General features: G+C 66.9%; 39 protein-coding genes and 2 pseudogenes (2 of these 41 only partly in view). 9 read left to right on the top strand and 32 right to left on the bottom strand.

The annotated features are described in order from the left end of the window. The 10 genes from AC1Q6V_RS11910 to AC1Q6V_RS11865 all read right to left on the bottom strand — a co-directional run. Positions 1-1,360, bottom strand: partial view of a hybrid sensor histidine kinase/response regulator gene (locus AC1Q6V_RS11910; RefSeq protein WP_454750024.1) — the 5' end (the start) only. The gene continues 1,961 nt to the left of window position 1, outside the view; 1,360 of the gene's 3,321 nt are visible here — the first part of the coding sequence; it begins with the start codon at positions 1,358-1,360; the stop codon falls past the left edge of the window. Between the two features lie 87 nt (positions 1,361-1,447). Beyond that, positions 1,448-2,101: a helix-turn-helix transcriptional regulator gene (locus tag AC1Q6V_RS11905; RefSeq protein WP_010811050.1), complete on the bottom strand. Its 654-nt coding sequence runs from the start codon at positions 2,099-2,101 to the stop codon at positions 1,448-1,450. A gap of 237 nt (positions 2,102-2,338) precedes the next feature. Then, on the bottom strand, positions 2,339-2,980 hold the full coding sequence (locus AC1Q6V_RS11900) for a response regulator (RefSeq protein WP_010811049.1): 642 nt from the start codon (positions 2,978-2,980) through the stop codon (positions 2,339-2,341). Between the two features lie 134 nt (positions 2,981-3,114). Continuing rightward, on the bottom strand, positions 3,115-6,444 hold the full coding sequence (locus AC1Q6V_RS11895) for an ATP-binding protein (protein ID WP_492316324.1): 3,330 nt from the start codon (positions 6,442-6,444) through the stop codon (positions 3,115-3,117). A 201-nt stretch (positions 6,445-6,645) separates the two neighbouring features. Continuing rightward, entirely contained in the window at positions 6,646-6,942 is a 297-nt protein-coding gene (locus AC1Q6V_RS11890; protein WP_454750070.1) for a hypothetical protein, read from the bottom strand. A gap of 428 nt (positions 6,943-7,370) precedes the next feature. Further along, on the bottom strand, positions 7,371-9,941 hold the full coding sequence (locus tag AC1Q6V_RS11885) for a fimbria/pilus outer membrane usher protein (RefSeq protein WP_454750071.1): 2,571 nt from the start codon (positions 9,939-9,941) through the stop codon (positions 7,371-7,373). A 116-nt stretch (positions 9,942-10,057) separates the two neighbouring features. Next, a complete protein-coding gene (locus AC1Q6V_RS11880; RefSeq protein ID WP_010811045.1) occupies positions 10,058-10,828 on the bottom strand; it encodes a fimbrial chaperone in 771 nt (256 codons plus the stop codon). A 101-nt stretch (positions 10,829-10,929) separates the two neighbouring features. Next, positions 10,930-11,484 (bottom strand): fimbrial protein, encoded by a 555-nt coding sequence (locus tag AC1Q6V_RS11875; RefSeq protein WP_010811044.1) that lies wholly within the window; start codon positions 11,482-11,484, stop codon positions 10,930-10,932. Positions 11,485-11,900: 416 nt separating this feature from the next. Then, complete coding sequence (locus AC1Q6V_RS11870; RefSeq protein ID WP_454750072.1) at positions 11,901-13,349, bottom strand: sensor histidine kinase; 1,449 nt, start codon at positions 13,347-13,349, stop codon at positions 11,901-11,903. Continuing rightward, positions 13,346-14,068, bottom strand: a complete 723-nt coding sequence (locus AC1Q6V_RS11865; RefSeq protein WP_454750073.1) for a response regulator transcription factor — start codon at positions 14,066-14,068, stop codon at positions 13,346-13,348. The genes AC1Q6V_RS11870 and AC1Q6V_RS11865 overlap by 4 nt, the downstream gene beginning before the upstream one ends. 249 nt (positions 14,069-14,317) lie before the next feature. Between AC1Q6V_RS11865 and AC1Q6V_RS11860 the strand changes: the two genes are divergently transcribed. Then, a complete protein-coding gene (locus AC1Q6V_RS11860; RefSeq protein ID WP_454750074.1) occupies positions 14,318-16,288 on the top strand; it encodes a ligand-gated channel protein in 1,971 nt (656 codons plus the stop codon). A gap of 166 nt (positions 16,289-16,454) precedes the next feature. On the opposite strand, the gene treF is transcribed toward AC1Q6V_RS11860, so the two are convergent. The 4 genes from treF to AC1Q6V_RS11840 all read right to left on the bottom strand — a co-directional run bounded on the left by treF (position 16,455) and on the right by AC1Q6V_RS11840 (position 21,608). Beyond that, the gene (treF, locus tag AC1Q6V_RS11855) at positions 16,455-18,242 is read right to left on the bottom strand and encodes an alpha,alpha-trehalase TreF (protein ID WP_454750774.1); all 1,788 of its coding nucleotides are present in this window, start codon (positions 18,240-18,242) and stop codon (positions 16,455-16,457) included. 121 nt (positions 18,243-18,363) lie between these two features. After that, positions 18,364-19,788 (bottom strand): multidrug transporter subunit MdtD, encoded by a 1,425-nt coding sequence (gene mdtD, locus AC1Q6V_RS11850; protein ID WP_439669303.1) that lies wholly within the window; start codon positions 19,786-19,788, stop codon positions 18,364-18,366. A 117-nt stretch (positions 19,789-19,905) separates the two neighbouring features. After that, positions 19,906-21,009 carry a metal-dependent hydrolase gene (locus AC1Q6V_RS11845; protein WP_454750775.1) on the bottom strand — a complete coding sequence of 368 codons (1,104 nt, stop codon included), beginning with the start codon at positions 21,007-21,009 and terminating at the stop codon, positions 19,906-19,908. Further along, positions 20,985-21,608: a hypothetical protein gene (locus AC1Q6V_RS11840; protein WP_010811037.1), complete on the bottom strand. Its 624-nt coding sequence runs from the start codon at positions 21,606-21,608 to the stop codon at positions 20,985-20,987. Before AC1Q6V_RS11840 ends, AC1Q6V_RS11845 begins: the two co-directional genes overlap by 25 nt. A gap of 276 nt (positions 21,609-21,884) precedes the next feature. Here AC1Q6V_RS11840 and AC1Q6V_RS11835 point away from each other — a divergent pair, with 276 nt between their 5' ends. Genes AC1Q6V_RS11835 through AC1Q6V_RS11825 form a run of 3 tightly spaced genes read left to right on the top strand, consistent with a single transcriptional unit; the run spans position 21,885 to position 26,247 of the window. Continuing rightward, a complete protein-coding gene (locus AC1Q6V_RS11835) occupies positions 21,885-24,731 on the top strand; it encodes an AMP-binding protein (RefSeq protein ID WP_454750776.1) in 2,847 nt (948 codons plus the stop codon). Between the two features lie 59 nt (positions 24,732-24,790). After that, complete coding sequence (locus AC1Q6V_RS11830; RefSeq protein WP_011617644.1) at positions 24,791-25,810, top strand: TerC family protein; 1,020 nt, start codon at positions 24,791-24,793, stop codon at positions 25,808-25,810. Positions 25,811-25,821: 11 nt separating this feature from the next. Next, positions 25,822-26,247 carry a universal stress protein gene (locus AC1Q6V_RS11825; RefSeq protein ID WP_454750777.1) on the top strand — a complete coding sequence of 142 codons (426 nt, stop codon included), beginning with the start codon at positions 25,822-25,824 and terminating at the stop codon, positions 26,245-26,247. A 204-nt stretch (positions 26,248-26,451) separates the two neighbouring features. Here AC1Q6V_RS11825 and AC1Q6V_RS11820 read toward each other — a convergent pair. The 6 genes and pseudogenes from AC1Q6V_RS11820 to AC1Q6V_RS11795 all read right to left on the bottom strand — a co-directional run. Continuing rightward, positions 26,452-26,596 (bottom strand): annotated as a pseudogene (locus AC1Q6V_RS11820) (site-2 protease family protein); the annotation flags it as partial. Between the two features lie 144 nt (positions 26,597-26,740). Then, positions 26,741-27,842 (bottom strand): annotated as a pseudogene (locus tag AC1Q6V_RS11815) (IS5 family transposase). A gap of 316 nt (positions 27,843-28,158) precedes the next feature. After that, entirely contained in the window at positions 28,159-28,554 is a 396-nt protein-coding gene (locus tag AC1Q6V_RS11810) for an immunity 50 family protein (RefSeq protein ID WP_136227881.1), read from the bottom strand. Continuing rightward, positions 28,551-33,308, bottom strand: coding sequence for an RHS repeat-associated core domain-containing protein (locus AC1Q6V_RS11805; RefSeq protein ID WP_454749946.1), 4,758 nt, complete (start codon positions 33,306-33,308; stop codon positions 28,551-28,553). The genes AC1Q6V_RS11810 and AC1Q6V_RS11805 overlap by 4 nt, the downstream gene beginning before the upstream one ends. Positions 33,309-33,349: 41 nt before the next feature. Continuing rightward, positions 33,350-36,304, bottom strand: a complete 2,955-nt coding sequence (locus AC1Q6V_RS11800) for a type VI secretion system Vgr family protein (RefSeq protein WP_454749945.1) — start codon at positions 36,302-36,304, stop codon at positions 33,350-33,352. Positions 36,305-36,801: 497 nt separating this feature from the next. After that, positions 36,802-39,000, bottom strand: a complete 2,199-nt coding sequence (locus tag AC1Q6V_RS11795) for a TonB-dependent receptor family protein (RefSeq protein WP_454749944.1) — start codon at positions 38,998-39,000, stop codon at positions 36,802-36,804. 314 nt (positions 39,001-39,314) lie between these two features. On the opposite strand from AC1Q6V_RS11795, the gene AC1Q6V_RS11790 reads away from it, so the two are divergent. Beyond that, the gene (locus AC1Q6V_RS11790; protein WP_010811027.1) at positions 39,315-39,935 is read left to right on the top strand and encodes a flavodoxin family protein; all 621 of its coding nucleotides are present in this window, start codon (positions 39,315-39,317) and stop codon (positions 39,933-39,935) included. Between the two features lie 72 nt (positions 39,936-40,007). On the opposite strand, the gene AC1Q6V_RS11785 is transcribed toward AC1Q6V_RS11790, so the two are convergent. Further along, positions 40,008-40,205, bottom strand: a complete 198-nt coding sequence (locus AC1Q6V_RS11785) for a hypothetical protein (RefSeq protein ID WP_081050138.1) — start codon at positions 40,203-40,205, stop codon at positions 40,008-40,010. Here AC1Q6V_RS11785 and AC1Q6V_RS11780 point away from each other — a divergent pair. Continuing rightward, entirely contained in the window at positions 40,173-40,865 is a 693-nt protein-coding gene (locus tag AC1Q6V_RS11780) for an MFS transporter (protein WP_454749943.1), read from the top strand. The two genes, AC1Q6V_RS11785 and AC1Q6V_RS11780, sit on opposite strands and share 33 nt — an antisense overlap. A gap of 10 nt (positions 40,866-40,875) precedes the next feature. Here AC1Q6V_RS11780 and AC1Q6V_RS11775 read toward each other — a convergent pair whose 3' ends face one another. Both AC1Q6V_RS11775 and AC1Q6V_RS11770 read right to left on the bottom strand, forming a co-directional pair. Next, entirely contained in the window at positions 40,876-41,697 is an 822-nt protein-coding gene (locus AC1Q6V_RS11775) for an HpcH/HpaI aldolase/citrate lyase family protein (protein ID WP_010811024.1), read from the bottom strand. A gap of 11 nt (positions 41,698-41,708) precedes the next feature. Next, on the bottom strand, positions 41,709-42,881 hold the full coding sequence (locus AC1Q6V_RS11770) for a CaiB/BaiF CoA transferase family protein (RefSeq protein WP_454749942.1): 1,173 nt from the start codon (positions 42,879-42,881) through the stop codon (positions 41,709-41,711). Positions 42,882-43,006: 125 nt separating this feature from the next. Between AC1Q6V_RS11770 and AC1Q6V_RS11765 the strand changes: the two genes are divergently transcribed. Then, complete coding sequence (locus AC1Q6V_RS11765) at positions 43,007-43,984, top strand: LysR substrate-binding domain-containing protein (RefSeq protein WP_011617654.1); 978 nt, start codon at positions 43,007-43,009, stop codon at positions 43,982-43,984. 107 nt (positions 43,985-44,091) lie between these two features. Further along, positions 44,092-45,075: a Bug family tripartite tricarboxylate transporter substrate binding protein gene (locus tag AC1Q6V_RS11760; RefSeq protein WP_011617655.1), complete on the top strand. Its 984-nt coding sequence runs from the start codon at positions 44,092-44,094 to the stop codon at positions 45,073-45,075. Positions 45,076-45,084: 9 nt separating this feature from the next. Here the strand turns inward: AC1Q6V_RS11760 and AC1Q6V_RS11755 are convergent, their stop codons facing one another. From AC1Q6V_RS11755 to AC1Q6V_RS11735, 5 genes are all read right to left on the bottom strand, one after another. Further along, positions 45,085-46,482: an ABC transporter permease gene (locus tag AC1Q6V_RS11755; RefSeq protein ID WP_454749941.1), complete on the bottom strand. Its 1,398-nt coding sequence runs from the start codon at positions 46,480-46,482 to the stop codon at positions 45,085-45,087. Further along, positions 46,479-47,897, bottom strand: a complete 1,419-nt coding sequence (locus AC1Q6V_RS11750) for an ABC transporter permease (protein WP_011617657.1) — start codon at positions 47,895-47,897, stop codon at positions 46,479-46,481. Before AC1Q6V_RS11750 ends, AC1Q6V_RS11755 begins: the two co-directional genes overlap by 4 nt. Next, positions 47,894-48,610, bottom strand: coding sequence for an ABC transporter ATP-binding protein (locus tag AC1Q6V_RS11745; protein WP_058696590.1), 717 nt, complete (start codon positions 48,608-48,610; stop codon positions 47,894-47,896). The genes AC1Q6V_RS11750 and AC1Q6V_RS11745 overlap by 4 nt, the downstream gene beginning before the upstream one ends. A gap of 21 nt (positions 48,611-48,631) precedes the next feature. Next, a complete protein-coding gene (locus tag AC1Q6V_RS11740; RefSeq protein WP_454749940.1) occupies positions 48,632-50,743 on the bottom strand; it encodes a TonB-dependent receptor in 2,112 nt (703 codons plus the stop codon). A gap of 138 nt (positions 50,744-50,881) precedes the next feature. Further along, on the bottom strand, positions 50,882-51,289 hold the full coding sequence (locus AC1Q6V_RS11735; protein WP_010811016.1) for a DUF2946 family protein: 408 nt from the start codon (positions 51,287-51,289) through the stop codon (positions 50,882-50,884). Positions 51,290-51,497: 208 nt separating this feature from the next. Here AC1Q6V_RS11735 and AC1Q6V_RS11730 point away from each other — a divergent pair, with 208 nt between their 5' ends. Then, positions 51,498-52,655, top strand: a complete 1,158-nt coding sequence (locus AC1Q6V_RS11730; RefSeq protein ID WP_011617660.1) for a methyl-accepting chemotaxis protein — start codon at positions 51,498-51,500, stop codon at positions 52,653-52,655. A 94-nt stretch (positions 52,656-52,749) separates the two neighbouring features. Here AC1Q6V_RS11730 and AC1Q6V_RS11725 read toward each other — a convergent pair whose 3' ends face one another. The 4 genes from AC1Q6V_RS11725 to AC1Q6V_RS11710 form a co-directional block, all read right to left on the bottom strand. Then, positions 52,750-54,087 (bottom strand): aspartate aminotransferase family protein, encoded by a 1,338-nt coding sequence (locus AC1Q6V_RS11725; RefSeq protein ID WP_454749939.1) that lies wholly within the window; start codon positions 54,085-54,087, stop codon positions 52,750-52,752. Between the two features lie 25 nt (positions 54,088-54,112). Continuing rightward, complete coding sequence (locus AC1Q6V_RS11720; RefSeq protein WP_454749938.1) at positions 54,113-55,618, bottom strand: N-acyl-D-amino-acid deacylase family protein; 1,506 nt, start codon at positions 55,616-55,618, stop codon at positions 54,113-54,115. Positions 55,619-55,645: 27 nt separating this feature from the next. Next, on the bottom strand, positions 55,646-56,599 hold the full coding sequence (locus AC1Q6V_RS11715; protein ID WP_010811012.1) for a Bug family tripartite tricarboxylate transporter substrate binding protein: 954 nt from the start codon (positions 56,597-56,599) through the stop codon (positions 55,646-55,648). Between the two features lie 207 nt (positions 56,600-56,806). After that, positions 56,807-57,671 carry the 3' portion of an amidase family protein gene (locus AC1Q6V_RS11710; protein WP_454749937.1) on the bottom strand. It continues 491 nt past the right edge of the window, so the window shows 865 of its 1,356 coding nt (coding positions 492-1,356); the start codon falls outside the window, past its right edge; its stop codon occupies positions 56,807-56,809.

Genomic DNA, 57,671 nt, shown 5'->3' with positions numbered 1-57,671 from the left:
CCCGCGGCATGCCTTCGGTTGTGGTGCCCTCGCTCGTCAGCCGCGCGTCACAGGCATCCTGCAACTGCGCCAGGCCGGCGGGCGTGGCCTGGTCGGTGATCGAGTGGGCCGCGGCATTTGCCAGCAGCACCTGCCGGGTGCTGCGCTCGACGATCATCAGGCCCACGCCGGCCACTTCGATCACGAAGCGCCCGAGCGCATCGCTTTCCTGCAGGCGCAAGGACTGACGCTGCGCAGGGCGCATGATGCGGCGGTCGATCAGCCAGATCCACGCCAGGATCAGCATCGACAGCGAGCCGGTCAGCCCCAGCATCCATAAGGCGTTCTGCCGGAACTGGTGCCATACCTGGCCCAGTGCGATCACGCCGACCGTGCGCCAGCCCCACGCGTCAAACTGGTATTCCAGCACGACGACATAGTCCAGCAGCCCTTGCCGTACCAGCGCCGAACTCACCCTACCCGGGCGCGTACCGGGCGCGGCCAGCGATGCCGTGACCGACTGGCCGAGGGTGCCGGCCGGCATGCCATCCGCACTCAGTGCCATGCCGGCATCGGTCACCAGCACGAAATCGCCGTCAATGGTCTGTCCGTCCGGCAGCATCGGCGACAGCGGGAACTCCATGGCCAGCACCGCGGCCGGTTCGCCACCGACTTGCACCAGCGTGGCGAAAGTGACGGTGCGCATGCCGCTGACCCAGTCCAGCGCCGGCGGCAGCACCACCGCCTGGCCCGGATGGGCGCGCAGGCGTGCGACCAGCGCGTCATTGCGCAGGCGCGCGAGCGTGTCACGCAGGAAGGTCTGGCGCACGTCATCGCGCTGCATGAGCGCGCGTGCCGGGTCCAGCCGGCGCGGGATGACATAGAGCTGGTCGGCCTGCAGGTCGACCAGGTAGGCGTTCTGCACGTCGCGGTACTGCAGGTTGTTCACGCGGAAGGTGAATGTCATCACGTCGGCCAGGCTCTTCAGCCTGGCGCCCGGCGCCCTGGCGCTGGCGGGCGGGACCAGCAGCGGGATGTACTGCCGGTCGCCCCGGCGCCGCAGGCGGTCGGTCCATTGCTCATCGCTGACGGCGGCGAGTTCATCGGCCAGGCCGATATCGGAAAGCCGCGTCAGCGATCCCAGCGCGCGCACGGTCAGCGCCTCGGCCCCGTGCAGCTTTGCCTGCAATTGCTCGGACTGCGACTGCAGCACCATCTCCTGACGCTCGACCGCCTCGTGCAGGCGGTAGCGCAGCAGCACCCCCCACGACAACACGGTCAGCCCAAGCACGCAGGCGGAGAACAGGTAGACCAGATAACGGATCTGGCGAATGCTCAACGGCAACGCGGAGCTGCTGTCGATCGACATCAGCCGTTTCATTGAATACCTCGTTTTGACATCGAGACTGTCCGGAGCGTCCGGACAGTGCATGGGTCGTAGTGCACTTGGCAAGCGACGTACCGGGCCTCACAACATGCCGCGCCGGATGGCAATGGCGGCAAGCTCCACGTCGTTCTCGGCGCCGATCTTGCGCATGAGGCTCTGCTTTTGCGTACTGATCGTCTTGACGGTCCGGCCGGTGCGCATGGCGATCCCGGTCACGGACATGCCCGACAGGTAGAGGCGCAGCACTTCGCTTTCACGCCTGGTCAGCAGCTCCGCCCAATCGCCGTCCGGCGGACCGCTGCAGGGCCTGCCCCAGATCAGCGTGCAAGCGGTTTCCGATACGGAAGCCAGCCCCAGGTATGCCATCCAGACCGCTTTCATGATCTCGTCGACGCCGTCCTTGGCTGTCACGACATTGCGGCAGCCGTCCTTGAGCAACTGCAGCACGGCGGCACGGTCGACGACGTTGGCAATCGCGACCACGCGCTGCCCGCCCAGCTCGGCGAGCCGCGTGCCAATGCGCGCATAGCCGGAAGGCTCGCGGTCTTTGGTGTCCCACAGCGGGTAACGCAGTGTCACGACATCACACGAGCCTTGCTGCAGCGCTTGCACCAGGCTCGGTTCGTCGCCCGCCACGCCAGCCAGCTCGATGCAGGCGCTGGCCGCGAGCCGCCGGCCCAGCAGGCGCCGCATGACAGGTTGCGAGTCCGCGATGATCACCCGGATTTTTTCCATGGCCGCCTTAGGCTCCAGCGTTGTCGTTCCTGCATTCAGGATGAACCATGCGCCTGGCTTTCGAAATCAGCCAAGCCTGAAAAAAGCGGGGATATTTCCGAGGAGAGGAATAGCGCACGCGCCGCCGCACGGGAGGAGCCGGCCGGCATCGGCGCAGCCAGGGATGCTATTCAGCGGAGGGAGGGGAAATGCAACGCGGCCCGGGGACCGGCCGCAAGGAAGGGGATGATGCCAGGATCAGGGGCCGCCCAGCAGGCCGTTTGTCCTGGCGTATTCGTAGAGTTCGTAGTCGTTGGTCAGGCCCAGTTTCTTCATGGCGATGCTCTTCTGCGCGCTGATGGTCTTGCTGCTGCGGTTGGCCTGGCGCGCAATCTCGATGACCGGGACACCGGCCGCACACTGCCGTATCACTTCCAGTTCGCGGCGCGTCAGGACCGGCCGCTGTGACGGCTCGTCGAGGCCGCCCGAAGCCAGGATCGCACGCACCGATGCGGGCTGGTAGCTCAGCCCACTGAACGCGGCACGCACCGCCGGCACCAACTCCTGGACCGGATCGGTCTTGTTCAGGATCACGGAAATGCCGACCTTCTGGATATTGCGAATCAGCGCCGGATTATCCAGCATGGTCATCACCACGATCCGGGTGGTGGGATAACGGCGGCGCAGCATCTGCAGCATTGGCAGGCCGTCGCCAAACTGACCGCCCGGCATGGAGTAGTCGGTCACGATAACGTCGCAATCCGTGCTTTCAAGCAACTCCACCAACTGGGTCGAATTGGCGGCACTCCCCACGATCTGCACGCCCACTTCGTTCGCCAGGACCCGGCTCATCCCGTCAAGGACGACGGGGTGGTCATCTGCAATGATTACCTTGATCATTTACGATCCCCCTGTTTTTTATCGGTTCTGCGGCCGCGTAGCGGTGCGCCGCCGAACTGCCGGCATTCAATGCCGGTCATCTTCGCTGCTCTGAATATTAGGAGTCTTCCGAGAAGACTGAATTAAGGAATTCCTTAAATAGTATCCGGCCAATTGCGTCGTGCCGCATCCTGGCTGCCCTTATCGCTTTCAGGGTCGTCAAAGTATGCTGCAAGATACAACGCCAGGTTGTCGACATGGGCTTGCACGACCGCCAGCGCCTGGGCCGCACCCAGCTCCAGTTCCCGGCACAGTTCGACAATCTCCTCGCCATCTTCGGCATGCGCCATGGCGCCCCTCATACGATGGGCATGGTGGCGGATCGCCTTCATTTCCCCGCTGGCTGCGGCCGCGGACAGTTGCCTGAAATCCTCGCGCATGGTGCGCTCCAGCAACGCCAAGCTGGCAACGTTATCCTCCACATGGGCGGCGCCCGCCGCGCCCGCGGCCCTTTGTGCCAGGCCGGATGCCTGTGCCGGCAGCACGGCGCGCAGACACTCGGCCAGGTCGCCCAGCAGGATGGGCTTGGACAGGTAGCGATTCATGCCGGCTTCGAGGCAGCGCTCGGCCTCACCCTGCGCGATGCTCGCGGTGAGCCCGACGATGGGCAGCGTCGCCCCCTGCGCACGCAGCGTGCGGCTCAGTTCGTAGCCGTCCATGCCGGGCATATGGATATCCGTCAGCATCAGGTCAAACCTGTGCTGGCGCAACACCGCAAGCCCTTCTTCGCCACTGGCAGCAAGCGTCGGCCGGCAGCCAAGGCGCTCAAGCTGCTGCTGCATCAGCAGCCGGTTGTAGGGATGGTCGTCGACCACCAGTATCTCCAGCCCCAACTGCGGCGTGGGGTCGACAGGCGCAGCCAGCGGTGGCGCACTGACCGGCGTCATGCCGGCCGCCTTGCAAAAAGCCCGCAGGATGCCCGCCTGATGATAGGCACTGACCAGCCAGCTGCCAGCGATCTGCTGTGGTTCCGCCGGGCCGTCGGCGCGCGCAAAGACCACGCCGGCATAGCCATCGGGAATGGCCTCGACGTGGCGGGTGGCGACCAACAGCACCATCCCTGGTTCCGGCGCCGGCCCGCGGCAAGCGATCGCCATGCAGCCCATGGCGCGCAGATTGTCGATGGCATTGTTGCGGATTTCATCATTTTCCGACAGCACGGCCACCGGCGGCAGCACCGGCTCCACCTGTTCGCGCGGCCCGGCTTCCGGCAACCTCAGCAATACCCGGAAGACGCTGCCCTTGCCCGGTTCGCTCTGCACGGAAATGCTGCCGTCCATCAGGGCGGCCAGGCGTCTGCAGATCGACAAGCCCAGGCCCGACCCGCCAAACCGCCTTGCAGTGGAAGCATCTGCCTGCACGAAAGGCTCAAACAGTCGCGCCTGGACCTCGGGCGCAATGCCTGGCCCGGTATCCGCCACCTCAAGCTGGATGCCGATCCTGCCGTCCGCATCGGGCACTTCACTCTGCGGCGCGCGCTGCAGGCGCACAATAACATGGCCCTGTGCCGTGAATTTCAGCGCGTTGTCGAGCAGATTGCCGATAATCTGGCGCACCCGCACCGGATCCCCGATCAGGCAAGGCAGGCCGGGCTGTGGATAGCACGGCAGCGCGATGCCTTTTTGCAGCGCGATCGGCGCCTGCGCGCGAACCGTCGATTCCAGCAGGTCGACCGGATCGAACGGCACGGCGTCCAGTTCGATCTGGCCGGCTTCCGCGCGGGAGTAGTCCAGCAGGTCATCCAGTATCTGCAGCAGGACCTGCGACGAGGACTGGATGGTCGACAGCATCTCGCGCTGGCTGTGCGCCATCTGTGTCAGGGACAGCAGCTCCAGCGTGCCCAGCATCCCGTACAGCGGCGTGCGGATTTCGTGACTCATGGCGGCCAGGAACTGCGATTTGGCGGCGCTTGCCTCATCCGCCAGCCGGCGCGCGCGCGAGAGAGCGCGGTGCGCTTCGCGTTCGCCGGTGACATCGTGGATCGCACACAGCAGCACGTCTTCACCCTCGAAGCGGGTGTGCCGGCCGACTACCAGCACGTCGCGTGCACCCCCATGGCCGGATGGCACCTGCAGCTCCAGCCGCGCGGGCTGGTCGCCCCGCCGCGCCAGCATCTGGTCCAGCCACGGGCGGCCCGCAGTGCGCGTGTCGAGCGGCAGCCATTGCGCAGCCAGCGCGTTCTCGAGCCGTACATGGGCATCGGCTGTGCGCACCACCCGCAGGCCTACCGGAGCGGCCTGCATCACGGTACGGTTGAAGCGTTCGCTGTCCTCGATCCGTTCGGCGTCTTCCTGCATCGGCACCAACATCCGGCGCTGCAGTATGCCGGCACCGGTCAGCACCGCAAGCACACCAAGCCCGTAGAGCAGAAGCGCGGCCGCCAGCGCCGAGCCATGATCGGCCAGCGCCTGCGACAGCGGATAGGCGTAGGCCGCGCGCCAGCCATGGTCGCGCTCCATGCGGCCAATCATCAGGCTACCCTGCTCGAACCAGTAGGCTACGCTTTGCCCGCCGCCGCCCAACTCACGCGCCACCCGCTCACCCAGCGCTTGCGGGCGCAGCCAGCCGGCGTCGCTGCCCCGGTACAGCAGGCGCCCGTGCCCATCGAAGAACATTGCCCGGCTGCCTGACGCGGTATGCGTGGCATCCGGGATACTGACGTCGTCCATCAGCGCGCGTACGGGAATGGCAGTCGCGCCATACGCCACGAGATTGCCGCTGGCGTCAAGGACTGGCAGGAAGCAGCTCAGTATAGGGCCCCGCTCGATGGTGCCCTGGTACGGCCCGGTCCACAGCGGTGAGGCGACCGGCGTCTCGGCTTGCGCTTCGCGCGACCGGTTCGCCAGCGCTTTGGCCCAGTTGCTGACAACCTCAGCGAGCAGCGGCCCGTTCAACCCCGGCGCACCCGGAAGCGCTGGTGTCACGTATGCCTGGCTCCCGTCGGCAGCCAGGAAAGCCGAGCGCATCCTCTGCGGCGCCTTACCCCAGTACGCGCGCTCGAAGATGGCGAATCGAACGATGTGCGAAACCGTGGCGGGACGCTGCGCCGCTGGCGCGGACGTGCCCATCAGCATGGTGGCAGGATTGGTCAGTCCAGGCACTTCGACGGCACGGGCACTGCCTGGAGGCACGCCCGTCAGCATGGCTTCGAGCTGGCCAGCCAGCCGGTCGCTGCGCACCAGCCGATACTCCGGCCCGGAGATTTCTGCCATGCGCCGTATGAAATACTCGTGCATGGCCTTCACTTCCAGCACCGCGCCAAAATGCAAGCGGTTGGCCGACGCCTGTTCCCACAGGATGCGCTGGAACAGGCTATGGAGAAACAGGGCAAGGAAGCCGCTCATCACGAGGATCAGCAGGCCAACGACAACGGTGAGCAGGCGGCTGTGCACCTGCCGGTTCGCGCGCGACAGCCAGTTGACCATTGGCGGGCTCCGTCTCGGCAGCCTGCCTGACGCCGCGTAGCGCCCGGCGCGGGAATCGGCAAGCGCCCAAAGTGGGTGAAATACTGTCTCTGGGATTATGCATCACATTGCAGCACGACAGATGTCCTCACCAATCCCATCGCCGGCCAAAACAAGAAACCCAGCGCGGCAGCATACAGCGCCGCACAGGGCTCAGTGGCATTACGCGGAGGGACTCGTCCCTACTGGTAGGTCATGGTGAACGTCATTCCCGAGTTGGCGGCGCCGGCCGCCACCGTGCTTCCGGTCTGGTAGTAGCGTGCCTTCAGTGGAATGACGTAGCTGCCACCAGTGCTGGCTATAGTCGCTCAAGACCTTGGTGGTCCCCAGCGGGAAAACATTGCCGGAATCATCGAGCAACTGCACGCCGATGCCGGATGCCGTCGAGGAGGCATCGAGCGATACCACCGAGTTGGCGGCATCGAGAGCCGGGGTCACGGCATCGATGCGATAGCTCACCGAAGTCATGCCGGCCGGGCAGTTGTTCAGCGCGATATTGAATCCCGGCGATGACGTATAAGTGCCGGCCCGGCAAATTCCTTGTTCTGATGCGTGCCCACCGGGGTATCGCGCGGCACGCCGTATGTACCAGTGGGCGCGGTGAAGTCCAGTGTACCGGCACTCGGTGTGCAGGAGAAGGTCGCGCCGAACGACTGTCCATGCAGTGCCAAGCAAAACAGCAGCGCAGCTGCCTTCAGTATGCCGTGCCATGGCCTGGCCGTCGCCTGGCCTCTGCTCACTGATCGTGTGAGGACAGACAATATCTTGTGCAAGGCGCCACCGCGCTGGCTTTGATATGGGCTTGTAGAATTCAACATCCTGACGTCCTGCGCATGCCGTGGCTGGCATGCATTAAGAAAATGGGGGCGGCACCATTCGCTCGAGCTTTAGCGGCAAACCGCTTCCGCGGTCTGATACGAGGCATTCGCGTCTTTTTCAAGCTTCGGCAGGACATAGTCCAGCTTGCATGCTTCCGCAACGGCCCTACCCCACTTCACGCTCAGTTGGCCTGCATCCGTCTTCAGGCCGCGCGCAATGATGCGCCCGCCCTGAGCGACAGTGCCGACGCTCTGGCCTTGTGCATCGAAGACCTCCGCCCCGAACGGCAGCGGCTTGCCATCCGGTCCGTTGGCCCGCAGAAGCGCCGCACGGCCAGGGTTGTCGGTCTCGAACTTCATCTTCACAATCGCGCCTGCGGTCGGCGCCACGTTCTGCTGCGTCGTCTTCAGCTCAACGCTCATGGGCAGCCCCTTCGGGTCGATCTCGATCTGGTTGGTGGCGAATGGCGTCAGGGTCGGCACCACGGCGTGGCCCCAGGGGTCCACGCGCAGGCCGCTGCCGTTGGCCAGGCGCGCACCCGCGGCATCCTTGGCCTCGATGATGGCCATGGTGTCGCCCACCGTGGGCGTGAAGGCCACGCCCCCCGCATAGGCCACGATGCCGCCGCTGATGCCCAGGCCTGCTTGCGAGAAGTCGCGGCCCTTGCTGGCACTGGCCGTCATGGTCGCCATCGGCGACACATAGCCGACGTTGGCGCCGACAGTGGCTGCATCCCTGGTGTCGCCGCCACCGGTGTAGCCGGCGTTCACGCCGTAGGTGAAGGCGCTGTCCTGGCCCAGGGTGCCGGTCACTGTTTCCTGCAGCGACGTGCCCCCGGTGGAATCGTGGCTCAGGCTGGTCATCGAGTACGGCGCGTGCTGGCCCTTGCCCAGCGGGATACCCACGTTGAGCATCACCCGGGTGTCCCACTTGCCTGAGCCGACGTTGAACTGGCGCGACGCCGAGACGCCATAGTTGATGCGCTTGTAGCTGTTGTTATAACCCGCCTGGAACTGGGTATCGGAACCGCCGCGGTTCCAGTAGTTCTGCGTGGAGCCGGACAGGTAGAACGAGCCATAGCCTTGCGGCAGCATCTGGTTGATGGTCACCTGCAGGCGCCCGCGCTGGATGCCGCCGAGGAACGTGCCAGGGCCCAGGCCGCGCTGGTCCAGGTCGCGCAGCGCCATGGCATCGGTCATGCTCAGGTAGCCGCTGCTGGAATAGCGGTAGGCGGCCAGCGTCAGGTTGGTGTTGGTCGGTGCCACCAGCTTGCTGTACGACAGCCGCATGCTCTGGCCGCTCCGGTTGGGTGCATTCTGCAGGTTGGTCCAGGCCTGGGTCACGTCGGCGCCAAAGGCGCCGAAGTCCGTGTTCAGCGCCCCGCCGCCCATCACCGCCGTGTAGTCCTGTGCCGCGATGACGCCGCCGTAGCCGGTCACCATATTGCTGATGCCGTGCTGAACGGTTGCCTGCATCAGCATCGGCCTGCTCTGGATCGACGTATTGCGGTACTGGCCGACGGTCACGCTGTAGCGCGTGACGCCCGGGCGCAGCGCATTGACGGCTGCGGCGTAGGGCACGCGCGAGGTATGGACGCTGCCATCGGCTTCCGTGACCACCACCTCGAGATCGCCGCCGTAGCCGGTCGGATACAGGTCATTGATCTCGAATGCGCCGGGGGCAACCGTGGTTTCGTAGATGATGTTGCCGCCCTGGCGGACCTGCACGCGGGCGTTGCTGTTGGCAATGCCATGGACCACCGGCGCATAGCCGCGCTGGGATTCCGGGTACATCCGGTCGTCGCTGGCAATCTGCACGCCACGGAAGCCGAAACTGTCGAACAGGGTGCCGTCGGTGAAGGCATCGCCGATGATCAGCTGGCTCCTGATCAGCGCAATCGAGCGCTGCAGGTTGGTCTGCACGCTCTGGTAGCGCGTACCCTCGACGTCGCCGTGCGTCAGGTTGCCCAGATGGCGAAAGCGCCAGCCACCGAAGTTGAGTCCGGCGTTCACCCCGACGTAGCTCTGCGTGGTCGATATCCCGCTGGAGTCGGAGTGATAGACGTTGGCGTTGTACTGCAGGCGCGCCGCGGTCACGCCTTCGTCCCAGTACTTGGGATCGACATAGCCGCGCGCCGAGCGCGACATGGCGATCTGCGGCACCGAGACGTCCAGGCGCTGCTCGCCGTTGTCGAAGCTGGCCGTGGCATCGGGGATCAGGTCGGGCAGCGACACGCACCCCGTGTCCAGCCGCGCCGCCGCCTCCGGTGACAACCTGGCCAGGTCCACGCCCATGCGCTCGATCGCGGCACGGTCAAAGCACGGCTGCACGTTGCGGCTGTCTTCGCCCACCTGGCGCATCGTCACTTCGGCACGGCCCAACCAGACCTGGTTGACGTACAGCTCTGCGCGATAGTTGCCCGGCAAGGCCACGTTGCCCTTGTTGAAGCGGCTCGCGTCGATGCGGGCACCGCCGGGCTGCTGCAGGAAGGTGTCGTTGAATTCCACTTCCGCCACCAGCGTCGGCGCGCTGTTACCACCGGGCGCGGCCCATGCCCCCACGCCGGCGAACAAGGACAATACCACCGCACTGGCCGGACGCAGCCGGGACGGGAAGGAAGAGGTCTTCTGGGTTTTCATGGGTTTATGCCGGATATCTGGCCTTGCGCGGGCAAGACTTGCCCCTGCCGCTGGTTGCGGCATCGTCAATCGGAGAAATCAGCTCGGAAGAACGCCGGACGCGGCCCGGCGTGTGGTCAGCGCGAAGCGGCCTTGGTGGCGCTGCTGCCCAGTGCGGCTTCGCCGCTTACGGCGCCGCCGTAGTCATTGATGGCCTTGTAGCGAACCCTGGCTTCGGTGCCTTGCGCAACATCGCCGGTCAGCGGGAACGTTTTGGCTTCGCCCGGGCCGACCATGCCGCCTTCTTCAAACTTCGCGGTCTTGCCGCCGCCAACCAGTTCGAGGTTGGCGAAAGAAACGTGATACTTGCTGGGGTTGCTTGCCTCAAGCGCCGGCTTGCCGCCTGCCTGGGTAACGCGCCAGCTGATGCTGCCAGGGGCGTCGTCGGCGTTGCCCTCCAGGCCCGCGGGGCGGAAGAAAAGCTTGATGCGCGAGCGGAAAGCCAGCTGCAGCTTGTTGACATCGGCTTCTTCGGCGGTGGGCTTTGGCGGGATCTCCAGCACATTGAGCCAGAACACGGATTCGCGGTCCTGCGGCAGTGGCTCGCCGGTGTAGATGATGCGCAGCGTCTGGCCCTTTTTCGGGTCGATGCGCGACACCGGCGGCGTCACGGTGAACGGTACGTCGATGGACGACGGCGCAGCCTTCGCGTCGCCCTTGTCGATCCACGCCTGCGTCAACGCCGGCGACTGACCTTCGTTGGTCAGCTTGATCGTGGTCTCGGTGTCTTTTGCCTTGTAGATGACCCGCGTGCCCGCTATGACCACGGAAGCTTGCGCGTGCAGCGCGCTCATGAGCCCCAGCGCAATCACGCCGGCGGAAATCAGGGACTTGATGGACGTTTTCATGATGGTTGCAGCGGACTTGACCGGGTGAAGCGGCACACACTCAATATTCGGAAGGCGCGGAGCGCGCCGGTAACACGCTCCGCGCCCTGTGGTACCAGGGCTTACTGGTAAGCGATCGAGTACATCACGGTCGAGTTGGCGGCACCGGCCGTTGCCGCGCCAGTTGCGTAGTACTGTGCGTAGTACTCCAGCTTGGCCGCGCCGCTGTTGATGGCAACTACGCCGGAATTCTGCGCGGCGTCGGCAAAGCCGGCCTTGATCGGGCTGTTATCGGTGCCGCCGTTCAGCAGGCGGATCTGCACGTTGGTGGCGCCGCCGGCGTCCACGATCAGGTTACCGGTGGTGGTGTCGGTGGTCGGGCCAGCCTCGAAGTAGGTATGCACGTTGCCTGTGTTCGGCGTGCAGTTGGTCAGGGCGATATAGAACGGCGTCTGGCCAGCGGTGTCACCAGCCTGGACCAGGGTGGAGGCCGAAACGGTCGGCAGTGTCACGGTAAAGTTCTTGCTGCCCGTGCCGTTGCCGTTGATCGTGCAGGTCTGGGCGGTGATCTGGCCGTTGAAGGTGATCTGGCCGTCGGCATTTGCGGCATGTGCAAACTGCGCGCCCATGGCGGTACCGGCGACGATCAGAGCAGCGAGGAGCTTGGTATGGGTCATGATGGGTGATTCAAATAAGTTGATAGGTAGATGGCTTTCGGATCCAACGGATCCCGCCCCGCCCCGTGCCGCCATTGAACCGCCAGATCTGTGTTGCAGTTGCCGGTTGCCCCGGGGACAGCTGAACTATATGTATGGCACCTAATGCCACCAATCAGGCAAGCCTTAGATCCTGCTCGGAATTTTTTCCTTTGCCGCGAACAGCTCGCCGTGGTTCTTATGCGTCATGAGGTGTAAATCTGACTTGCCGGCGCAAGGCAGATGTGCCTGCGAAGAGCCTGGACGGTGAGGAGACAGGCGCCGGATTGATCTGCATCATGGCAGCCGCATTGAAGCGCCGCATCTACGCCAAAGGGTACGCGCCGCTTGCAGCGGCTGCATGGTGCAAAGGCCATCTCCGCAGCATCCGTCCGCCCTTAACTGGCCAAAGTCCCGGCCGTGCCAACAGCGCCGTCACACGTCCTGCGCGGCAGGCAGACCTGCAGCGCCAGCCCGCGCGGCGCCACGTTGTGCGCCGACACCGTGCCGCCATGCGCGGCAATGCCCGCCTGCGCGATGCTGAGACCCAGTCCCGCCCCGGTCGGATGCCCCGGACCGCTGCGTACGCGGTAGAAGGGTTCGAACAGGCTCGCCAGCGCGTCTTGCGGAACGCCGGGCCCGCCATCGACGATGTCGATCCGGATCGCCGTCTCATCAGCCTGCAGCGTCACGGTCACGGGCGCGGCGGGGTCGGTGTACCGGATCGCATTGCGCAGGATGTTCTCGATGGCGCTGCCCAGCGTCGCGGCATCTGCCTCGACGATCAGTTCATCCGGGGGAGTCCAGCAGATCGCCACGCCCCGGGCCACGGCTTCGAAGCGGGCATCGGTGACGATGACGTCGAGCAGTTCCGCCAGGTCGATCGGGCGGAGCACCGGCGCCATCGCATGCAACCGCGCCAGCTGCAGCGTGCGTTCGACCAGCGCGTCGAGCCGTTCCGTCTCGCGCTCGATGCGCTCGAACTGCAGGTCGAGCATGGCATCGCGCCGCCGCGCCAGTTCCAGCGACAGGCGCAGCCGCCCCAGCGGCGACCGCAGTTCATGCGCGATATTGCGCAGCAGCTGCTCGCGCCAGTCCATCAGGCGCTGCAGGCGGTCGGCCATGGCATCGAAATCGCGCGCGAGCTGGCCCAGCTCGTCGGCGCGGCGGGCCAGCACGGGCGGCGTGCGCGTGGCCAGCTCGCCGTCGGCAAGCGCTTGCGTGGCTTCGCGCAGGCGCCGCACGGGGCCGGTGACATGCCGCGTCAGCGCCCAGCACAGCGGCGCCGAGACGGCCAGCGCGAACAGGCCGAGGGAGAGCACCACAGGCGACAGGTGCAGCACCTCCCAACGCGACGAATCGAACGGCAGGAACAGCATCAGGAGCTCGCCGCCTTGCGGCAGCGCGATGGGTTGCGGGTCCCACCATGACACGCGCGCGCCGGGCCCGGGCACATGCGCGACAGCATGGCCGATCAACCCCGCGCGCCACATCGGCACCAGCCGGTCGGCCAGGCGGTTGCGCAGCCGCGCCGGCAACGGGCGGCCCAGCAGTTCCTGCAGCGTGTCGTCGACAATGTAGATGTCCAGCGCCGAGGCGTGCGAATCCATCGCCCGCAGCCAGCGCTCGAGTCCGGGGCGCCCCTGAGTCTGGGCGACTTCCAGCGCATCCTCGGTCAGCACCGCGGGGCTCAGGCCATCGAGCGCGTCGAAGCGGTACCAGGCCACCGCGGCCGTCAGCGCCATGCCGATGCCGACGATCGCGGCCATGCCCAGCCAGAAGGTCAGGAAGTTGCGCCAGAACAGCGGCAGCGGAAACAGCGCGCGCACGCGGCGGCGCCAGTTCACGGCGCCTGCACCAGCAAATAGCCCTGCCCGCGCAGGTTGCGGATCAGCAGCGGCGAAGTGATGCCGTCCAGCGCCAGCTTGCGGCGCAGCGCGCTGATATGCGTGTCGAGGCTGCGGTCGTAGCGTTCCGGCGCGCGGCCCAGCGCGAACCGGCCGATCTCGGCGCGCGCGACCACCCGGCCCGGCGCCCGCATCAGGATTTCCAGCACGCGCTGCTCGGCCCCGGTCAGCGGCGCCTCGGCGTTGCCGTGGATGGCCAGGCCTGATGCCAGGTTCAGGCGCAGCGCGCCAGCCTCCAGCCACGGCGCCTGTGCGGGCGCGGCAGGCGCGGCGTGGTGGAAACGGCGCAGCACCGCATGCATGCGCGCCTTGAGCTCGCGCGGGCTGAACGGCTTGCTCAGGTAGTCGTCGGCGCCCAGTTCCAGCCCCAGCACGCGGTCGGCTTCATCGCCGTGCGCGGTGAACATGATCACCGGGCGCTGCGAGCGCGCGCGGTGCAGCCTGAGCAGGTCCAGGCCGTTGCCGTCGGGGAGCATCAGGTCCAGCAGGGCGACGTCGTAGTCGTTGCGGGCCAGCAGGGTCTCGCCCTGCTGGCGGGTGTGCGCCAGCGTGACGGTGCAGTGATCGGGCTCAAGGTACTCGCGCAGCATCTGCGCCAGTTCCAGGTCGTCGTCGATCAGCAGCACGCGCGCGAGCGGCGTGTGGAAGCACATCAGCATGCAGCTTGCCGGGGCCTTGCGGACGTGGACGTGGCCGCCGGTCCCCGGTTCCGTCAAGAAACGTCAAGAAAACAAAAGCTATCCAAAGTGACTGGTAGGCACCTTCATCTCGAATTTTAATATGAGAATGATTGTTATTTACAGAAGACAGGGAAAATGATGAAGTTCAGGCAGGTCGCCGGGATCGGGGCGACAACAAGAGCGGCGGCAGGGTTGCCAGCACCGGCGGGCGTACAACGGGGTCAATGGATGCGGATGCTGGCGGCGGCATGCGCCGCCTCCGGCATGACGGGAGCCTGGGCACAGGCGCAGGCGCTGAAGACGGAAGCCACCCTCGCCACCGTGGTGGTGACGGCGGCCGGCAGTGAGCAGGACATCCGCGACGCGCCCGCGTCGATCAGCGTGGTCACGCGCAAAGACCTGGAGAACAAGGCCTATCGCGACATCAACGATGCGCTGGTGGAAGTGCCAGGCGTGATCGTCAGCGGCGGCGGCGACCGGACCGACATCAGCCTGCGCGGCATGGGCGCCAAGTACACCCAGATCCTGATCGACGGCAAGCGCCAGAACTCGCGTGAGACCCGCACCAACTCCGACTCGTCCGGCGTGGAAAGCAGCTGGACGCCGCCGCTGTCCGCGATCGAGCGCATCGAGGTGGTGCGCGGGCCGATGTCGTCGCTGTACGGCTCCGACGCCATGGGCGGTGTGATCAACATCATCACGCGCAAGGTGCCCAGGACGTGGACGGGCGAGTTGCGCGGCGACGCCACGCTGCAGGAGAACAGCGACTCCGGCAATCTCTACCAGGGCAACTTCTACCTGGCCGGGCCGCTCAAGAGCGAGCTGCTGGGCCTGCAGCTGTACGGCCAGAGCACGCACCGCATCGAAGACGATATCGACTACGGCTTCCGCGGCCGCCGCGCCGAGAGCCTGACCGCCAAGCTGGCGCTGACGCCCACGCGCAACCACGACATCGTGTTCGAGGCCACCGGCATGCGCCAGCTGCGCAGCGAGACCGTGGGCAAGACCGTGCCGCCGCTGCCGCCCGGCACCGCCTGCCCGCGCTCCGGCTGCCCCACCTCCTCCGAGACCGACTACCGCAGCGAGAAATACGCGCTGTCGCATACCGGCCGCTGGGGCTTCGGCGTCTCCGACAGCTATATCCAGCAGGAGGAGTTCGACAACCGCAGCCGCCGGATGAAGATCAAGAACCTGGACCTGCGCACCAGCTGGGCCATGCCACTGGGCAACCATATGCTGTCGGTCGGCGGCGAATACCTGAACCAGCGCCTGAACGACCAGACCGGCAACCAGATCGCCGGCGGCCCGAACCAGGTCGAGCGCTACCAGTGGGCGCTGTTTGCCGAGGACGAGTGGCGCCTGGCGCAGAGCTTTGCCCTGACCGGCGGCGTGCGCATGGATCACGACCAGAACTTCGGCCAGCACTACAGCCCGCGCTTGTACGGCGTGTGGCATGCGGCCGAGCGCTGGACGGTCAAGGGCGGGGTGTCGACCGGCTTCCGTGCGCCGGACCTGCGCCAGACCGTGGCCGGCTGGGGCCAGACCAGCCGCGGCGGCAATATGTACGGCAACCCCGACCTGAAGCCCGAGACGATGTTGTCGCAGGAACTGGGCCTGCTCTATGACAAGGGCAACGGCCTGCAGGCGGGCGTGACGCTGTTCAACAACGACTTCAAGGACAAGATCACGCGCGTCGCCTGCCCGGCCACGCAGTGCACCGACGGACCTAACCGGTTCGGCGCCAACCCGACCACCTACATGAACGTGGACCGCGCCTACTCGCGCGGGGTGGAAGCCAGCCTGCGCTGGCCGATCGCGCAAGCGTGGTCGCTGACCGGCAGCTATACCTATACCAAGTCGGAACAGAAGAGCGGCCAGTACCAGGGCCAGCCGCTGAACCAGTTGCCGATGCACCTGCTGGTGGCCACGCTGAACTGGCGGCCGAGCGAGAAGATCAACGCCTGGGCGCGCGTCAACTACCGCGGCAAGGAAAGCCAGCCGATCACGGGGCCGTCATCCAGCACCGTGGTGGCGCCGTCGTACACCTTTGTCGACCTGGGGGCGACCTACACGGTTACCAGGAACGTGTCGGTGTTTGCCGGGATCTACAACCTCTTCGACAAGCAGGTGAACTACACCGACTATGGGCATGTCGAGGATGGGCGCCGGTACTGGATGAGTGTGTCCGTGAAATTTTGAAGGTGGCTGTTCTTGTTGTTGCCATGCGATTCGGCTGTGGCTCTTGGCAGGCGTGGGCTGTTTCGCCGGCGCAGCCGGCGAAACAGCCCAGTCAAGAGCGACACCCCGACCGCATTGAGCAAATCCCCAAATCCCCCCAACGCGATGCAAGCGCAGTGTGCCCACCTCAGCTCGCCAAATCATCCGCCCGGCATCTTGCCGGCACCTCTCCGTATAGAGCCATCAACGCGCCGGCAATCGCGTTGGTCCAGCCAAAGCCATCCTGCAACGGATACTCGCCCCCGCCCCCTCCCCGGGCCGGCCCTTCGATATGCCGGATGCGGTATTTCTCCACCAGCTTGCATTCATGGGTGTAGAGACTGGCCACGGTCGCCAGCCAGCGCTGCGCAATCTCACGCGCCAGGTCGTCATGGCCATAGCGTGCCAGCCCGCGCACGGCCAGCCATTGCAGTGGCGCCCAGCCATTGGGATGGTCCCATTGCTGGCCCGAAGCACATTCCGTGGTGGCCAGCCCGCCGTCAACCAGCAGCCGGTCCTTCACCGCCTGCGCCACGGCTTGCGCCTGCGACGGCAGCGCAAGACCGAGATAGAGCGGCATCACCATTGCCGCGGTCAGGCACAGCCGCGGCGCTCCGCGGCACCAGTCGTAGTCGACAAAGGCGCCCGCGGTGTCGTTCCACATGTATTGCAGGATGGCTGCCTCGCGCCGCTGCGCCGCCACGCGGTAAGCCTCCGCCGCGGCATCGCCCGCCTGCTCGCACAGCACGGCGAGGCGCGTTTCCAGGTGCCAGAGCAATGCGTTGAGGTCGACCGGCAGCATCGCCGTGGTCCGGATGGTGGCAAGGTCCACGGGCTGGCCGGTGGGCGTGGATGGCGAATCGAGCCAGCGCGAGCTGAAGTCCCAGCCCGATTCCGCCGCGGCGCGCAGGTCGCGGAACACCAGGTGATGCGGCCGGCCGCTGCGCATTGCGGTCTCCATGTCTTCCAGGAAGGCTTCTTCGCGCGGCCACGGGCGGTCGTCCCAGTAGCGGTTCAGCACCGCGCCGTCGGGCAGGCACACCACCCGTCGGTGCGCGTGGCCCGGCCGCACGCAGTCGGCACCGTCCATCCAGAAGGCGTATTCCCGGCGCAGCTGCGGCAGGAAGTCGATGGCGCTGGCCAACTGCTCGCGCTCGAGCAGGTCCACCATCAGCGCAAACACCGGCGGCTGCGAGCGGCTCAGGTAGTAGTTGCGCGTGCCGTTCGGCACCAGGCCATAGGTGTCGATCAGGTAGGCGAAGTTCCGCGCCATCTCCACCATCAGGTCGCCGCGCCCGCTGCCGGCCAGCCCCTCCATGGTGAAGTAGGAGTCCCAGTAATACAGCTCGCCGAAGCGCCCGCCCGGCACCACGTAGCGGTGCGGCAGCGGCAACAGCGACGACAACGGCGGATGGGCCACGGGCTCGCGCGTCAGCACCGGCCACAGGCCGTCGATATGCTCGCGCAGGGTGCTGGCCGGGTCTGACACGTAGTGGCTCTCCGGCACGGTGGCGCGGGTGAAATGCGCCTGCACGAAATCAGCCAGACAGAAACCCGGCGTGTCGCGCGTTTCGCGGTAGCGTGCCACGATCAGGTCCGGATCGCAGTTGGGAATGCAGTCAGGGAAGGTCTTGCTGTCGGCAAACAGGCCGCTGTGCTGGACGTCGACGAACAGCTCGCAGTAGCGCGCCGCGGGCGACAGCATGTCGGCGCAAGCGCAGCCGGGCAGCGTGTGCGGCGGCGGGCAGTCCCGGTCCGTGACCAGCGCCGGCTGCGCCGCCGCATGGACCTTGCCGGGCGCCGCCAATGGCCCCGGCACCGCGCCGGCGCCGTCAGGGGTGGCCGGGGCCGTGCGCGGCACCGTGCTGCCGCCGGCAGTGGCGCCGGACGACGGCGGAATGGCGGGTTCGGTCTCGGGCTTGCCTGTCGGCTGCATGGGCGCCTCCCTGCACCGGGCGCTGCCGGCTCATGTGGATAGGAGCCGCGAAGTGCGGGTAAGTTCGCGGCCGCCCCCGCAAAGCGCCCCATGTGTCACGCAGGCGCCCGGGCGCAGGCGTTCACACCTCCTTCTCGCCATGCTGCACCGGTATCGCCGGCGCGGCTTCGCGCACCCCCAGCTGCATGAAGATCCAGGCCGACGCGCACGTGATCAGCCCCATGCAGACAAAGGTGGCATGAAACGCCGGCAGCACCGCCGTGGAATCGCCGCCGAAGCGGTGCTGGAAGGTCGCCAGCAAGGCGCCCGCCGCGGTCACCGCCAGGCTCATCGACAGCATCTGCACCATCGACAACATGCTGTTGCCGCTGCTGGCGCCGGCCCCGCTCAGGTCCTTCAGCGTGACCGTGTTCATGGCCGTGAACTGGATCGAATTGACCATGCCGAACAGCGCCAGCAGCGGGACCAGCAGCCACAGCGGCAACTGCGGCGTGATCAGCGCAAAGGCTGCCATCACCAGCCCCACCACGAAGGTATTGGCCACCAGCACGCGGCGGTAGCCGTGGCGCTGGATCAGGCGCGTGGCCAGGCGCTTGGAGGCCATGCCGGCGGCGGTGACGGGCAACATCATCAAGCCCGCATCGAACGGCGAATAGCCCAGGCTGATCTGCAGCGTCAGCGGGATCAGGAACGGCATCGAGCCATTGCCGATCCGGGCGAACAGGTTGCCCAGCAGCCCCACGCTGAAGCTGTGGATGCGGAACAGCCGCAGCGGGAACAGCGGCTGCTTGCGCCGGTTGGCGTGCAGCCCGTAGGCGGTCAGCGCGGCCATGCTGGCGATCAGCAGCATCAGCACGGTGGCATGCTGGAAGCCCAGCCCGGCCAGCCCGTCGAGCGAGAACGACAGCGACAGCATGGCGATGGCCAGCAGCAGGTAGCCGGCGATGTCAAAGGGCCCGATGCCGGTCAGCCGCGCGTTGGGCATATAGCGCACCGTGGCCAGTGCGCCCAGCAGCCCGACCGGCACGTTGATCAGGAAGATCCAGTGCCACGACAGCACCTGCGTCAGCCAGCCGCCCAGCGTCGGCCCGATCAGCGGGCCGATCATGCCGGGGATGGCAACGAAGCTGAGCGCCTGCAGGTACTGCTCGCGCGGGAAGGTGCGCAGCACCGAGAGCCGCCCCACCGGCAGCAGCATGGCCCCGCCCACGCCCTGCACCACGCGCGCGCCGATCAGGAAGTTCAGCGTAGGCGCGTAGGCGCACAACAGCGAACCCACCACGAACAGCCCGATGGCGGTCTGGAAGATGGTGCGGGTGCCGAAGCGGTCAGCCAGCCAGCCCGATGCCGGGATGATCACCGCCATGGTCAGCGAGTAGGCAATCACCACCGACTGCATCCGCAGCGGACTCTCGCCCAGGCTGTGCGCCATCGACGGCAGCGCGGTGTTGACGATGGTCGAGTCCAGCGTCTGCATGAAGAAGCCGACCGCCACCACCCACAGCATGATGCGGCGGGTGCGGTCGTCGGGCTGGGGTGTGGTCATGTGGCGGGCTCCGGGCCGGCCGGGCCCCGGAATCCCGGTATGCGCCGGCCAAAGCCGACACCTTAAAGGTCTATCGCGGAACAGGCAAATCGATGCGTGGCCAAGCGCCTCGCTGCCCTAGTCCAGGCGCTGGCGCTGGTCCTGGCTGAAATAGGCAAGCCGGTACAGCCGCCACGGTGCCTGCGCACTGTCGCGGCAATAGCCATAGCGGAAGGTGTCTTCCAGCGCGGGCAGGTCGTAGCGCAGGTCGGTGAACCAGACGCAGGCGACCGCTGCGCCCGGCGGCGCGGATGGCGATGCCCGCATCGCCGTGATGGCGGACAAGGCCGGATAGACCGCGAACTGCCTGAAATCGGCAAAGTCCGGCCGCACCCAGAGCTGCCATGCCAGCGCCTGCTCAGCCGGCGCCTCCAGCAGCTGCGGCCGCTCGGTCCAGACCATGCGCCCGGGCGGTTCGTAGGCCCTGGCCATGGCCGGCAGGCGCCCCAGCACCTGCCATTGCGGCACCCAGGCCCGATGCCCGGCCAGGTTGACGTGGGCGACGCGGTAGTCCGTCTCCGCGCGGGCAATCAGTTTCCAGTTGAACGGAGAGAACGGCTGGGGCAGCGCATCCACGCGCTGCGCCTGGATACCGGCAGTGCGCAAGGATTCGTTGCCCAGTTCCAGCGCCCGTTGCCTGAGCACAGCCTGGACGCCGACATAGGCACACAGCAGCGCCATGCCCGCCAGTGCCGCCCGACCGCGCCACTGCAGCGCCAGCAACAGTGCCAGGACCAGTCCGGACACGACAATGCCGCTCAACAGCGGATCGATCAGGAAGCTGGTGCCAAGGCTGAAGCGCCGTTCGGAGCCGGGATAGAAGATGCGGGTGCCATAGACCGTGACCAGGTCCAGCGCGATGTGGCTGGCCACGCCGAGGCAACTGACGGCGAACGCTTCCCTCCAGGCCTCGCGCCGGTGCGCCGCCAGGCAGAACAGGCCGGCAAGCAGCGCGCCCCAGGCGGGGAGCAGCAGCAGCGAATGGGTCGGCCCCTGGTGCCACTGCGCCAGGAAACGCAGCGGATGGACCAAAAAACCCAGGAAATCGATATCCGGAAAGGCACCGGCCGCAGCGCCAAGCAGCAGGCGTTCGCGCGTGCTGAGTCGCCGGCCGGGAACCTCGGCGACAGGGATGGCGAGCGCGGCCTGCGCCCCCATCAAGGCATGGGTGATCGTGTCCATCCGGACCGGGCTCCCTTGTCGCCAGGGCGGCGCCAGGCCAGGCGCTCGGCGCAGCGCAGTTGCCGTTCGAGCCACGCTTGCGTGTGGCCGGAATCCGGAGAACGGTCGCGTAGCCAACAGCCAAAGGTGGAAAGGAAGATTCCGGTCAGCACGACCTCGCCCAATTCGCGGCGCCAGCCGGATTCGGGCAGGCGCGCCGATTCCCGCAGCCATTGCACGGTGCGGCTGATATGCAGCAGGCCCTGCACCTGCAGATGCACGTGCTCCGGCTGCAGCTTGTAGCGCAGCATCTGGGCGGTGAGCTGCCGGTGCGGGGCCAGCGCCTCGAGCCAGGCGAGGATGGCCTGCTCCAGGCGCTCGCGGTGGGACAGGGCGGCCCAGCCTTCACGCGAGGAAGCGCGCACGAGCGCAAGGTCGGCCCGCTCGAACCAGGCCTCGGCCAGGTCGTCCTTCTGCCGGTAATGCCGATGGATCTGGTCCAGGCCGATGCCCATGTCGTCGGCAACGTCATGCAGGTGCAGGGCATCCCAGCCGCTGCGCTCGCCCAGCATCAGGGCAACCTCCAGGATCCTGCCGGCCAGGGCTGCGTCAGCGTTCATGGCTTTGCCATCCTCGGGAATGCGCGTCCGCGCTCTACCTTCCAGCATAGAGAGGCAACCCGTACGCGGGCGCGGATTTCATTGTCATGTGCACGATGCTGCCGGATCGGCGTGCAGTCGGGGCTTGCCCGCCTGTGCCCGGTTCGGCACCTGCCTCGACAATTTCCGCACGCAGCCTATCTTTAGGGTGTCAGTCCAGGCGTCATCGACAAGGCCGCCGTGCCAGCCAGCACTCGGCGGCGGCCGCGGTGTCGCGTGGACAGAGGCCGTACGCGCATGAAAGCGGATTCTCCCCCGAGGCAGAACTACGAAGATGCCCTGCTCGGCATCGTGCGGGAGATGTCTTCGGCCATGCGCCCGCCGGCAGAGTCCGAAGTGACGGTCGCGCTGGACAGCACGCTCGAAGGCGACCTGGGCTTCGACAGCCTCACGCGCGCCGAGCTGCTGACCCGCCTTGAACACCGCTTCGGCGTCAGCCTGCCGGAGCAGGTGCTGGCCCAGGCCGACACCCCGCGCGCGCTGCTGCGCGCCTTGCTCGCCGCCCAGGACCTGCCGCCCGGAGCGAGCGGCACGCACCTGCGCCAGGCCCGCCCTGCCCCGGCGGCACAGGCGCCCGACAGTGCCGCCACCTTGCCGGACGTGCTGCGCTGGCACTTGCGCAGCCACCCGGAGCGCACCCACATCATCCTGCAGGACGGCGACGGCGCAGACACGCAGATCAGCTTTGCCCAGCTGCACCGCGGCGCCGCGGCCATCGCCGCCGGGCTGGTGTCCCGCGGCGTGAGCGCAGGCACGGCCGTGGCCATCATGCTGCCCACCAGCCCCGAATACTTCTACAGCTTCTGCGGCGTGCTGCTGGCGGGCGGGATTCCGGTGCCGCTCTACCCGCCGGCGCGGCTGGCGCAGATCGGCGACCACCTGCAGCGCCACGCCGGCATCCTGGGCAACGCGCAGGCGCCGGTCCTGATCACGGTGGCACAGGCGCGGCCGCTGGCGGCCCTGCTCAAGGCCAGCACGGGAACGCTGCATAGCGTGCTCACGCCGCAGGAGCTGGCGGACGGCGGCGGCGCCCCGGTCCATCCGATGCTGCGCGCGCACGACATCGCCCTGCTGCAATACACCTCAGGCAGCACCGGCTCGCCCAAGGGGGTCGTGCTCAGCCATGCCAACCTGCTGGCCAACCTGCGCGCCATGGGCAAGACCCTGGCCGTCGGCTCGCAGGACGTCTTTGTCAGCTGGCTGCCGCTCTATCACGACATGGGCCTGATCGGCGCCTGGCTGGGCAGCCTGTACTACGCCTACCCGCTGGTGGTGATGTCGCCGCTTGCCTTCCTGGCGCGGCCCGAGCGCTGGCTCTGGGCGATCCACAAGTACCGCGGCACGCTCTCGGGCGGGCCCAACTTCGCCTTCGAACTGTGCCTGCGCAAGCTCGCCAATGCCGACCTGGCCGGGCTGGACCTGTCCAGCTGGCGCTTCGTCTTCAATGGCGCGGAGCCGGTGAGCCTGCAGACCATGCGCGTCTTCATGGAGCGCTTTGCCCGCTACGGCCTGCGCCCGCAGGCTGCCGCGCCGGTGTACGGGCTGGCGGAGGCCTCGCTGGGCCTGACCTTTCCGCCGCTTGGCCGAGGGCTGGCGGCCGACCGCATCGACCGCGACAAATTCACGCGTACTGCCGTGGCCGTGCCCGCGGGCGAACACGGGCCCACTGGCGAGCGCGAGACACTGGAATTCCCGTCCTGCGGCCGGCCGCTGTCCGGCCACGAAGTCCGCATCGTCGACGCCACAGGACGCGAACTGGGCGAGCGGCATGAAGGCCTGCTGCAGTTCCGCGGCCCTTCAGCCACCAGCGGCTATTTCCGCAATCCCGTGCAGACCCGCCAGCTGTTCGACCGCGGCTGGCTGAACACCGGCGACTATGCCTATATCGCCGCCGATGAGGTCTATATCACCGGGCGCGCCAAGGAAACCATCGTTCGCGGCGGCCGCAATATCTATCCCTATGAACTGGAGCAGGCGGTCGGCGCCATCCCCGGCATACGCAAGGGCTGCGTGGCTGTGTTCGGCAGTCCCGATCCGGATAGCGGCACGGAACGCATCGTGGTGATGGCGGAAACCGCAGAGAAGGATGTGCAGGCGCGCCGCGCGCTGCACCGGCAGGCGCTGAAGACCGCCCTCGACGTGCTGGGCATGCCGCCCGACCATATCGCGCTGGTGCCGCCGCACAGCATCCTGAAGACATCGAGCGGCAAGATCCGGCGCGCCGCCTGCCGCGAGCGCTTCGAGCACGGACGCCCCGGCCGCGGCGTGGAAGCGCCCTGGCTGCAGATCGCGCGCTTTGGCTGGCGCGCGCTGCGGCCGGAACTGCGGCGCGGCCGGCAGACCGCCGCGAGCCTGTCCTACGCGCTCTACACCTGGCTCCTGTTCGCAACGCTGGCGCCGGCGACCTGGCTGGCATCGGTTGCGCTGCACCGGCCGGCACTGGGCTGGACGCTCAGCCACCACGCCGCCCGGCTGTTTCTCAGGCTGGGCGCGGTGCCCTGGTTCGTGCAAGGGCTTGAGCACCTGCCGCGCAACCGGCCCTGCATCCTGGTCTCGAACCACGCCAGCTACCTGGACGGCATCGTGCTGGTGGCCGCGCTGCCCACGCCGGTATGCATGGTCGCCAAGCGCGAGCTGCAGCGCCAGCGCATTCCCGGCACCTACCTGGCCAGCATCGGCGCGGACTTCATCGACCGCTTCGATAACGTGCGCGAGCACGAGGATGTGGAGCGCGTGGTGGCCGCGGTGCGCGCCGGGCATTCGGCGCTGTTCTTCCCCGAAGGCACCTTCGGCCGTGCGCCGGGGCTGCAGGCCTTCCGCTCGGGCGCTTTCCTGGCGGCCGCGCGGGCCGGCGCGCCTGTGGTGCCGGTCGCCATCCGCGGCACCCGCTCGGTGCTGCGCGACGGCCAGTGGCTGCCGCGCCGCGGGCCAATCGGCGTGGTCATCGGCAGCCCGCTCTGGCCGGACGGCGCAGACTGGCCCGCCGCCATGCGCCTGCGCAACACCGCCCGCGCCGAGATCCTCCATTACTGCGGCGAACCGGATGCGCGGCGCACGACGCACCGGGATGCGAGGCGGGCCTAGTGCCCCGCGCCGCGAGGAACTTGCCATGACATCTGCCGACGGAGCAGGACCCTAGCGGCATGGATACCTTTGCCACCGCCCCGATGTGGGCCGGCTTCCTGGTCCTGGTGCTGGGGACGCTGGTGGTGGACGTGTTCGTCCTTGGCGGCCGGCACGCGCACCGCGTTTCAACGCGCGAGGCGCTGGGCTGGACCCTGGCCTGGTCGACGCTGGCGGTGCTCTTCGGCATCGCCCTGTGGTGGCTGCTGGCCGGAAGCGCCGGACGCGAGACCGCAGACCGCAAGGTGCTGGAGTTCTATACCGGCTACCTGATCGAGCTGTCGCTGTCGGTCGACAATATGTTCGTGTTCGCGATGATCTTCGGCTATTTCGCGGTGCCGCCGGAATTGCAGCGCAGGGTGCTGCTGTTCGGCGTGGTCGGCGCGATCGTGATGCGCGCCGTCATGATCCTGCTCGGCGTGTGGCTGATCAGCGAATTCTCGTGGATCCTCTACGTGTTCGGCGTGTTCCTGCTGTTCACCGGCATCAAGATGCTGTTCGTCTCCAGGCGTGCCCCCGATCTCTCGCGCAATCCCATCGTTCGCTTCCTGTGTGCGCATATGCGGATCACCGCGGACTATCACGGCGAGCACTTCTTCGTGCGCGTCGACGGCCTGCGCCATGCGACACCGATGTTCCTGGTGGTGCTGCTGGTCGAGGCGACCGACCTGGTGTTTGCCGTCGACAGCATTCCGGCCATCTTCGCCGTCACCACCGACCCGTTCATCGTCTTCACCTCGAACATCTTCGCCATCATGGGGCTGCGGGCGCTGTATTTCCTGCTGGCCAACCTGGCGCAGCATTTCCATTATCTGAAGTACGGCCTGGCCATCGTGCTGGCCTTTATCGGCGCCAAGATGCTGGCCGAGCCGTGGTTCCATGTGCCGGTGCACTGGTCTCTCGGCGCCGTCGCCATGACGTTGTTCGTGTCCGTCCTGGTCAGCCGGGCCAGGGCCAGGCGCACGCTTGCGCACGCCGGGGACGAACTGGGCGGCCACTGCGCCCCGCGCGAGCGCAGGGCAGGGAACCGGCGCACATAAGGAGCGATTCCATGAACAAGATCCTGCTTGCGACCGACGGGTCGGCCTATAGCGACGCGGCCGCCCGCTACCTGGTACAGAATCCCCTGTTCAGCCGCGATTTCGTGGTGCACGTGGTGCACTGCGAACCGGATGTGGCTGGCGACATCAAGACCTTCATCGACCGGTCCACCCTGGATGCCTGGCATCGCGAACAGAACGACAAGGCGATGCAGTCCGTGGCGAGCATCCTGAGCGAGGCCGGTATCGCTTGCGAGTGCCACGGCTTCGTCGGCTTCGCACCGGCCCGCATCGTCGAGTACGCGGGCAGCATCGGCGCCAGCCTGATCGTGATGGGCTCGCACGGCCGCGGCGGCTTCCTGGATGCCATCATCGGCTCGGTCGCCAGGCGAGTGCTTGCCCATGCGCACTGCCCGGTGTTGCTGGTCAGGAGCTAGTGCCCTCTGATCGCTGAGAAAACTGGCCTGCTGGCGGTTTGCTTCCCCTCGCAAACCAATGCCTCTAGCTGGCGCGGTTGACTGGGAATTGCTGGAGTCTGGCTACAGATCGCAGGGCACCCGGCGCCTCGCCGGATTGTGCGGCCGGGGCGATTTTACCTCGGTGGCTTGCGCGCCGCCGCAGTGACCGTAACAGTAACGGGCTGGTGCTGTCATTGCCACAGCCCGCCCCCCGCCATCGAAGGGTGAAAGCGGAACCAGGTTAAACAGGTTCAGGAAGAAGCCCGCAATAGGCCAACGCCAGCAGTGACCCGCTGTCGGCGCTACGCTCAAGGTAATAGCAGACTAGCAGGCTGCTGAAGTACTGCCGCACAAACGGAATGCTTTCCGCCTGTGCAGGTAAGCACTGCTTGATTTCACAATCCGGAAGCTATGCGCCCCTGAATCGTTTTTTTCGGCTGTTGGGCGCCCGTTTCCGGCATTCTTGGCCCGCTTACTGCAACTGCGGACGGATTTTTCCCAGCGAACGCATGCGCACGAGGTGTAGGCGGCCATGCTCAGCACGAACATCTGGTCGCCTCGCTTCAGTCCGCGCACCATCACCTGGCGCATGCGCCCGACCGTCTTGACCCAGCCGAAGCCTTGCTCGATCAGCTTGCGCTTTTGCTGCGAGATGGCATATCCCTCGCTGCGGGCAATGGCATCAGGAACCGCCGAGCGCCGACCCGAGGTGTTTTGCGCCACATGCGGCGTCACCTTCATCTCCAGGCAGGCTTGAATGAACTCCTGCGCGTCGTAGCCTTTATCCGCGCCCACGGTGACTTCCACATTCAGATCTTCAGTCACCTGCCTGGCATCGTTGATGCATGACCTTCGCGGGCCTCGCGCTCGGCGTGTCCGTCCGCATTGGTCACCATGGCGCTCACCACCAGGCCGTGGCGGTTGTCGCTCAGGGTATAGCCCATGTAGCGCAGTTCACACGCAGTCTTGCCCTTGCGGTACAGCCTGGCATCGGGATCGGTCTTGGACTCGTGCGTGTCGTTGCTGCGCTTGCGACCCTTGAAGTTACCGCCGTCGTTATCGTCCTTGTCACCGCCGTCCTTGCGCACAAAGCTCTTGTGGCCTGCCCACGCCTGAATCAGCGTGCCGTCGACGCTGAAGTGCTCCCCCGACAGCCAGTTCTTCTTCTGCGCGATAGCCAGCACCTCGTTGAAGAACTCGATCACAGCATCATGCTTAGTCAGCCGTTCGCGGTTCTTGGTGAAGACCGTTGGCACGCAAACTGGGGCGTCCATCTATAGCCCGATGAACCAGCGAAACAGCAGGTTGTACTGCGTCTGCTCCATCAATTGACGTTCGGAGCGGATGCTGTAGAGCACCTGCAGCAGCATGGCGCGCAGCAACTTCTCCGGCGCGATGCTAGGCCGGCCACCCTTGATGTCGGCCTCGTACATCTGCGCGAACAACCGGTCCATCTTCACCAGCGCCTGGTTGGCCATGGTTCGGATCGAGCGCAGCGGGTGCGACTTCGGCACGAAATCATCCAGACGCCGCATGGTGAACAAACTTTCGGTGAAGGTGTCTCCGCCGCGCATGAATGTGGGGTTGGATGGGGTCCTCAAATCAACGCTTCAGCCAGTTGTCACGCTGACGTCCGCTGGAGGTATTTCAGCGACCTGTTAATCCTTGCTTCAACAATTTCATCCTATCCACACCTTGTGGCAAATCATTTTGTCGCCCCACTAATGTATCGGATATGCCGTCCATCGATCATGGATAACATTGTGGTTCTGATAGCCCGTTGGTCGGGGGCAGGCTGATTGCCGTGACTCAATTCCACAGGGCCTACCGGGTTCGACACGTTACTGATTCGAGGGCGCGGCGTCAGCTTGCGGCCCCTTCGTATGTCTTTCACGGACTGCCAACATGCCCGTAAGTAATGCTCTCGATGCGAATCCAATCACATGAGAATGCCAACGTAGTTTGATTTTTGCATACAAACCGCACAGATACTGATTCTTCCATATCCTCCCATTCGAACTTGTCGATGATGTTCTCATGCCCCCAGTGGCTGAAGGACAAGCAGCTCAAGCCGACAAATGATAGCTTAATATGAACCACGTCATAGTTCTTGGGCCATCGGTCAGGGCAAGATTTTGGCTTCTCTTCAGTTATAAGCTTGACCGATAGCCGCGGCTCATCGCGCTTGACATGGACGTCAGAAAGTTCAGATCCACTAAGTGACGGAAACTCACCATATATGGAAATCATGGCTTTGGGATTCATTAACCTCGCAGTTGTCTTCATTTCTTATTCCGGCAATTGAAATGGTAATGATCGTCCATACCATCGACTTTGCCCGTCCGAGTATTGTCTTCGGGGCGTACATTATGGTGCGACGGCTGGTCGCCAACACCTCCTTCATTGTAGTAGTGCCCTGCCGAGTGGTCTTGAATAATCACATTCTTCCCATTCAACTGATAGGTCAACTCTCTGGTCATGATCGGGTGCTTGTCGTTGCCGAGGATCCAAGCACCGCTTGAGTCAGTTAATGGAACCATTTTCTGACTTGTTGGTTGCTGAGACATTGGAATGCCAAGCTGTCGCCGAACTTCTCTCAGACTAGCGCGCCGCGTCTGACTGCATGCCAGCCCGAGCGGATCAACCCAGCTTATCGGGTTCGGCGCGTACTGATTCAGGTTCAGCCCGCCAGCCAGCCCGATAGGGTCTTTGGAGACGAAGCGCCCGGTTCCCGGATCATAATACCGGTGCCGGTTGTAGTGCAGCCCATTCTCGTGATCGTAATACTGCCCCTGGAAGCGCAGCGGATTCTGGATGCCGGCCTTCCTCGCGGCGTTCGAGATTGCCTCCTGCGCGGCGCCCCATGCCTTGTACTGCGCGCTCCACGCCAGCTCGCCCGCCTCGTCGGTCAGTTCCTGCGGCGTGCCCAGGTGGTCGCATTGATACCAGGCCAGCGCCTCGAACGGCTGCGGCGCAATCTCGCGGGTCCACAGCGGATCGTCGTCCAGGTCGTAGTCGCCCTCCCAGGCGGGTTCAGGCAGCAGGTCGATGGCCTCGCGCCGCACCGCCTGCGCCAGCGGCACCAAACTGCCCGGCTCGTACAGGTAGTGCGTGGTGCGCTCCGCACCCGGTATTATCCGGAAGTGGTCGCCGACACCGGCCTCGGGTTCCTGGCGGCTCTCCCACGCAAGTTGGTCACCGTCCCAGCCATACAGCGTGAAGGCGCAGCCGTATTCCTGGTTCAGCCGTGCCCGCTCGTTGCGCCGGTAGATTTCGCCGTCATTCTGATTCTCGAAGTAGTTGGCCGATGACGACTTGGACAGCCGCCGCCCAAGTGCGTCGTACCGGTAACGCACCTCCACCTTCGGATTGTGCCAGCCCACCAGCCGGTTGAAGGCATCCCAGGCGAAGCGCTCATGGACACCGTTGACCACGCGCAAACTCAGGTTGCCGCGCTCGTCCCACTCGTAGTGGGTACCGGCGTACTGCTTGAGCAGGTTGTCCACCAGCTTCGGGCGGCCTTGCAGGCGGCTGTGGAACTCGGGCCGGCCACGGGCCGGGTCGGCTTTGAATACGCGCGTGTCGGGGTCGTGCAGCAGATTGCCCGCCGGGTCGAAGTCAAAGGTTTCCACCCCGAGCGCGCTGTTGGCCTCCAGCAGGCGCCCCACCGGATCGTAGCGGTATTGCAGCGTGCCGCGCCGCAGGTCGCGGATGCTGGACAGTTGCCCCGCCGCATCGTATTGGTACTCGCGGCGCAGCATGCGCTGGCCCGCATGGGCGCCCTCGACGTGTGAAAGCGTCTGCTCCAGGAGGCGTCCCGCGGGGTCGTACACCTGCGACTGCGCCAGCCGGTTGCCCTGCGTGCGGGCAATCTCCCGGTGCAGGTTGTCGCGCTCGAACTGCACCAACTCCCGGTCGTCCAGCATCACGCCGTGCACATGGCCCGAGCCGTAGGTAAGCACGCCCACGCGGTGCCCGTCCGGGCGAACGGTGGCGATGCGCTGGTTCAGCGCGTCGTATTCGTGCCGCCACACGGCCACCAGCGGCTCCTTCAGGCAGCGGTAGTGCTGGTGCTCGCGTACCACATTGCCCGCTGCATCGTGGAACCATTGCAGGCGGCTGTCGGCGTTTTCGGCCAGGATCAGGCGCCCGTTGCCGTTATAGGCGAAGGTTTCCGTCAGTACATGCGGCACCCGGTTGTCGGCGTCAATCAGCCCCGCACGGCGGCGCGTGAGGCGACCCATGGCGTCAAAGACGAAATCCGTCATCAGTTGGCCCGAGTCCACCGTCCAATCCAGCAAGCCGCTTGCCGGGTCGTAGTTGTACTCGGTCGTCTTGCCGTCGAAACCGCTCTCGCGCAGCAGGCGCCCCACCGGGTCGTACTGGAATTCGGTGCTGGCGCTGTTCTCGTTGGTGAGCGTGGCCAGCCGTCCCAGCCGGTCCCACCGGTAGCCGAGCGTCTGGCCGGCGGCGTCGGTGCGCTCGGCAATCAGACCGACCTCGTTATAGCGCCAGGCGGTGCGGCGGTGCAGCGCATCGGTGTGCACCAGCAGCCGCCCCTCGGCGTCGCGCTCGAAGCGCTCCACCCGCTGGTCGGGATGGGTAACGCTGGCGAGCTGCCCGGCCTCGTAGTGGTACTGGGTGGCATTGCCCGCCGCATCGGTGAACCTGACCAGTTCCCCGCGCTCGCCGTACTTCCAGGCGCTGGTCTTGCCCGAGCAGTCGGTGTAGCTGGCCAGCTGTCCGGTGGCGGTGAAGGCGAGCTGCTTCTTGCCGCCCTTGGCATCGGTGATCTCCACCGGCAAGCCCGACTTGTTGTAGGCGTATGCTGTCTTGTGCCCGAGCGGATCGATTTCCTCGGTCAGGTTGCCCTTGATATCGTAATCGCGCAGCCACAGCCCGCCCTCGGCGTCGCGGATCTTGATGAGCTGGTCCTTATCATCCCAGGCGTAGTGCACCACGCTGTCGTCGGGGCGGATGTGTTCGACCAGATTGCCGCGCTCGTCGTAGGCATAGCGATCGACCGCGCCATCGGTGTGCACATGCTTGACCACGTTCTTGGCGTGGTCGCGGAAGAACCACTCCGACAAGCCATCCGGGTGCTGGATGCGATAGGTGTAGCCGAGAATGTCGTAGTAATGCCAGGTCTCGTTGCCATGGGCATCGGTAACGTAGGTCAGCCGGATGTTCTCGTCCCACTCCAGGCGGGTATCGAAACTGCCATCGTCGGCCCATTCGCGCACGGCCCTGGCGTCCGGGCCGTCACCTTGCCACTGCAGGTTCATGCCGCGCCCGGTGCGGTCGGTATAGCGCGTGACGAGATGGTGCTGATAGGTGTACTCCCAATGCGCGGCGTTCTCGTCCTGCGCCATGGTGAGGTCGCCCGCATCGTCGTAGGTGTAGCGGGAAAGCTGGCGCACCAGCTTGCTGTCTGCGATCTGCCACAACTCGGCAATGCGGCCCTTGGCATCCGGGCGCACACCAACGTGGGCGAAGACGGTCTCGCCCTGATAAGCGATCACGTCCGACAGCACGGTGTCGCCGTCAATGCGGTGGTCGTAGTGCAGCGCGACACCTGCACCGCTTCTAAGCGTAATGCCGGTCAGGCGGAAGCGCTGACCATGGCGCCGGTAGGTTTCCTGGCTCTCGAAGCCGCGCGCCAGCGTCAGGCCGTTCTCCGACACCCGCACCAGCGTCACGTTATCGATGGGGTCGTGGTGGAACTTGCCCACCGCCGGCAGCGGGTAGTCGTGGCTGCGCCCGTCGGCGGCATGGTAGCGCAGCGCTTCCTGGCCCTCCTTGCGTATCACATCAAAGCGCGTGGTGTACGGCGTGATCCAGCGCGCGCCCTGTTCACCGCCGTCATAGGCGCCCAGGCTGGAGCGGTAGGTGCGCGCCCAGTCGATGGGGAACAGCCCCGGCAAGACAAAATCGGTGTGCGACAGCGTTTCGTCGCCCATTGCAAAACTGATGCTGTTGGTGCTGCCCGCCGGCGCGGGACAGTTCTTGCAGCCGGGGCTGGCCTTGGCCGGCGCCTGGTGGCTGCTCACCTCCAGTTCGCCTTCGTGGCCGGTCTTGCGGGCCTGGCTGGTTTGCTTCGGGTGGACGTTGGCGGCCTGATGGTTGCCTTTCCTCTTGCGCCAGGCAGCCACCGCCTGGACCAGCATCGACAGCAGCCAGCCAATGCTGTGCTGTAGCCTCGGGTCGGCGAGCCTGGTCATCTGCGCGCGCAGCACGGGCCCCATGGTCCGCAACTGGCCGACATGGGCCACCACCGTCTGCCGGATTTCGGCCGGCATGCCAACCTTGACCGCCGTGTTGACAACGGCCTTGCCAGCGGCCTTGTAGGCGTTCCAGGTAGCGTTCAGGAAGTTGCCAATGGCCTTCTTGGGATCATGCAGGAGTTGGCTGGCACCTTCTCGTGCCTGGCTGACCGCTGTTTGCGCATTGCCGGCAGCGTTGAGCTTGCCCAGCGCCACCTTCTCCAGGCCGCCGGCGACCTCCAGCACCATCTTCTCGCCCAGCACCCCGGCATCATTGAGAATGGTGGCGAGCTTGGCCTGCGCCTTGGCCACGAAGTCATCGATCTCACCGATGATGGTGGCGTTCAGGTGCCCGACCAGCACCTCGATGATCCCATCCCCCAGCGCGGCCTTGGCCGCCTGGCGTAGCTCCTGGCGCACCAGCGCCAGCGTCGGGCGCAGGCTCATCCTCGCGGCGGCCATGGTCGGCGGCGCGGGCAACACGCCGATCAGGTTGATGCCCAGGCTCACCCAGTCCAGGAAGTTCTGCGACTTGGTGCGTACCAGCGTGACGACATCGCCCAAGGCGTCGACCAGCGCGATAATGTTGCCCACCACCGGCAGGCTGCCCGCCACGGTCTTGATGCGCTCCAGCGTCACGAGGCCGCCGCTGGCGCTTTGCAGCCAGGCGTCGAACCTGGCGGCGCCCTTGCCTATGTCCTCGAGCGCGATGGTGTTCAGGGGCGCGACGGCGGTTTGCGGCTCGCGCGGCTTTGCTGCGGGTGTAGGTTCAGCCATAGGTCAAGTCAAGGATTGTTCGTATTCTTGGCTCGATGTGCTCAGACAAAGCCGGGCACGCGCATCGTGGTCTGCGTGGGATGCGGGCTGGCCTTGGCAAGCGTCGGCGTGCCTGCGGTTGGCATGGCCTCGCCCAGCAGGCTCTGCGCACCGGACAGGCCCAGGCCAACCAAGCCGGCAGGACCGGCCTTGACCGCGCCGGCCACTTGTTGCGCCAGTTGCAGTGCCTGGGTGGCCTGTCCAGCGGCTGCCAGCACCTGGCTTGCCATGGCGCCGGCGGCGGTGCCGACAGCAATGCCTGAAGCCTGCGTCAGCGCGCCTGCGCCGTCGGCCGATGCGCCGGCCGGCGGCCAGGTTGGCTTGGCGACATAGCTGCCCTCGGCCCAGGTATCGGTCGGGTCCTTACCAAAGCTGACCCTGGCCGGGCCCGGTGCGATGCCGCTAACCGCCGCGAAGCCCTTGGTGTCGAGCTTGCCAGTGGTGACCTTGCCCAAGGCGTCCTCGACCGTGAAGTCGCCACCATCGATACCCAAGCGGTTGGCGTAGTGATTGAACAGTTCGAGATTGCCCTTGCCGGGCTTGGGCGGCTCGGGGAACTGCGCGACATACTTCTGCGCACTGGTGAAGGTATAGCTGGCCGCGTGGATGGTGTATGGGCCGCTCGTCTTGTGGGTGATGCCGCCCGCGTTGTAGATGGTGGCGCTGCCACCGCCCGCCACCACCAGTTCCTCCTTGGCCGACAGCGTGATGCGGTTGGCCGTGGCCGTGACGTTCAGCTTCGCCAGCAGGTTGATGCTGTCCTGCAGCGCGCGCAGGTCGATGTCGCCCCCGGCGGCGACCAGCCGCCAGCCCATGCTCTGGATGAAGATGCGCACGCCCCGGCTTACGCTCGCCAGCAGGCGCTGCCCGATGGCGAGGCTCGTGTGCCCGGCGCTGGTGAAGGCCAGGTGCTCTCCAGCGGCGAAGTGGGTCGAGCGCGCGGTACTGGCCTCGATGCCGGCCGGGCTAGCCAGTACCAGGTGGGGCGCGGCCAGTTCTGGGAAGTCGCCGGTCTCGGCGTTGGCGGTACCATTGCCCCGGATGTCGTCGTTCTGCGCCTTGATGATCTTCGCGACCTCGGCTTGGTCGGTGCACTCTTGCGCGTCGTGTTCCTGCGCCAGTTCCGCCAGCGTCTCCTGCTGGTCACGCGCCACCGTGAGGCGCTGCACCGTCTCGCCCATGTCCTTGTGGTGGGCACTGGCGTTGGCGCGGGGCTCGGTGGTAAGCAGCATGCCATTGGCACGCACCACGCCCTGCGCGTCGGAGCGCAGCTCGAAGCCTTCGCCACGCTTGTCCTTGCGGCCACTGCCGCGGATGATGCGAGTGAGGAAGCCCAGCCCCAGCCACGAGGTCTGGTGGTCACTCTGCAGCTGGGTCTGGATCTGTCCTTCGCTGGCGTCCTGCACAAAGGTATTGGTGCGATTCCCGTGCACCTCCTTGCTGACGAAGCCCGACAGCGCGTGGAACTCCGGTAGCGGCCACTGCGGCATGTTCAGCTTGTTGGGCACGCTGCCGGTCACGATAGGGCAATCCGGATCGCCGTTCAGGTGCTCGACCATCACCTCCTGACCGATGCGCGGCACGTGCACGGCGCCGAAACGCTCGCCCTGCCAGGACGAGGCCACCCGCACCCAGCATGAGCTATTGGCGTCGCGCTTGCCTTGCCGGTCCCAGTGCAGCTGAATACGGATGCGCCCGTACTCATCGGTCCACGTTTCCTGGCCCTCTGGACCGACCACGGTGGCGGTCTGCGGCCCGTGGGCGCGCGGCTTGGGCTGGGTGCGCTCGGGGCGGAACAGTTCGTTGGACGGCTGGGCGGTGAATGCCACCTCGCAGCGCCACGGCTGGCTGCCGCCCGACGCTTCCGGTACGTCCTCGATCAGCAGGTGCGTGCCGAGAATGATGTATTCGCGGTTGGCCTTGGGCTGGATGAAGTTCGCCAGCGTGAAGGTGCAGCCGGGCACCATGGCGCGCACATTCCCGCGCCCGCTGGCGCGGCTGCCATGCTGGCGCAGCGCTTCCATGCGCTGCCGGGCCACCTGGTCGCCTTCCTTCCACGGGTCGTTTCCGGTGGCCGGCTGGCTGTGGTCGCCAGGGAACTCGTAGATTTCCTGGCCGGCGTGCGCGGTGTCGAGTGGATCAGCAGCGCGTACCGTCAAGTCGGCCCGCGTCTTGACGAAATCGTAGTCGGAACTGGTCCACTGGCCCGACACCAGCCGGTCGTGCAGCTCGAACTCATGGAGGTGTTCCTCGTCGATGCGGTCGGACGAGCGTGCCCAGCGGATCGAATGGTAGGCGGAGCTGGCAAACGGGGCAAAGGCGCCGTTGCCGTCGGTCAGCACCAGCCGGTGCTTGCCCTCGCTGTGTTCGATGTGCCAGGAAATCCCCCATTCTTGAGTGAGGCGCTGGAAGAAGTCGAAATCGCTCTCGCCATACTGGACCTGGTATTCGCGTTTGGGGTAGCGCGCCACGTCCAGGCGCCGCTCGACCGGGAAGGTATAGTCCGAGAGCAGCGTGTCGAGGATTTCGACGGCGCTTTGCTGCTGGAAAATGCGGAAGTCCTTGGTCAGTATCGCCAGCCACAGCCAGGGGCGCAGGGTGAGGCGGTAGACAATCTGGTGACCGACTGCAATGGGGCCTCGCACATCGGTGACCATGCCCGTGATTTCTCGCGTGCCCGCGCCGACACCGCCCGCCATTCCGGTGCCCATGCCGTCGAGCTGAATCGTGACGGTCAGCTCCTGGCCGCGCAGCGCCTTCGTATCGAGGTCCGCCGCCGGGCCGAACAGCGCTTGGCGGTCGTCCGGCGTCTTCAGCTCCAACTCGTATTCGAACAGTTCGCACAGGCGCTCGGTGCCAGACAGCTTGGAAAGCACCAACGCGGGCTGCCCCATCAATTCGGGCAGGCCATTGCCCTTGACAGTGACGGTACGAGAGGAAAGCGATCGGCTGCCCATGCAAACACGCTCCGTGAGAATGGATTGGTGACTGCCACAGGCAGCCAATGGCTAGCTATTTTGCGGGGCGATCGCTGCGCCCGCACTTGATGCGCATCAATACGCCTTTTATATGGAAGTGGAGTCCAGCCGGATATCGGACGTTTCCTATAAATGAATGCGATCTATTTAAATCAGAATTAAAAAAAATCTGAGTTTTCAGGCGGGATTTTCGTTGGCTGGTATGAGCGGACAGGCCGGCGCGCGTGAGTCTCCCGCGATGCCATGACGATTTCTTGCAATGGAGGTTACGCGGTCAGTGTGTGCCACCAGCGCGCCTGCGTCGTACTTGGCGTCGCTGGCGAGCGAGTTGTCGATGGTGGTGAGAGCGTAGGGGGGAGCACACCAACGGTATGCCGGAACCAGTGGCATTAGCCCGCTCTGAGGGATACAGGACAGCTTTGCCAGCCTGACGGCATAGAGTCCTGATCCGCAGGCTGACCGCTATCCGGCGCGCCTCAAAGGGCAGCGCGCAGCCCCAGGAAGAAGCGCCGCCCCGGCGCGGGTTCGAAATACCGCCCGTTGGCCTCGTTGACGATCACCGAGCCGATATAGCGCCGGTCGGTGAGGTTGTCGATGCGGCCGAAGACGTAGAGCCGGGTCGGGCCGATGCGGAACTCATAGCCGGCGCGCAGGTTGAACACCGCATAGCCTGGCGCGGCCTGCGTGTTGAGATCATCGGCGTAGACGCGGCTGTCCACGCGCATCTCTGCCCCCAGCGTCAGCGGCGCAGCCGGCCGCCATGACAAGTCCGCGCCCAGGCTGTGGCGCGCGGTGCCGGGCAGGCGCTTGCCGGCCGCCACGGTCTGGCCCTGCGCGTTGACGAAGCTGTCGCCGAAGTAAGCATCGAGCCAGGTATAGGCCAGTCCTGCCTCGATACGGCTGCCGCCGCCCTGGCCCGGCGTGCCCAGCTCACCGAGAAAGCCGCCGCGCCAGCCCAGTTCGAAGCCGCGCCGGTGCACGCCGCTGACATTCTGGTAGACGGTGCGCCCGGCATTGTTCGATTGGGGCACCACCTCGTCGTGGCTGTCGGCATCGAACAGCGCCGCCTCCAGCCGCTGCCCCGCCGCCTGCCACTTGATGCCGATCTCGCCCTGGCGGCTGGTGGAGGCCTGCAGCCCCAGGTTGCTGCCTACGCCGCCGGGTCCGTAGGCGACTTCGGTCAGCGTCGGGGTCTCGAAGCCGCGGCCGAGGTTGGCGTAGACGTTGAGCGAATCGAGCGCGTGCCACACCACGCCAAGCACGGGGCTGACGTTGCTGTAGGTCGCGCTGCCACTGTCATCGGGGCTGGCCGCATTGATGAAGTGGTCGTCAATGCCAAGCCGCACCCGGCTGGCGCGCACGCCGCCCACCAGTTGCCAGGCCGGGTGGAAGGTCCAGTCGAACTGTGCAAACGCGCCGAGGTCGGTCGCGGTATTGGTCTCGTCGCGGCGCAGCGCGCCCTGCGTGCCGTTCTGGTTGACGTAGCCGTTGCGGCCATCGCGCATGCCGTTGGCTTCGAGCCCGGCGCTCCACAGCAGCGGCAGGCCGGCGGCGGTGGCGGTGCGCCGGCTCCATGACAGCGCGGCGCCGCCGTAGGTGCGGTCCAGGTCGACGATGCCGCCGGCCGAATTCGGCGCGGCTCCGCTGAAGCCCAGCCGCTGGTACAGGTTGCGCGTGCCGCCGTACAGGCGTGCCGACACGCTGTCGGTCCCGGTCAGCTGGTGGTCCACCACCACGCCGGCCTGGGTCTGCTCGACGTTCTTGCCGGTATCGAACTGGGTCGCCGCGGACACCGCCTGGCGCGGATTGGCATCGGCCTGCGCGCGCGTTAGCCCCAGCGGGTCCTGCGCCAGCGGCTGGTTGAAATAGTTGAACTGGCCGGTCACGCGCGTGCCGCTCGCCGGCTGCGCCACTACCTTGGCATTGAGCTGGTAGCGGCGCGCCGCGCTGTGGTCGCGGTAGCCGTCGGTCTGGTAGGTCCAGGCGTCGAGCGAGCCGCCGAGCCGGTCGTTGCCGCCGGCCAGCGCGATGCCCGCCTGCCACTGGCCATCGGAGCCGAAGCCCGTCGATGCGCGCCCGCTGAAGCCGTCCCTGGGCGGATCGGGCGTGAACACCTGCACCACGCCGCCCGACGCATTGCCATACATCTGCGCAAACGGGCCGCGCAGCACCTCGACCCGGCTGGCGTTGGCAAGGTCGGCAGTGGAAGCCTGGCCCTGCCCGTCCGGCATGGTGGCCGGGATGCCGTCGACATACAGGCGCACGCCGCGCACGCCGAAGGTGGAGCGCGTGCCAAAGCCACGCACCGCCAGTTGCAGGTCCTGCGAGTAGTTCTGCCGGTCGCGCACCGCCACGCCCGGCACGCCGGCCAGCACCTCGGACAGGTTCACCAGCGGCGTGGCGCTGCGCAGCGGATCGACCGGCACGCTGTCCACCGCCGCCGGCGCGTCAAAGCGGCGCTGCTCGCTGCGGGTGGCGCTGACCACCACGTCGGGCAGCGTTTCGGCGGTGGCGGCGGCCACTGCCGTGCCGGGCGGGTCGGCGGCACGCGCGCCGGCGCTGGCCAGGACCAGCGCGGCGAACGCCAGCGCGGAGCGGTTCGCGAACGGGATGCGGGGGATACCGGAACGGCGCTGCTGCCGGACCGCCAAAATCTGCCTGCCGCCTGGTTTCATGGGGATCGGAAGCGGTTGCGGGTTCTGGCGCGGAGGATGGAGGCGCCGGGCACAGGTGAATGTGTCGCAACTTTATCGTGTCCACAGCACTATTGCCACGCGCTTGGCCGCGGGGAAAACCCGCGGAGGAGATGGAGCCGGCACCGGATTCCGGTTGTTCAGAAAAATTCAACAACTGATTGCATGGACGCTCACGCAGTCCGCCCCACGGCTCCCTACACTGCTTTCACCACCCGCCGCAACCGCACCAATCCATCACGCGATGCAGCATAAGGGTATTCAGATTTTCGCTACTACCAAGGGGATCCGCCATCATGACCACCGCACAAACCCGCGTCGCCATCGTCTACCACAGCGGCTACGGCCACACCGCCAAGCAGGCCCAGGCCGTTGCGCGCGGCGCCGGCAATGTCGCAGGCACTGAAAGCCTGCTGATCCCGGTCGAGGACATCGACCAGCACTGGGACACGCTGGAACAGGTGGACGCCATCATCTTCGGCGCGCCGACCTACATGGGCAGCGCCTCGGCACAGTTCAAGGGCTTTATGGACGCCACCTCGCGCAATGTCTTTGCCAAGGGCGGCAAGTGGGCCAACAAGGTCGCAGCCGGCTTCACCAACGCGGCTTCGCGCTCCGGCGACAAGCTGGCCACGCTGCAGCAGATCGCGATCTTTGCGGCGCAGCACGGCATGCACTGGGTCAACCTGGGCCTGCCCCCGGGCCACAACAACTCCAAGTCGACCGAGGACTCGCTGAACCGCCACGGCTTCTTCCTGGGCGCCGCCGCACAGTCCAACGCCGATGAAAGCGCCGACGTGGTGCCGCCGCTGGCCGACCTGCGCACCGCCGAGCACCTGGGTGCCCGCGTGGCCGAAGTGGCGCAGCAACTGGTCGCGGGCCGGCGCGCGCTGGCGGAACTGAAAGAAGCCGCCTGATCCCGTCGCACTCTGACTGATCGGCCCCATGGGGGCCGATTTTCTTTTCCGGGCAGTCGCGAGCCTGGGCGCTCAGTACAAGACTTCCAGCTCGTCGAACAACTCGCTGTCCTTCTGCGCCGCCGAGCGCGCGCGGCGCCGGATTTCCTGCAGCAGGCAGTCGGTGAAGCACTGCGCCGCGGGGCTGCGCACCGCGTTATGGCGCGTGATGATGCCGAGCCGGCTGGTCTCGTCCTGGTGATCCCGCTCGGTCTCTATATCCGCCGCCACCTGGAAGAATCCGCCGAAGCGCCGGCCGCCGGCGCGCCGGGCCATGAACGCGCAGGCCTGACTGAAATCTTCCGTGGGCACGGCCGCGTGGTGGTGGCCGGCGTGCTGGTGACGATCGGCGGCACCTCCGCCACCTATATCGTGCTGCACTACATGACCAGCTACGCGGTGACGGTACTGAAGATCCCGCTCGGGCTCAGCATGGCCGCCGGCTGCGTCGCCGCACTGGTGCAGGTGGCCCTGTCTGCGTATGCCGGCAGGCTGTCCGACCGCATCGGCCGCAAGCCCGCCATCCTGTGGTCGCGCGTGGCGATGCTGGTGCTGGTCTACCCCGCCTTCCTGCTGCTCAACGCGCGGCCGTCGCTCGGCACGCTGCTGGCCGTGGTCGCGATGCTGGCCCTGCCGCTGGTGCTGAACGTAGTGCCGTCCGTGGTGCTGATCACCGAGCTGTTCCCGCGCCGCATTCGCGCGAGCGGGCTGTCGGTGGTCTATTGCATCGGCGTGCTGGTGTTCGGCGGCTTCGCGCAGCTGATCGCCACCTGGCTGATCGAACTGACCGGCAATGCCAGCGCCCCTGCGCTATATGTGATCGGCTGCGGCCTGATTTCGCTGGTCGGGCTGGCGATGGTGCCGGAGACGGCGGGCAAGCGGCTGGACTGACTGTGGCAGACTACCCACCGGACAAGATCCGGCGCGCGCGCTCCAGCACCGGGCGGTCCACCATCTTGCCGTCCACCGCCACCGCGGCGCCATCGGCAGCGGCAGCCGCGGCCATGACGCGCCCGGCCCAGTGCCGTTCATCGGCCGACGGCGCCAGGCCGTCGTGCACGCCGCGGACCTGGCCCGGGTGGATCAGCAGCTTGGCGCCAAAGCCGAAGGCCCGGGCGCGGCGCGTTTCCGCGGCAAGTGCGGCGTCATCGCCGATTGCGGTGCAAACGCCATCCACGGGCGCGGGCAAACCCGCCGCGCGGGAATGAAGCACCAGCCGGCTGCGGAAGTAGTGCAACGCTTCACCGTCGTCCTGCACGTCGAGATCGAACATCAGGTCGATGCTGCCGAACAGCAGCCGGACCACGCCGCCGGCACGGGCCAGCTCGCGCAAACCGGCAAAGCCGGCGGCGTTCTCGACCAGCGGGAAACAGCGCACACCGGGCAATGCCGCAGCCAGTGCTTGAGCGCCGGCCGGGTCGGCCTTCGGCAGCACGATTTCCGAGACACCCTGTGCGCGGCACCAGGCGAGGTCGTCTTCGTAGTACGCGGTATCGGCGCCGTTGATGCGCACCAGCATGGCGACGCCGGCTGCCGCTGCCTGCTGGCCCAGCGCCGCCCACGGGGCGCCAAGCCCGTCGCGGGCCTGCCCCTTGTCGGCGGGCGCGACCGCATCCTCGAAATCGACAATGACGGCATCGGCGCCGGAGCCGATCGCCTTGGCGATGCGCTCCGGGCGCGAGGCCGGGACAAACAGGTAGCTGCGAGGATTGGCGATCGGCATGGCTGCTCCTTTCAGACTGCGCCGGCCGAGCGCAACGCGACAATCTGCGCCGCGGTCTGGCCCAGTTCGGCCAGGATGGCATCGGTGCTCGCGCCGAGCGACGGAATCGGGTCCATGCGTGCCTCGGTCATGCCCGGCGGCAGCAACGCCGGCACCGGACCCACCGGCGTGTCGACCTGGCGCCAGCGCTGGCGCGCCGCCAGCTGGGGGTGGTCCCAAACGTCAGCGATGGTATTGACCCGCGCATTGGCAATCCTGGCGGCCTCCAGCCGGTCGACCACTTCGGTGGCGGTCAGGCCCGAGAAGCTGTTGACGATGCGCGCGCGCAGCGCGGCGCGGTTCTGGTTGCGCAGGCTGTTGCTGGCAAAGTCGGGATGCGTGGCGAGATCGGGTTCGCCCAGCACCGCCTCGCAGAACACGACCCACTCGCGCTCGTTCTGCAGTCCAAGCATCACGGTCTTGCCATCTCCGGTCGGAAACGGGCCATAGGGATAGATGGTGGCATGTGCCGCGCCCGCGCGCGGCGGCGGCTCGGCGCCATCGAAGGCGTAGTAGAGCGGGAAGCCCATCCACTCCACCATCGATTCCAGCATCGAGATATCGATGCGCTTGCCGCGCCCGGTCTTGCCGCGTTCCAGCAGCGCGGCCAGGATATTGGTATAGGCGTACATGCCGGCCGCAATATCGGCCACCGAGGCACCTGCCTTGACGCCGTCGTCCGGCGTGCCGGTCACGGAGACGAAGCCGGACTCGCTCTGGACCAGCAGGTCGTAGGCCTTCTTGTCGCGGTACGGGCCGTCGCTGCCATAGCCCGAGATATCGCACACGATCAGGCGCGGGTACTTTTCGCTCAGGCTGTCGAAGTCCAGGCCCAGGCGCGCGGCCGCGCCGGGCGCGAGGTTCTGCACCAGCACGTCCGCGCGTTCGAGCAGTCCGGCCAGCACGGGGGCGGCCGCGGCGTGCTTGATGTCGAGCGTGAGGCTCTCCTTGGAGCGGTTGGTCCAGACGAAGTGCGAAGACAAGCCGCGCACGCGCGTGTCGTAGGCGCGGGCAAAGTCGCCGCTGCCAGGCCGCTCGATCTTGATGATGCGCGCGCCCAGGTCCGCCAGCTGGCGGGTGCAGAACGGGGCCGCGATCGCCTGCTCCAGGGAAACGACGGTGATGCCTTCGAGGGGATGGGGCATGGTGGTATCCGGTTTTGCGCAATGTCCTGACGGCAATCTACCGGAGCGGGCCGCACCTGGGAAATACCGATTGCCGAGGGGATCATAAGTAAAATGAATACTTTGGAATTCTCCCGGAGCCTGCCATGGACCTGCGCGCCATGCGCTATTTCATCGCCATCGTCGACCAGGGCAGCCTGACGCGGGCAGCCGAAGTGGTCTGCGTGGCGCAGCCCGCACTCAGCCAGCAGCTGGCGGCGCTGGAAAAAGAGCTGGGCGTGCCGCTGGTCCATCGCGGCGCCAAGGGCGTCAAACCCACCGAAGCCGGCCGCACACTCTATCGCCACGCCCGCAATATCCTGCGGCAGGTGGAGATCGCCGGCGCCGAGGCCCGGGTGGCCGGCACGGATGTTACCGGCATGGTTGCCATCGGCCTGCCCACCACGGCGGCAGCGGCATTCGGCATGCCGCTGATCCGCGCGGTGCGCGCCCGCTATCCGCAAATCCGGCTGCAGCTGTTCGAGAGCATGAGCGGTTATATCTCGGAGCTGCTGGACCACAACCGGCTGGACTTCGCCATCCTGTTCCGCGATGTGCCGTCGCGCGCGGTGGAACTGGAGCGGCTGGCAAGCGAATCGCTATACCTGGTCGGGACGCTTCCCGTGACGCGCGGGCGCGCAAAGGCGCAAGCGAAGCCTCGGGCGCTGGCCGGTGCGGAAGGCGCTACGGTCGCGATCAAGGCACTGGGCGAGCTGCCACTCGTGCTGCCAAGCGGCTCGCAGGGCCTGCGTGAAGTGGTCGAGCTTGCCTTCGCGCAGGCCGGCGTGTCGCTGAACGTGGTGGCCGACCTGGATTCGCTGCCCTTCCTGCTGGCGACCGCGCGCGAGGGCCTGGCCTGCACCATCCTGCCCGCGTCGTCGCTGTCCGACGCGGACAGCGAAGTGCCGCGGCACCTGATCGTGCCGGAACTGCGCCGCACGCTGTCGCTGTGCTGGCCACGCGCGCTGCCGCGCACCAGCGCGGCCGAGGCCGTGGCGGAGATGCTGCGTGAGCTGGTGGCCGAGCGCATTGCGGCGGGCGGGTCGCTCAAGCCGCTCATTTCGCCGCCTGCGGCCGATCAATAAAACTTATGCCCGTAGTCGGCGATTGAATTTCACGCCGGCGCGGCAGTCGGCTAGAGTTGCCACCAGCCTGGGCCGGCATTCACGGCCCCGCAATTCCAGGAGACACCATGCAACGCACCCGCCGCGCCCTGGCAGCCGCCGCTGCCCTGGCCGCATGCCTGCCGCTGTTCAGCGCCAGAGCCCTCGCCGCCGCCCCCTATCCGTCCAAGCCCATCCAGATGATCGTGCCGCAGGCACCGGGCGGCACCAACGACATCGTCGCGCGACTGGTCGCCGCGACCCTGTCGCAACGGCTCGGCCAGCAGGTGGTGGTGGAAAACCGCCCGGGCGCCGGCGGCAATATCGGCACCCAGGCAGCGGCCCGCGCCACGCCGGACGGCTACACGCTGCTGATGACCATCAGCAGCACGCAGGCCATCAACCCGTCGCTGTACCGCAGCATTCCGTTCGACCCGGTCAAGGATTTCGAGCCGATCGCCCCGGTGGCAAGCGTGCCGAACGTGCTGGTGGCCAATCCCGCCTTCCCCGCCAAGTCGCTGCCCGAATTGATCGCGATGGCCAAGGCCAGGCCGGACTACTACCGCTATGCCTCCGCCGGCAATGGCACGCTGAACCACCTGCTGGGCGAGATGCTCAACAGCATGGCCGGCATCAAGCTCGAACATGTGCCCTACAAGGGCGTCGCGCCGGCGCTGAACGATGTGCTGGGCAACCAGGTGCCGCTGGCCTTCGCCAGCCTGCCGTCGGTGCTGGCCCATATCAAGGCGGGCAAGGTGCGCGCGCTCGGCGTCAGCTCCGCCAAGCGCTCGCCGTTCGCGCCGGACATTCCCGCGATCAACGAAACCGTGCCCGGGTATAGCGGCGACCTCTGGGTCGGCCTGTTCGCGGTCAAGAATACGCCGAAGGACGTGACCCAAAAGCTCGGCCAGGCCATGCAGGAGATCCTGGCGGACAAGACCCTGCGCGACAAGCTGGCGGCACAGGGCGCCGAAGTGATGACGGGCACGCCGCAGCAGTTCAGCAAGATGCTGGCGTCCGACATGGACAAGTGGGCCCGCATCGTGAAGGCATCGGGCGCGCAGGTGGACTGAGCGCGGCGTTCAAGGGCGCGCCAACCGCGCCCGGAACACCACGAGCAAGCCTAGCATTGCCGCTGCCAGCCCAAATTGCTGCAGCCCGCCAATCCCCACCTTCCCGCGCTCCCCTTCAATCCACTCGAACCGCGGCGCATTCCGATACTCGTCCGTCGACACGCCACGATAGCCCATGATGCGCGGGACGAAGTACGCGCGCCACTGCGCTTCGAAGCGGTCTACCCGTGCCATGAAGCTGGCGTACCGCGGCGCGTCACTGCCTGCCAGCCGGTCGGCAGCAAGCAGCAGCGACAGTGGCGGCGACAACCAGCCCCATCGTTCCGCCTGCTCGAAACGCAGCGCGCGCGCCTGGTCGAACGCGGACACGACCGGCCGGATATGCGCTGCCTGCTCGAGGTAGCGCGGCATGAAGCTGACCGGCCATGCGTGCTGTCGTGCCGTGGCCGGGGCCCACTGCGGATTAGCCTGATACCACTCGTCCACCAGGGCCGACATCCTGGCTTCCGCGCTCTGCTGCGCCGCGCGGATCTGGACGATTGCCGCCAGCCGTGACGGCATCGGCATCGTGCGATCCGCCAGCGCCGCGACCATCGCAGGCGTGCCGAAGGTGGCGATGACCCACAGGCCAAGCCCGGCCAGCACCGCCGTGGCGCCGGAACCGGGCAGCAGGTTGAGCGCACCGCTGGCCGCACTCCAGAACGCGATGAACGCCGTCACGCAGAACAGCCATGCGAGATACGCCGACAGCGTTGCTGCGGGGTCCAGCACGAATGCCAGCGTGGAAGCGAGCACTGCAATCAGCCAGACGGCGCCCGCCCGAACCGCGATGGCGGCGAACAGCACACGCCCGCCGGCCGCACCCTGAGCCATCAACATCCGCCACGTGCCATGTTCGCGCTCGCCCTGGACCATGCCTGCGCACAGGCACACCAGCATGAGCGGCGCCAGCAGCGCGATCGCCGTCGCCAGGTCGAAGGTGCCATAGCGCTGCAACAGCGGGTTGGCCAGCCGCTCCTCGTTGCGCGCGTCGGTGTGGCGGCTCTCGACAGTGACGCGAACCGACGGCGGCAGCAGGTCCAGCACGCTGCTCGCCAGCGCCAACCCGCCACCTGGCGGCAGCTGCGCCACCGGGGCTTCCGACCTGGCGAACCGGAATGCCGCCATGGCGGCCTGCTCCGGCGATGCCGGCGATGCCTTGGCCTGGGCAAGGCGCAACGCCGCCTGCCCGTTTGCTTCCAGCTGCTGCAGCTTCTCATGCCATGCGCGCGCACTGAGACCCGATGCCAGCGCGCACGCGCACAGGGCGGCAGCAAACAGCAGCAGCGCCCAACGGGCACTGCCCGCCGCGCAGAAGCGGCGGCATTGCGCGGCAAGCGCCTGCCTGGTCTGTCTTATGGGGTTCATGGCTGTATCCTGCGAAGAGAGAAGAACAGGCCGGCCACGGCCAGCCCGCACCACCAGAACATGATCGCGATCTCCGGCAACGCTGCCCGCAGCGCGAACAGCGCCGGCGGCATGGTGTAGGCAAAGGGCCGGATTGCGCGCCAAAGCGCAGCGCCTGCGTACCTGGCATCGAACGAAGTCATGCCGCGCGTGTGGCTGGCATCCCATTCATCGATGGCCGTGTTGACGCTGCGCCGATAGCGCTCCGCGGCGGCCTCGTAGTCGCGCTGGTGCGAGAGATCCGTTCCCGCCATCTTCATGGCGAAGTTGCGGATCGCCAGCGTGGGGCTCAGCAGCGCGGCGGCGCGCATGACGTTCTCCTGCGCCGCATAGCGCTGCCACAGCGCATCGAAATGCAGTGCATGGACCCGGTCGGCGTAGGCGTCGCGCTCCAGCCGCCGCAGCGGCGCCGCGCCCACGGGCAGGTCCTCGAGGCGCGTGACGCCATAGCGCGACAGCAGCGCCGCGTCATGGCGTTCGGTGCGGGCCGCCAGGTTGCCGTCGCCCGGCAATCCCTCCGTGAAGTCGCGCTGGATCGCCGCCCAGAACGCTTGCGCCGACGGCAGCGGCACGGCATGCCGCGCAACCGCCGCGCCAATGCCCGGGATCACGAAGACAAAGGCCAGCCACAGGCCCACCAGCACGAACAACGCGCTCCTGCCGTCGGCCAGCCAGGCCGACACCGCCAGGCCCAGTCCCACCAGAATCGCGGTGTATAGCAGATAGGCGGCACCCAGGCCCGCTGCCCGCCACCAGACCGCACCATCCAGCGTGCCGCCGGCGCTGGCCGCGATGACCGGGGCCAGCGCGACGGCCAGCGCAAACACGGCAAAGCCCGCGCCCAGCGCCAGGAATTTGCCGGCCACGAGCCTGGCCGGCGCCACGCCGGCGCCGTGCATCATGCGCAGTGTGCCGCGCTGCCGCTCGCCGCTGACGGCATCGAAAGTGACTGCGATCACCAGCAGCGGCAACAGCACCGCGAACACGAAGCCGGCGCTCAGGTCGCCGAAGCGGGTGGATGGCAGCGCATCCTGCGCGGGCTCGAAGCGCGCCACATTGCGCCGGTGCGGCTCCAGCCACAGCGCCTGGCCAAAGTAGTCGCCCAGCCCCGGCTCGATCACCGTCAGCGCGGAGGCGGGCCGGAACACGTACAAGCCGAAGTGCGCGCCGCGATGCGGATGCTTGTCACCCTGGTCGTCCCACTGCTGCCGCGTGGCGGCGGTAACCTGCGCCACCTCGCTGGCGACGGCGGCATGCCGCTGCAGCGAGGCCAGGATGGCGACGGCCAATACCGCGGCGCCGATCGCAAGCAGGGCTGCGAAGCGCCCCTCCCTGGCCATCGCCCTGAGTTCCTTCACAACCACGGTCCTGATCATGGCGCAACACCCTGCGCGCGCGCATGGGCCAGGTAGGTTGAGGCCAGTGCCTCGTGGCCGACGGTGGCCGCGTCAAACTCGGCCACCAGCACGCCGGCACGCAGGATGCCGATGCGGTCGGCGAGCTGCCTGGCGTTGAACAGGTCATGCGTGGCCATCAGCACCGCCGTGCCCGCGTCCGCCGCTTGCCGGACACGGCTTGCCATGTCATCGGCCGCGGCCGGGTCCAGCCCTGAGGTCGGCTCGTCAAGCAGCAGCAATGACGCGGATTTGGCCTGGGCAATGGCCAGGCCCACCTTCTGGCGCATGCCCTTCGAGTATTTCGCTACGCGCCGGCCGTGCGCGTCGCGGGCCAGCCCCGCGCCGTCCAGCAGCGCCGTGGCCTCGGCACGCGACAGGCTGATGCCGGCAATCGCGCAGAAGTAATCCAGGTTTTCCGCGCCGGACAAGTAGGGATACAGCGCGACGTTCTCGGGCAGGTAGGCGACGCGCCGCCTGACCGCAGCCGGATCGGCAACGGGCGACAGTCCGTCGACCAGCACCGTGCCACCGGCCGGCGGGACAAACCCCAGCGTCACATCGATGGTGGTGGTCTTGCCCGCGCCGTTGCCGCCCAGCAAGGCGTAGATGCAGCCCTTCGGCACGGCAATATTCAGGCCGTCCACCACGCGACGCCCGTCGCGATGGACAACCAGGTCACGAATTTCAAGCATGTCGTGTCTCCGTCGAATACGTCAGAAGAAATAGCGTGCCGCCATGCCGGCTTGCCATTTCGGCTGCGGCGCTACCAGCAGCCCCGCTGCGGACCCATACGCGGCCTCGGTCGAGAACCGGTGCGGCTGCAGCACCGCGAACAGTGACAACTGGTATTGCTTCCAGTCGAGCACCGCGCGCAGGTCAAAGCGCGTGTAGGCCGGCATGAAACGCAGCTGGGTCTGCGGCGTTCCCATGTAGTAGGGAATACCGGTAGTCAGATAGGCATCGGCATTGACGGTCAGCTGCGCGCCCTGCAGCCGCTGGCGGTACTCGGCGCCCAGCTTGAGCAGGTGCCGGGGAACCGACAGCCTGGCCCCCGTGTTGGGCAGCGGGTTGTTCGCTTCGGCCTGGATGATCTGGCCATAGCTGGCGTAGACCGACACCGGGCGGATGGGCCGCCAGCGGGCCTCGAGCTCATATCCCTTGCGCGTCGTGTCGCCGACCGACTTGAACGATCCGTCCGGCTGCCCCACGATCTCGTCCTCATTCAGCGTGTAGTAGGCTGCTGCGGTCACGGTCAGGTTGTTGGCCGGCGTCGCGGTAAAGCCCACGTCGTAGGATTTCACCTTCGACGGCGATACGTCATAGACTGTGCCGCCGGGAGCGCCCAGCGGGCCCGTGGCCCCGCTGCTGCTGATCTGCTCCGCAGCCGGCGAACGGAAGCCCTGCGCGACGTTGGCGAACAGGTCGAGCCGGGGCAGCACCGACCAGACCGCGCCGAGCTTCGGCGTGGTGACGCCCGAGAAGTAGTCGGTGCTCGCTGCCGGCAGCTTGCGGTTGACGATGTCGTAGTCGAACCAGTCGCGCCGCAGGCCGGCGGTCAGCTTGACCGCTTCGACGGGCCTGAACTGCCCCTGCACGAACAGCCCGTAGGTGAGCAGGTCGAGCTGCTGCGCGTTGATATAGTTCGCAGTGGGCACGCCACGCACCCAGATCTGGCGCTGCGCGTCGCCGCGGTCGCGGCGCACTTCCGCGCCGACCATGAGCGCGGCCCGGTCTCCGAAGGTGAAGTTGTTGGCCAGCCGGCCGCCGAAGATGTTCCGGTCATCCGAACCCACGGTGTGCTGCACGCTGCTGGTGGCAATGCCACGCTCGCGCTCGAAGGCTTCCCCGTACAACGTCGCATACCAGCCGTCCTCGCCATGCGCCGGGGCGCGATTCAGCGCGAACATCGAACGCTTGCCGCTGCCGAAGCCCGGCAGCCCGTATTGCGTGGAGCGCGGGTCCACCTTGCCGGATTGCAGGTCGCTCAGCAGCAGGTAGCCGGCGGCTGTCGATTCGGAGCGATAGTGGTTGAGCCGCAGGCTGTAGACGCCGTCGCCGATCCTGGTCGACAGCTTCCAGAAAAAGTTGTCGCGGTCGGTGCTGCCGTCGTACCGGTAGCTATGGGTGCGGTAGATATCGGCCACGAACAGCGACTTGATCGGCTCAGGCCCGGGCCGGAACGCATGGCTGCCTGACAGGACCAGTGTTGCGCGCTTGCCGTTGTACCGGTCGAAGCCGATGCCGATGCTGGAGGGCACGTCGCCCGACTGCGTGCTGATCGGCACGGCACCCGCCCGGTTCTGGTCGCCATACAACGCGGACACCGGCCCCTTGATGACGTCGATCTGGCCGATCATGTCCGGGGTCAGCCATTCCAGGAATGCAGGCCCATGCCCGGCGCCGGCCTGGCTGGACGGCATGTTCTGCGGCACCCCGTCCACATAGACTGCGGTGTCGGCGCCGTGCGTGCCCTGGGTGGCGAAGCCGCGCATGCGGAAACCGTTGCCCGTGTCGCCCTGGTCGATGTTGTTGGCCACCACCCCAGGTACACGACGGAACATGTTGGAGATGTCCCGGCCGATATTGATGGTGCCCAACTCGTCGGCGGTGACGACCGAGACCGCGGCCGGCAGGCCGGTGCTGTCCGTGGTCACGAGCTTGCGTTTGCCTTGCAGGCTGGTGTCCTGCGTCGCCACCACGCTGACTTCCGGCAGCACCGTATGCTGGCCTTCGGCAAATGCGGCCTGACTGAAGACGCCCGACGAGAGCGAGAGCAGTGTCCAGGCCAGGGGGCGCGCGGCACCCGTGTTTTCGTTCTTGTTCATGAGGCCTCGCGGCAGCCCGGCGGTATCCGCTACGGGCACCGGGCTTGCCGTACAAAATTCAGACGTGAGCATGCCGCCCGCCTGGCATGACGCAGCGGACGCGCAATCAGATATACGGGAAAGGGATGCGGCCGGGGGTTAGCCGGCGGCGCGGGCCAGCGCCGGTGGCGCGCGCAAGGCGGGCGGAGAGAGGAAGCGGGTACGCCATGTCGGCGCGGCGACATCGACCTGCCGTACCCGTGACAACAGGCGCAGGATGACGCAGAGCAATTGCACCGCGATGGCGGCGCTGATGAAGAGATGCAACCGGGGCGAGCACCACAGGCAATCGCAATCCGTCGTGCCATCGGCAGGCACGCGGTCCGTGTCGGACGTGTCCGGCGTGGCGGCCGTATCGGGGATTGCGCCTGCGCTTGTGTTCGCCACGACAGCCTCCAGCCGCGTTCCCGGTACCGCATGCACGTGCGTCACCGCGGCCCACGCCTGCACTAGCAAGAGCAGGAGCACGGCCCAGATGAGACGAACGAAGTTCGCATGCTTACGCATTGATGGAGGCGCTGGCTGTGTCGACCGGCGCCATATTAACGCAACTCAATTGCAATTGAAAGTCGATGCCGCGACAAGCCTGTCCTGCAAGCCGCTAAAGACTGCACCGTTCCCGCCGTTAAGCAAGAGTTGGCCAGCGAAGACATTGGCAAGACAGGCAGCCGGCACGCCGGCGCCTGCACTTCTGGGGTGGAAACGGGGGAGAGACATGCAAAACCTGGGGATTCGCATACGCCTGGGCGCGGCGTTTGGCGCCATGTGGTCGCTGATGGCGATCGGGATCGCGGTGGCCTTGCCGCGGATGCAGGAGGCGGCCGATGCGCGGCGCCTGCTGATCGCGTTGGGCGTGGGTGGGCTATGCCTGGCGGTGGGCGCGGTCTGGGCGCTGGCGCGCAGCATCGAGGCGCCGTTGTCAGAAGCCGTCTACATAGCCGAGACCGTGGCGGCGGGCGACCTCAGCCAGGAGTTCGACACCGAGCGCGGCGGCGAGTTTGGGCGGCTGCTGGGCGGCCTGGGAGAGATGGAAGACATGCTCACCGACCTGGTGACACGCATCCGCGCTTCCACCGATTCGATCACCGCCGCTTCGCACCAGATTGCCGCGGGCAATACCGACCTGTCGCAGCGCACGGAAGAGCAGGCGGCGGCGCTGGAAGAGACCGCGTCAAGCATGGGCGAGCTGACCTCGATGGTGCAGCAGAACACCGAACGCGCGCGCGCCGCCAACGGGCTGGCGGCAACCGCATCGGGAATCGCCGCGCGCGGTGGCGAAGTGGTGGGCAACGTGGTGCAGACCATGTCGGCGATCAGCGCCAGCTCGCGCAAGGTCACGGACATCATCGAAGTGATCGAAGGCATTGCCTTCCAGACCAATATCCTGGCGCTGAACGCGGCGGTGGAAGCCGCGCGCGCGGGTGAGCAGGGGCGCGGCTTTGCCGTGGTGGCCGGCGAGGTGCGAACGCTGGCGCAACGCAGTGCGTCGGCGGCGCGGGAGATCAAGCAACTGATCGACGATTCGGTGCAGCAGGTGGACAGCGGCTCGGCACTGGTGGGCCAGGCCGGCGAGACCATGCAGGAGATCGTTCAGGCAGTGGCCAGCGTGACCGGGCTGCTGGGCGAGATCACTGCGGCCTCTGAACAGCAAAGTGCCGGGATTGCGCAGGTCAACGAGGCGGTGGCGCAGATGGACACCGTGACGCAGCAGAATGCGGCGCTGGTGGAGCAGGCGGCCAGTGCCTCGCACGAACTGGCGGGCCAGGCCACTGAGCTGCAGCGCGTGGTGGGCGAGTTCAGGCTGGATGCGGAACCGGCGTCAGCACAGGCGCCGGGGCATGGCGCATTCAGGCAGGTTGCGGCGTTCGGCTGATGTGGGCAGCGCGGATTGCTGACTGATTGCGCGCCCCCTCTCCCGCAAGCGGGAGAGGGGAGCAAACCAGCGGGAGGCAGGACCCTTCAGCAATTCAAGCCGTCACGCAAGCCGGCAGCACCGCCTGCACCGCCGCCGCAAAGCGCTCGACAATCCTGTCGATATCCTGCGGCGTGCAAATAAACGGCGGTGCGAACAACACGTGGTCGCCATGCACGCCATCGACCGTGCCACCCATCGGATAGACCAGCAGGCCGTTCTGCACGGCGGCGGCTTTCAGGCGCGCATGCGTCTTCAGCGCCGGATCGAGCGTGGCCTTGCTGTCGCGGTCGGCCACGAACTCCACACCGACGAACAAGCCGCGTCCACGGATATCGCCCAGGTTGGGATGGTCACCCAGCACCTCGCGTAACCGTGCGCGCAGTTGCTCGCCGCGCGCCAGCACGTTGGCCAGCAAGTTGTCTTCGGCAATGGTCCGCTGCACCGCCAGCGCCGCGGCGCAGGCCGTGGCATGGCCGATATAGGTATGGCCATGCTGGAAGAAGCCGCTGCCGCCGACGATGGCGTCGTAGATCCTGCGCGTCGACAGCATCGCGCCGATCGGCTGGTAGCCCGCACCCAGGCCCTTGGCAATGGTGACGATATCGGGCACCACGCCATCCTCTTCGCACGCGAACAGGAAGCCGGTACGGCCCATGCCTGACATCACTTCATCCAGGATCAGCAGCACGCCGTACTTGTCGCACACGGCGCGGATGCGCTTCAGGTAGTCGCCCACCGGCGGCACCGCGCCGGCGGTGGCGCCCACCACGGTTTCGGCAACGAAGGCGGCCACCGTGTCGGGGCCAAGTTCCAGGATCTTGGCTTCCAGCTCGTCGGCCAGGCGCTGTGCGTATTGCGCGTCGGTCTCGCCGGCCTGCTGGTCGCGGTAGGCATAGCACGGCGACACGTGGTGCGCCGGCACCAGCAGCGGCAGGAAGGGCTCGCGCCGCCAGGCGTTGCCGCCGATGGCCAGCGCGCCCAGGGTGTTGCCATGGTAGCTCTGGCGGCGCGCGATGAAGTGGCGGCGGCTGGGCTGCCCTGCTTCGACGAAATACTGGCGCGCCAGCTTCAGCGCCGACTCCACCGCTTCGGAGCCGCCGGAGACAAAGTAGACATGGTCGAGTTCGCCCGGCGTGGCCTGCGCCAGCGTCTCGGCCAGCGTTTCCGATACCTCGGTGGTGAAGAACGACGTATGCGCGTAGGCGATGGTGTCGAGCTGCGACTTGATCGCCTCGATCACGCGCGGATGGCCGTGCCCCAGGCACGACACGGCGGCACCGCCGGAGGCGTCGAGATAGCGCCGGCCTTCGCTGTCGATCAGTTCGATGCCCTGCCCGGCAACGGCAACGGGCAGCTTCTGGCGCGGATTGCGATGGAATACGTGGGTCATGATGGTATGGTGGTGGTGCCGCGCGTCAGCGGCGCAGAGCGGAATCGGTGTCGGCGGGGTGGCGCTCCAGCACGCGGCCGGAAAACGCGGGCAGTGCGCTGCCTTCGCTGTCCGTCTGTGTGGACTGTTCCCAGACCCTGGCGCCGTTGACCCAGACGCCGTGGATGCCGGTGCTCAGTTGCAGCGGGTCTTCAAAGGTGGCACGGTCCTGCACCCGGTCCGCATCGAACAGCACCAGGTCGGCAAACGCGCCCGGCACGATCCGGCCGCGGTCCGCCAGCCCGTATTGCTGCGCGGCCAGGCCGGACATCTTGCGGATTGCGGTTTCCAGCGTCATCAGCTGGTCTTCGCGCACCATGCGCGCCAGGATGCGCGGGAAGGTGCCCCACTGGCGCGGATGCGGGCGCGGATCGAACGGCAGGCCGTCCGAGCCGAAGATGGTCAGCGGAAACTGCGCAATGCGCTCGACATCGCGCTCATCCATGATGAAGTAGATCGCCGCCGCGGGGCGCAGCTTTGCCAAGAGCGCGTCCTCGTCCAGGCCAAGCTCCTGCATCAGCTCGTGGAAGTCGCGGCCGCCCGCGGGCGGGTAGCCGGTGGACCAGGTGATCATGGTGCGCGTGGACTGGCGCACGCGGTCCAGCCGCAGCATGGTCGAGGTCGCGGGATAGGGATGGCAGTCCAGGCACAGCGGCTGCAAGCGCGCGGCGTCGGCCAGCAGGCCGAGGGTTTCGACCGAGCGGCCATGATTGCGCTTGCCCGCGACCTTGTGGTGGGAAAACACCACCTGGCAGTCAAGCGCGCGGCCAATGCGCAGCGCTTCTTCGATCGACGGCACGATGTCGTCGGTCTCGTCGCGCAGGTGGGTGGAATAGAGGCCGCCGTGGGTGCGGACCGGCTCGCACACGGCGATGATCTCGGTTTCGGTGGCGGCTGCCGCGGGCGGATAGAACGTGCCGGTCGAGACACCGAAGGCGCCCGCCTCCATTGCCAGCCTTACCTCGTCGCGCATCGCAGCGATTTCTTCTGCATTGGCGGCCCGGTTCAGCTCCGGCATCGCGCGCACGCGCAACGTCGAATGCCCGAGCAGCGGCACCACGTTGACGTTGGCCGGCGTCGCGCGCAATGCGTCGAGCCACTGCGCGAAGGTATCGAAGCGGAACAGCGCGGGCGGCCCCAGCAGGTCCAGCGGCTGCGGCGGCGCGCTGCTGACCAGCGGTGCCACGCTGATGCCGCAGTTGCCGGTGACCACGGTGGTGATGCCCTGCGACACCTTGGGCGTCATGTCCCGATGCACCAGCAGGTAGCCGTCGTCGTGCGTGTGGGCATCGATAAAGCCCGGTGCCAGCACGCGGCCGGCTGCGTCCACGGTATGGTCCGCGGTCATGTCAGCGCAGTCGCCTACGGCGACGATGCGGTCGCCCGCGACTGCCACATCGGCCGCGCGGCGGGCTGCGCCCGTGCCGTCCACGACCGTGGCGTTGCGGAAGATCAGGTCGGCGCGCCGGTGCGCGGCTGGTTGCGATGCCATCGTCAATCCTTGTCTCGTTGGCGGGCCTTACTGCGGCGTGATGCCGGCCTGCCTGACCACGGCCGCCCATTTGTCGGTTTCACGCGCGGCATAGCCGGCCAGCGCCTGCGGCGTGCCGCCGACCGTCTCGGCGCCCAGTGCGGCGAACTTGTCCTTGATGGCCGGATCCGCCAGCGCGCGGTTGAAGGCGCCGTTGAGCTTGCCCACCACCCCGGCGGGCGTGCCTTGCGGCGCGACCAGGCCGCCCCAGGCCACCCCTTCGAAACCCGGCACGCCAGACTCCGCGATGGTGGGCAGCGCCGGCAGCAGCGGCGAGCGCGCCAGGCTGGTCACCGCCAGCGGCTTGAGCTTGCCAGCCTTGATCAGCGGCAGGATGGTCGGCATGTTGTCGATCAGCACATTGACCTGGCCGCCCATCACATCGGTGGCGGCCTGCGGGCTGCCCTTGTAGCCGACGTGCGTCCAGGCCAGCCCCGCCTTGTCCGCGAGCAGCTGGCCAGTCAGGTGGCCGGACGTGCCCTGGCCCGGCGAGGCATAGGTGACCTTGTCCGGGTTGGCCTTGACGTAGGCCACCAGCTCGGCAAAGGTCTTCACCGGCATCTCCGGCCTGACCGCGATCACATTCGGCACCTTGAACAGCAGCACCACCGGCACGAAGGCATCGGGCCGGTACGGCAGCTTGCGGAAGGTGCTCTTGTTGATCGACAGCGTCACGTTGTTGGCATAGCCGAGCGTGTAGCCGTCAGGCGCGGCGCGTTCCAGTTCGGAGATGCCGATCACGCCCGAGGCGCCGGGCTTGTTGTCGATCACGAACGACTGGCCCAGCGACTTGCCGACTTCGGCGCCCAATGCGCGCATCAGCACGTCGGGACTGCCGCCGGCGGCTGACGGCACCACCAGGCGGATCGGGCGCGACGGATAGCTGTCCGCCATTGCCGGGCCAGCCAGGCCCACGGCGCCCAGCCACAACAGGGTGGCCATGAACCGTCGCTTTTGCTGCTGCCTTTGATCTTGCATCTCGATATCCCGTTCAGTACCTGGGTTGGACCCGGCTACGCGTTTGCAGTATAGGGGCATGACCCGAACCAATGCAACATTTGTTTCTTAAATGCTCATCATGAAACAATAACGATGCGACGCCGGCACGAATGCCTTTGCCGCAACGGCCCGAACTCCATGAAACAGTCGTTACAGCCATCGGGGCGTCGCGCTGCGGCACAGCCCCTGCGCCTCAAGGAAGCGCGCCGCCGCCAGTGCCTGGCTCTCGAGCCCGGGCGCGGCCACGATCTGGATGCCTGCGGGCAAGCCCTCGCCCGCGCACGGCGCGGCTACAACGGGCAGGCCCGCCAGCGACAACGGGCGCGTCAGGTGCCCGGCATCGGCACGTGGGCAATAGATGCGGCCGGTGCCGTTGACGGTGTCGGCACCGATCGGCGTGGCCGCATAGGGCGTCGAAGGGGCCAGCAGCAGGTCGACGTCATCGAACAGCGCCAGCAGCCGCTGCCGCCACGCTGACTGGTACTGGCGCGCGATGTCATACCAGCCGCGCGGCATCGCCAGCCCGGCCAGGATGCGCTGGCGCACGAAGGCGCTGTAGCCGCCATGGCGCTCGGAGAAGCCCATGGCCTGGTGGTTGCGCCCGACTTCGTAGGCGGAGATCACCGAGGCGGCATCGCGCGAACTGTCGGCGTCGGGCAGGTCAATGGTGCGCACCGCGCCAAAGGCCGAGGCCACACGCAGCACCGCCGCCTGCACCGCGGGCTCGGCAAAATCGGAGAAGCCGCGGCCGAGCACGCCGACGCGCAGCGTCGCGGCACCACGGCCTTGCGGATCAGCAGGCGCGTCCACGCCGAGCATTGCCGCATAGGCCAGCGCGAGGTCACAGGCGCTGCCGGCCATCGGGCCGACCGTATCCAGGCTCTGCGCATACGGCACGCATCCGGCCAGGGACAACCGCCCCGTGGTCGGGCGCAGCCCCCAGATGCCGCAGAACGCGGCCGGGGCGCGGATCGACCCATTGGTATCCGAACCCAGCCCGAACGGCACCACCCCG

This window comes from Cupriavidus sp. GW823-FHT07B10 (assembly GCF_058794355.1).
Note: the sequence above shows the minus strand (reverse complement) of the source record. Positions and strands in the feature narration are given on the sequence as shown.

Bases quoted from the DNA above. Each gene is read 5' to 3' on its own strand.
- AC1Q6V_RS11905 (WP_010811050.1), bottom strand. From the start codon at position 2,101: ATGGAAAAAATCCGGGTGATCATCGCGGACTCGCAACCTGTCATGCGG.
- AC1Q6V_RS11900 (WP_010811049.1), bottom strand. From the start codon at position 2,980: ATGATCAAGGTAATCATTGCAGATGACCACCCCGTCGTCCTTGACGGG.
- AC1Q6V_RS11895 (WP_492316324.1), bottom strand. From the start codon at position 6,444: ATGGTCAACTGGCTGTCGCGCGCGAACCGGCAGGTGCACAGCCGCCTG.
- AC1Q6V_RS11885 (WP_454750071.1), bottom strand. From the start codon at position 9,941: ATGAAAACCCAGAAGACCTCTTCCTTCCCGTCCCGGCTGCGTCCGGCC.
- AC1Q6V_RS11880 (WP_010811045.1), bottom strand. From the start codon at position 10,828: ATGAAAACGTCCATCAAGTCCCTGATTTCCGCCGGCGTGATTGCGCTG.
- AC1Q6V_RS11875 (WP_010811044.1), bottom strand. From the start codon at position 11,484: ATGACCCATACCAAGCTCCTCGCTGCTCTGATCGTCGCCGGTACCGCC.
- AC1Q6V_RS11865 (WP_454750073.1), bottom strand. From the start codon at position 14,068: ATGCTGATGTGCTTCCACACGCCGCTCGCGCGCGTGCTGCTGATCGAC.
- AC1Q6V_RS11860 (WP_454750074.1), top strand. From the start codon at position 14,318: ATGCGGATGCTGGCGGCGGCATGCGCCGCCTCCGGCATGACGGGAGCC.
- treF (WP_454750774.1), bottom strand. From the start codon at position 18,242: ATGCAGCCGACAGGCAAGCCCGAGACCGAACCCGCCATTCCGCCGTCG.
- mdtD (WP_439669303.1), bottom strand. From the start codon at position 19,788: ATGACCACACCCCAGCCCGACGACCGCACCCGCCGCATCATGCTGTGG.
- AC1Q6V_RS11845 (WP_454750775.1), bottom strand. From the start codon at position 21,009: ATGGACACGATCACCCATGCCTTGATGGGGGCGCAGGCCGCGCTCGCC.
- AC1Q6V_RS11840 (WP_010811037.1), bottom strand. From the start codon at position 21,608: ATGAACGCTGACGCAGCCCTGGCCGGCAGGATCCTGGAGGTTGCCCTG.
- AC1Q6V_RS11835 (WP_454750776.1), top strand. From the start codon at position 21,885: ATGAAAGCGGATTCTCCCCCGAGGCAGAACTACGAAGATGCCCTGCTC.
- AC1Q6V_RS11830 (WP_011617644.1), top strand. From the start codon at position 24,791: ATGGATACCTTTGCCACCGCCCCGATGTGGGCCGGCTTCCTGGTCCTG.
- AC1Q6V_RS11825 (WP_454750777.1), top strand. From the start codon at position 25,822: ATGAACAAGATCCTGCTTGCGACCGACGGGTCGGCCTATAGCGACGCG.
- AC1Q6V_RS11810 (WP_136227881.1), bottom strand. From the start codon at position 28,554: ATGAAGACAACTGCGAGGTTAATGAATCCCAAAGCCATGATTTCCATA.
- AC1Q6V_RS11805 (WP_454749946.1), bottom strand. From the start codon at position 33,308: ATGGCTGAACCTACACCCGCAGCAAAGCCGCGCGAGCCGCAAACCGCC.
- AC1Q6V_RS11800 (WP_454749945.1), bottom strand. From the start codon at position 36,304: ATGGGCAGCCGATCGCTTTCCTCTCGTACCGTCACTGTCAAGGGCAAT.
- AC1Q6V_RS11795 (WP_454749944.1), bottom strand. From the start codon at position 39,000: ATGAAACCAGGCGGCAGGCAGATTTTGGCGGTCCGGCAGCAGCGCCGT.
- AC1Q6V_RS11790 (WP_010811027.1), top strand. From the start codon at position 39,315: ATGACCACCGCACAAACCCGCGTCGCCATCGTCTACCACAGCGGCTAC.
- AC1Q6V_RS11775 (WP_010811024.1), bottom strand. From the start codon at position 41,697: ATGCCGATCGCCAATCCTCGCAGCTACCTGTTTGTCCCGGCCTCGCGC.
- AC1Q6V_RS11770 (WP_454749942.1), bottom strand. From the start codon at position 42,881: ATGCCCCATCCCCTCGAAGGCATCACCGTCGTTTCCCTGGAGCAGGCG.
- AC1Q6V_RS11765 (WP_011617654.1), top strand. From the start codon at position 43,007: ATGGACCTGCGCGCCATGCGCTATTTCATCGCCATCGTCGACCAGGGC.
- AC1Q6V_RS11760 (WP_011617655.1), top strand. From the start codon at position 44,092: ATGCAACGCACCCGCCGCGCCCTGGCAGCCGCCGCTGCCCTGGCCGCA.
- AC1Q6V_RS11755 (WP_454749941.1), bottom strand. From the start codon at position 46,482: ATGAACCCCATAAGACAGACCAGGCAGGCGCTTGCCGCGCAATGCCGC.
- AC1Q6V_RS11750 (WP_011617657.1), bottom strand. From the start codon at position 47,897: ATGATCAGGACCGTGGTTGTGAAGGAACTCAGGGCGATGGCCAGGGAG.
- AC1Q6V_RS11745 (WP_058696590.1), bottom strand. From the start codon at position 48,610: ATGCTTGAAATTCGTGACCTGGTTGTCCATCGCGACGGGCGTCGCGTG.
- AC1Q6V_RS11740 (WP_454749940.1), bottom strand. From the start codon at position 50,743: ATGAACAAGAACGAAAACACGGGTGCCGCGCGCCCCCTGGCCTGGACA.
- AC1Q6V_RS11735 (WP_010811016.1), bottom strand. From the start codon at position 51,289: ATGCGTAAGCATGCGAACTTCGTTCGTCTCATCTGGGCCGTGCTCCTG.
- AC1Q6V_RS11730 (WP_011617660.1), top strand. From the start codon at position 51,498: ATGCAAAACCTGGGGATTCGCATACGCCTGGGCGCGGCGTTTGGCGCC.
- AC1Q6V_RS11725 (WP_454749939.1), bottom strand. From the start codon at position 54,087: ATGACCCACGTATTCCATCGCAATCCGCGCCAGAAGCTGCCCGTTGCC.
- AC1Q6V_RS11720 (WP_454749938.1), bottom strand. From the start codon at position 55,618: ATGGCATCGCAACCAGCCGCGCACCGGCGCGCCGACCTGATCTTCCGC.
- AC1Q6V_RS11715 (WP_010811012.1), bottom strand. From the start codon at position 56,599: ATGGCCACCCTGTTGTGGCTGGGCGCCGTGGGCCTGGCTGGCCCGGCA.